Origin of the sequence: Alitibacter langaaensis DSM 22999 (assembly GCF_003096995.1) — a bacterium.
In the GTDB taxonomy this organism is placed as follows: Bacteria; Pseudomonadota; Gammaproteobacteria; order Enterobacterales; family Pasteurellaceae; genus Exercitatus; species Exercitatus langaaensis.
In genome coordinates, this window is sequence record NZ_QENU01000006.1 from 1 (window position 1) to 57,671 (window position 57,671).

At 41.4% G+C, this 57,671-nt stretch carries 55 protein-coding genes and 2 pseudogenes (1 of these 57 running past the window's edge); 21 read left to right on the forward strand and 36 right to left on the reverse strand.

Going from position 1 to position 57,671, the window contains the following annotated elements; genetic code table 11:
• The 4 genes from C8D76_RS05300 to rpsL form a co-directional block, all read right to left on the reverse strand.
• On the reverse strand, positions 1–96 hold a 96-nt coding region (locus tag C8D76_RS05300; RefSeq protein ID WP_001967706.1), incomplete at its 3' end, for a GTP-binding protein.
• Between the two features lie 66 nt (positions 97–162).
• Positions 163–2,265, reverse strand: a complete 2,103-nt coding sequence (gene fusA / locus C8D76_RS05305) for an elongation factor G (RefSeq protein WP_116631753.1) — start codon at positions 2,263–2,265, stop codon at positions 163–165.
• A gap of 99 nt (positions 2,266–2,364) precedes the next feature.
• Positions 2,365–2,835 (reverse strand): 30S ribosomal protein S7, encoded by a 471-nt coding sequence (gene rpsG / locus C8D76_RS05310; protein WP_116631754.1) that lies wholly within the window; start codon positions 2,833–2,835, stop codon positions 2,365–2,367.
• Positions 2,836–2,968: 133 nt separating this feature from the next.
• Positions 2,969–3,343 (reverse strand): 30S ribosomal protein S12, encoded by a 375-nt coding sequence (gene rpsL / locus C8D76_RS05315; RefSeq protein ID WP_034616415.1) that lies wholly within the window; start codon positions 3,341–3,343, stop codon positions 2,969–2,971.
• A 351-nt stretch (positions 3,344–3,694) separates the two neighbouring features.
• Here rpsL and C8D76_RS05320 point away from each other — a divergent pair, with 351 nt between their 5' ends.
• Entirely contained in the window at positions 3,695–4,369 is a 675-nt protein-coding gene (locus tag C8D76_RS05320; protein ID WP_116631755.1) for a TfoX/Sxy family DNA transformation protein, read from the forward strand.
• A 446-nt stretch (positions 4,370–4,815) separates the two neighbouring features.
• On the forward strand, positions 4,816–5,076 hold the full coding sequence (locus C8D76_RS10130) for an IS3 family transposase (protein WP_116631756.1): 261 nt from the start codon (positions 4,816–4,818) through the stop codon (positions 5,074–5,076).
• Here the strand turns inward: C8D76_RS10130 and glpX are convergent.
• Positions 5,021–6,034: a class II fructose-bisphosphatase gene (gene glpX / locus C8D76_RS05330; protein WP_116631757.1), complete on the reverse strand. Its 1,014-nt coding sequence runs from the start codon at positions 6,032–6,034 to the stop codon at positions 5,021–5,023. The genes C8D76_RS10130 and glpX overlap by 56 nt on opposite strands.
• 165 nt (positions 6,035–6,199) lie before the next feature.
• Here glpX and zapB point away from each other — a divergent pair, with 165 nt between their 5' ends.
• The 7 genes and pseudogenes from zapB (at position 6,200) to ruvX (ending at position 10,959) form a co-directional block, all read left to right on the forward strand.
• Complete coding sequence (gene zapB, locus C8D76_RS05335) at positions 6,200–6,418, forward strand: cell division protein ZapB (RefSeq protein ID WP_116631758.1); 219 nt, start codon at positions 6,200–6,202, stop codon at positions 6,416–6,418.
• A gap of 256 nt (positions 6,419–6,674) precedes the next feature.
• Complete coding sequence (gene gpt / locus C8D76_RS05340; protein ID WP_116631759.1) at positions 6,675–7,133, forward strand: xanthine phosphoribosyltransferase; 459 nt, start codon at positions 6,675–6,677, stop codon at positions 7,131–7,133.
• Between the two features lie 102 nt (positions 7,134–7,235).
• Positions 7,236–8,528, forward strand: a complete 1,293-nt coding sequence (brnQ, locus tag C8D76_RS05345; RefSeq protein WP_116631760.1) for a branched-chain amino acid transport system II carrier protein — start codon at positions 7,236–7,238, stop codon at positions 8,526–8,528.
• 18 nt (positions 8,529–8,546) lie between these two features.
• Positions 8,547–9,263 carry a molybdate ABC transporter permease subunit gene (gene modB, locus C8D76_RS05350; RefSeq protein ID WP_207775006.1) on the forward strand — a complete coding sequence of 239 codons (717 nt, stop codon included), beginning with the start codon at positions 8,547–8,549 and terminating at the stop codon, positions 9,261–9,263.
• A pseudogene (modC, locus tag C8D76_RS05355) lies at positions 9,250–9,933 on the forward strand (molybdenum ABC transporter ATP-binding protein); the annotation flags it as partial. The gene modB and the pseudogene modC, both read left to right, overlap by 14 nt.
• Before the next feature lie 77 nt (positions 9,934–10,010).
• Positions 10,011–10,537 (forward strand): annotated as a pseudogene (locus tag C8D76_RS05360) (YqgE/AlgH family protein).
• Positions 10,537–10,959, forward strand: a complete 423-nt coding sequence (ruvX, locus tag C8D76_RS05365; RefSeq protein ID WP_116631763.1) for a Holliday junction resolvase RuvX — start codon at positions 10,537–10,539, stop codon at positions 10,957–10,959. Before C8D76_RS05360 ends, ruvX begins: the two are co-directional and overlap by 1 nt.
• A 31-nt stretch (positions 10,960–10,990) precedes the next feature.
• On the opposite strand, the gene ygfZ is transcribed toward ruvX, so the two are convergent.
• Both ygfZ and C8D76_RS05375 read right to left on the reverse strand, forming a co-directional pair.
• Positions 10,991–11,812, reverse strand: coding sequence for a CAF17-like 4Fe-4S cluster assembly/insertion protein YgfZ (gene ygfZ, locus C8D76_RS05370; RefSeq protein ID WP_116631764.1), 822 nt, complete (start codon positions 11,810–11,812; stop codon positions 10,991–10,993).
• A gap of 2 nt (positions 11,813–11,814) precedes the next feature.
• Entirely contained in the window at positions 11,815–12,678 is an 864-nt protein-coding gene (locus C8D76_RS05375) for a YicC/YloC family endoribonuclease (RefSeq protein WP_116631765.1), read from the reverse strand.
• A 114-nt stretch (positions 12,679–12,792) separates the two neighbouring features.
• Between C8D76_RS05375 and rph the strand changes: the two genes are divergently transcribed.
• On the forward strand, positions 12,793–13,509 hold the full coding sequence (rph, locus tag C8D76_RS05380; protein ID WP_116631766.1) for a ribonuclease PH: 717 nt from the start codon (positions 12,793–12,795) through the stop codon (positions 13,507–13,509).
• A gap of 27 nt (positions 13,510–13,536) precedes the next feature.
• On the forward strand, positions 13,537–14,178 hold the full coding sequence (gene pyrE / locus C8D76_RS05385; protein ID WP_116631767.1) for an orotate phosphoribosyltransferase: 642 nt from the start codon (positions 13,537–13,539) through the stop codon (positions 14,176–14,178).
• 118 nt (positions 14,179–14,296) lie between these two features.
• Here the strand turns inward: pyrE and dtd are convergent, their stop codons facing one another.
• Genes dtd through C8D76_RS05400 form a run of 3 tightly spaced genes read right to left on the reverse strand, consistent with a single transcriptional unit; the run spans position 14,297 to position 16,061 of the window.
• On the reverse strand, positions 14,297–14,731 hold the full coding sequence (gene dtd, locus C8D76_RS05390) for a D-aminoacyl-tRNA deacylase (protein WP_116631768.1): 435 nt from the start codon (positions 14,729–14,731) through the stop codon (positions 14,297–14,299).
• Positions 14,728–15,600, reverse strand: coding sequence for a virulence factor BrkB family protein (locus C8D76_RS05395; RefSeq protein ID WP_116631769.1), 873 nt, complete (start codon positions 15,598–15,600; stop codon positions 14,728–14,730). Before C8D76_RS05395 ends, dtd begins: the two co-directional genes overlap by 4 nt.
• Positions 15,597–16,061, reverse strand: a complete 465-nt coding sequence (locus C8D76_RS05400; RefSeq protein WP_116631770.1) for a YchJ family protein — start codon at positions 16,059–16,061, stop codon at positions 15,597–15,599. Before C8D76_RS05400 ends, C8D76_RS05395 begins: the two co-directional genes overlap by 4 nt.
• Positions 16,062–16,133: 72 nt before the next feature.
• On the opposite strand from C8D76_RS05400, the gene C8D76_RS05405 reads away from it, so the two are divergent.
• The gene (locus C8D76_RS05405; protein WP_116631771.1) at positions 16,134–17,636 is read left to right on the forward strand and encodes a helicase HerA-like C-terminal domain-containing protein; all 1,503 of its coding nucleotides are present in this window, start codon (positions 16,134–16,136) and stop codon (positions 17,634–17,636) included.
• Between the two features lie 85 nt (positions 17,637–17,721).
• On the opposite strand, the gene C8D76_RS05410 is transcribed toward C8D76_RS05405, so the two are convergent.
• The 7 genes from C8D76_RS05410 to kduD all read right to left on the reverse strand — a co-directional run bounded on the left by C8D76_RS05410 (position 17,722) and on the right by kduD (position 26,051).
• Positions 17,722–18,885: an oligogalacturonate lyase family protein gene (locus C8D76_RS05410; RefSeq protein ID WP_116631772.1), complete on the reverse strand. Its 1,164-nt coding sequence runs from the start codon at positions 18,883–18,885 to the stop codon at positions 17,722–17,724.
• 68 nt (positions 18,886–18,953) lie between these two features.
• On the reverse strand, positions 18,954–20,717 hold the full coding sequence (locus tag C8D76_RS05415; protein ID WP_243405822.1) for a sodium:solute symporter family protein: 1,764 nt from the start codon (positions 20,715–20,717) through the stop codon (positions 18,954–18,956).
• Positions 20,718–20,903: 186 nt separating this feature from the next.
• Positions 20,904–23,117 (reverse strand): right-handed parallel beta-helix repeat-containing protein, encoded by a 2,214-nt coding sequence (locus C8D76_RS05420; RefSeq protein WP_116631774.1) that lies wholly within the window; start codon positions 23,115–23,117, stop codon positions 20,904–20,906.
• A 198-nt stretch (positions 23,118–23,315) separates the two neighbouring features.
• Complete coding sequence (locus tag C8D76_RS05425) at positions 23,316–23,639, reverse strand: cupin domain-containing protein (protein WP_116631775.1); 324 nt, start codon at positions 23,637–23,639, stop codon at positions 23,316–23,318.
• Between the two features lie 9 nt (positions 23,640–23,648).
• On the reverse strand, positions 23,649–24,287 hold the full coding sequence (locus C8D76_RS05430; protein WP_116631776.1) for a bifunctional 4-hydroxy-2-oxoglutarate aldolase/2-dehydro-3-deoxy-phosphogluconate aldolase: 639 nt from the start codon (positions 24,285–24,287) through the stop codon (positions 23,649–23,651).
• A gap of 9 nt (positions 24,288–24,296) precedes the next feature.
• Positions 24,297–25,235, reverse strand: a complete 939-nt coding sequence (locus tag C8D76_RS05435) for a sugar kinase (protein ID WP_116631777.1) — start codon at positions 25,233–25,235, stop codon at positions 24,297–24,299.
• Between the two features lie 60 nt (positions 25,236–25,295).
• Positions 25,296–26,051: a 2-dehydro-3-deoxy-D-gluconate 5-dehydrogenase KduD gene (kduD, locus tag C8D76_RS05440; RefSeq protein WP_207775004.1), complete on the reverse strand. Its 756-nt coding sequence runs from the start codon at positions 26,049–26,051 to the stop codon at positions 25,296–25,298.
• 211 nt (positions 26,052–26,262) lie between these two features.
• On the opposite strand from kduD, the gene kdgR reads away from it, so the two are divergent.
• Complete coding sequence (gene kdgR / locus C8D76_RS05445; protein ID WP_243405823.1) at positions 26,263–27,075, forward strand: DNA-binding transcriptional regulator KdgR; 813 nt, start codon at positions 26,263–26,265, stop codon at positions 27,073–27,075.
• A gap of 295 nt (positions 27,076–27,370) precedes the next feature.
• Complete coding sequence (locus C8D76_RS05450; protein ID WP_116631779.1) at positions 27,371–29,749, forward strand: polysaccharide lyase 8 family protein; 2,379 nt, start codon at positions 27,371–27,373, stop codon at positions 29,747–29,749.
• A 129-nt stretch (positions 29,750–29,878) separates the two neighbouring features.
• Here the strand turns inward: C8D76_RS05450 and C8D76_RS05455 are convergent, their stop codons facing one another.
• The 7 genes from C8D76_RS05455 to envC form a co-directional block, all read right to left on the reverse strand.
• Complete coding sequence (locus C8D76_RS05455) at positions 29,879–31,000, reverse strand: M20/M25/M40 family metallo-hydrolase (RefSeq protein WP_116631780.1); 1,122 nt, start codon at positions 30,998–31,000, stop codon at positions 29,879–29,881.
• Between the two features lie 9 nt (positions 31,001–31,009).
• Positions 31,010–31,462, reverse strand: a complete 453-nt coding sequence (locus C8D76_RS05460; protein ID WP_116631781.1) for a YjiG family protein — start codon at positions 31,460–31,462, stop codon at positions 31,010–31,012.
• Positions 31,459–32,097: a nucleoside recognition domain-containing protein gene (locus C8D76_RS05465; RefSeq protein WP_116631782.1), complete on the reverse strand. Its 639-nt coding sequence runs from the start codon at positions 32,095–32,097 to the stop codon at positions 31,459–31,461. The genes C8D76_RS05460 and C8D76_RS05465 overlap by 4 nt, the downstream gene beginning before the upstream one ends.
• A 279-nt stretch (positions 32,098–32,376) precedes the next feature.
• Complete coding sequence (gene glmU, locus C8D76_RS05470) at positions 32,377–33,741, reverse strand: bifunctional UDP-N-acetylglucosamine diphosphorylase/glucosamine-1-phosphate N-acetyltransferase GlmU (RefSeq protein WP_116631783.1); 1,365 nt, start codon at positions 33,739–33,741, stop codon at positions 32,377–32,379.
• A gap of 54 nt (positions 33,742–33,795) precedes the next feature.
• Positions 33,796–34,302, reverse strand: coding sequence for a DUF2301 domain-containing membrane protein (locus tag C8D76_RS05475; RefSeq protein ID WP_116631784.1), 507 nt, complete (start codon positions 34,300–34,302; stop codon positions 33,796–33,798).
• Between the two features lie 9 nt (positions 34,303–34,311).
• A complete protein-coding gene (locus tag C8D76_RS05480; protein ID WP_116631785.1) occupies positions 34,312–35,175 on the reverse strand; it encodes a divergent polysaccharide deacetylase family protein in 864 nt (287 codons plus the stop codon).
• Complete coding sequence (gene envC / locus C8D76_RS05485; RefSeq protein ID WP_116631786.1) at positions 35,175–36,407, reverse strand: murein hydrolase activator EnvC; 1,233 nt, start codon at positions 36,405–36,407, stop codon at positions 35,175–35,177. Before envC ends, C8D76_RS05480 begins: the two co-directional genes overlap by 1 nt.
• A 155-nt stretch (positions 36,408–36,562) precedes the next feature.
• Here envC and C8D76_RS05490 point away from each other — a divergent pair, with 155 nt between their 5' ends.
• The 3 genes from C8D76_RS05490 to mutS all read left to right on the forward strand — a co-directional run bounded on the left by C8D76_RS05490 (position 36,563) and on the right by mutS (position 41,145).
• Positions 36,563–37,246: a 2,3-diphosphoglycerate-dependent phosphoglycerate mutase gene (locus C8D76_RS05490; protein WP_116631787.1), complete on the forward strand. Its 684-nt coding sequence runs from the start codon at positions 36,563–36,565 to the stop codon at positions 37,244–37,246.
• A 127-nt stretch (positions 37,247–37,373) separates the two neighbouring features.
• Positions 37,374–38,420 carry a lipopolysaccharide heptosyltransferase II gene (gene waaF, locus C8D76_RS05495; protein ID WP_116631788.1) on the forward strand — a complete coding sequence of 349 codons (1,047 nt, stop codon included), beginning with the start codon at positions 37,374–37,376 and terminating at the stop codon, positions 38,418–38,420.
• 136 nt (positions 38,421–38,556) lie between these two features.
• Positions 38,557–41,145 carry a DNA mismatch repair protein MutS gene (mutS, locus tag C8D76_RS05500; RefSeq protein WP_116631789.1) on the forward strand — a complete coding sequence of 863 codons (2,589 nt, stop codon included), beginning with the start codon at positions 38,557–38,559 and terminating at the stop codon, positions 41,143–41,145.
• 37 nt (positions 41,146–41,182) lie between these two features.
• On the opposite strand, the gene C8D76_RS05505 is transcribed toward mutS, so the two are convergent.
• The 7 genes from C8D76_RS05505 to ilvG all read right to left on the reverse strand — a co-directional run bounded on the left by C8D76_RS05505 (position 41,183) and on the right by ilvG (position 49,320).
• The gene (locus tag C8D76_RS05505) at positions 41,183–42,088 is read right to left on the reverse strand and encodes a cation diffusion facilitator family transporter (RefSeq protein ID WP_116631790.1); all 906 of its coding nucleotides are present in this window, start codon (positions 42,086–42,088) and stop codon (positions 41,183–41,185) included.
• A 147-nt stretch (positions 42,089–42,235) separates the two neighbouring features.
• Positions 42,236–43,774: a threonine ammonia-lyase, biosynthetic gene (ilvA, locus tag C8D76_RS05510; RefSeq protein WP_116631791.1), complete on the reverse strand. Its 1,539-nt coding sequence runs from the start codon at positions 43,772–43,774 to the stop codon at positions 42,236–42,238.
• 100 nt (positions 43,775–43,874) lie between these two features.
• The gene (locus C8D76_RS05515) at positions 43,875–44,705 is read right to left on the reverse strand and encodes a ZIP family metal transporter (RefSeq protein WP_116631792.1); all 831 of its coding nucleotides are present in this window, start codon (positions 44,703–44,705) and stop codon (positions 43,875–43,877) included.
• A gap of 62 nt (positions 44,706–44,767) precedes the next feature.
• Complete coding sequence (gene ilvD, locus C8D76_RS05520) at positions 44,768–46,612, reverse strand: dihydroxy-acid dehydratase (protein WP_116631793.1); 1,845 nt, start codon at positions 46,610–46,612, stop codon at positions 44,768–44,770.
• Between the two features lie 185 nt (positions 46,613–46,797).
• Positions 46,798–47,331, reverse strand: coding sequence for an inorganic diphosphatase (locus C8D76_RS05525; RefSeq protein WP_116631794.1), 534 nt, complete (start codon positions 47,329–47,331; stop codon positions 46,798–46,800).
• 73 nt (positions 47,332–47,404) lie between these two features.
• Positions 47,405–47,638 carry an acetolactate synthase 2 small subunit gene (ilvM, locus tag C8D76_RS05530; RefSeq protein ID WP_116631795.1) on the reverse strand — a complete coding sequence of 78 codons (234 nt, stop codon included), beginning with the start codon at positions 47,636–47,638 and terminating at the stop codon, positions 47,405–47,407.
• Positions 47,639–47,664: 26 nt separating this feature from the next.
• Positions 47,665–49,320 carry an acetolactate synthase 2 catalytic subunit gene (gene ilvG / locus C8D76_RS05535; RefSeq protein ID WP_116631796.1) on the reverse strand — a complete coding sequence of 552 codons (1,656 nt, stop codon included), beginning with the start codon at positions 49,318–49,320 and terminating at the stop codon, positions 47,665–47,667.
• Positions 49,321–49,471: 151 nt separating this feature from the next.
• Here ilvG and C8D76_RS05540 point away from each other — a divergent pair, with 151 nt between their 5' ends.
• From C8D76_RS05540 to C8D76_RS05555, 4 genes are all read left to right on the forward strand, one after another.
• Positions 49,472–50,290, forward strand: a complete 819-nt coding sequence (locus C8D76_RS05540; RefSeq protein WP_116631797.1) for a Cof-type HAD-IIB family hydrolase — start codon at positions 49,472–49,474, stop codon at positions 50,288–50,290.
• Entirely contained in the window at positions 50,290–50,670 is a 381-nt protein-coding gene (locus tag C8D76_RS05545) for a fluoride efflux transporter CrcB (RefSeq protein WP_116631798.1), read from the forward strand. The genes C8D76_RS05540 and C8D76_RS05545 overlap by 1 nt, the downstream gene beginning before the upstream one ends.
• An 8-nt stretch (positions 50,671–50,678) precedes the next feature.
• Entirely contained in the window at positions 50,679–51,572 is an 894-nt protein-coding gene (gene rarD, locus C8D76_RS05550) for an EamA family transporter RarD (RefSeq protein ID WP_116631799.1), read from the forward strand.
• A 103-nt stretch (positions 51,573–51,675) separates the two neighbouring features.
• Positions 51,676–53,028 carry a chloride channel protein gene (locus C8D76_RS05555; protein WP_423802747.1) on the forward strand — a complete coding sequence of 451 codons (1,353 nt, stop codon included), beginning with the start codon at positions 51,676–51,678 and terminating at the stop codon, positions 53,026–53,028.
• Between the two features lie 455 nt (positions 53,029–53,483).
• On the opposite strand, the gene C8D76_RS05560 is transcribed toward C8D76_RS05555, so the two are convergent.
• The 5 genes from C8D76_RS05560 to C8D76_RS05580 form a co-directional block, all read right to left on the reverse strand.
• The gene (locus tag C8D76_RS05560) at positions 53,484–54,431 is read right to left on the reverse strand and encodes an alpha/beta fold hydrolase (protein ID WP_116631854.1); all 948 of its coding nucleotides are present in this window, start codon (positions 54,429–54,431) and stop codon (positions 53,484–53,486) included.
• Positions 54,432–54,583: 152 nt separating this feature from the next.
• On the reverse strand, positions 54,584–55,696 hold the full coding sequence (gene asd, locus C8D76_RS05565) for an aspartate-semialdehyde dehydrogenase (RefSeq protein ID WP_116631801.1): 1,113 nt from the start codon (positions 55,694–55,696) through the stop codon (positions 54,584–54,586).
• A gap of 163 nt (positions 55,697–55,859) precedes the next feature.
• Positions 55,860–56,786: a permease-like cell division protein FtsX gene (ftsX, locus tag C8D76_RS05570; protein WP_116631802.1), complete on the reverse strand. Its 927-nt coding sequence runs from the start codon at positions 56,784–56,786 to the stop codon at positions 55,860–55,862.
• A 25-nt stretch (positions 56,787–56,811) separates the two neighbouring features.
• Positions 56,812–57,462, reverse strand: a complete 651-nt coding sequence (gene ftsE, locus C8D76_RS05575; RefSeq protein WP_116631803.1) for a cell division ATP-binding protein FtsE — start codon at positions 57,460–57,462, stop codon at positions 56,812–56,814.
• A 156-nt stretch (positions 57,463–57,618) separates the two neighbouring features.
• Positions 57,619–57,671 carry the 3' end of a tellurite resistance TerB family protein gene (locus C8D76_RS05580; RefSeq protein ID WP_116631804.1) on the reverse strand. Its footprint extends 574 nt past the window's final position, so the window shows 53 of its 627 coding nt (coding positions 575–627); its start codon lies off the right edge, out of view; the stop codon is at positions 57,619–57,621.

Genomic DNA, 57,671 nt, shown 5'->3' on the forward strand with positions numbered 1-57,671 from the left:
AATTGCTGCTGTTAAAGTTGTTTTACCGTGGTCAACGTGGCCGATTGTACCCACGTTTACGTGCGGTTTTGTACGTTCAAATTTTTCTTTAGACACTTTTCAGTTTCCTTGTATTGAGCCCCCAAAGTGCGGTGCAAATTGGGGGAGTTTTAGTTAATTAAATTATTTTTTACGTGCTTCGATAACTGCATCAGCAACGTTTTTCGGTGCTTCAGCATATTTCAAAGGTTCCATTGAATATGATGCACGACCTTGAGTTTGTGAACGTAAGTCTGTTGCATAACCGAACATTTCTGCTAATGGAACTTCAGCATTGATTTTAACCACGAATTCGTTAGCTTCTTGGCCGTTCACCATCGCACGACGACGGCTTAAGTCACCAATTACATCACCAACGTATTCAGGTGGAGTTTCCACTTCTACTTTCATGATTGGCTCAAGAAGAACTGGGTTTGCTTTTGCGAACGCTGCTTTAAATGCTAAAGAAGCGGCAAGTTTAAACGCTAATTCAGATGAGTCAACATCATGGTATGAACCGAAGTGTAAACGAACACCAATATCTTCTACCGGATAACCTGCTAATGGACCAGATTTAAGTTGTTCTTGGATTCCTTTATCAACAGCTGGGATAAATTCACCAGGAATTACACCACCTTTGATTTCGTTCACGAATTCGTAACCAGGACCTTCTGGATCTAATGGATACAAGTCGATAACAACGTGACCATATTGACCGCGACCACCAGATTGTTTTGCGTGTTTACCTTCAACATCGTTTACACGAGTACGGATTGTTTCACGGTAAGATACTTGTGGTTTACCGATGTTCGCTTCAACTTTGAATTCACGACGCATACGGTCAACGATAATATCTAAGTGCAATTCACCCATACCTGAGATGATAGTTTCACCTGACTCTTCATCTGTGTGAACACGGAATGAAGGGTCTTCTTGTGCTAAACGACCTAATGCAAGACCCATTTTTTCTTGGTCTGCTTTAGTTTTTGGTTCAACCGCAACTGAGATAACTGGATCTGGGAATTCCATACGCTCAAGAATAATTGGCGCATCTTGTGCACATAATGTGTCACCAGTACCAACATCTTTTAAGCCGATTGCCGCAGCAATATCACCAGCACGAACTTCTTTGATCTCTTCACGTTTATTTGCGTGCATCTGTACGATACGACCAAAACGTTCACGTTTATCTTTTACTGAGTTTAATACGGTTGCACCAGACTCAATAACACCAGAATATACGCGGAAGAAAGTCAAGTTACCAACGAATGGGTCAGTTGCAATTTTAAATGCAAGAGCCGCAAATGGTTCATCATCACTTGCGTGACGTTCACCTTCAGTTTCATCTGGATTGATACCTTTAATTGCAGGAATATCAGTCGGTGCTGGTAAATAGTCAATCACGGCGTCAAGCATTGCTTGAACACCTTTGTTTTTGAATGCTGAACCACAAGTCACCAAGATGATTTCGGTTGCTAAAACACGTTGACGAAGACCAGCTTTGATTTCTTCTTCTGTTAAATCTTCACCGCCTAAGTATTTTTCCATTAATTCTTCTGAAGATTCTGCAGCAGCCTCAATGAGGTTTTGATGCCATTCTGCACATGCATCTTGCATATCAGCAGGAATATCTTCATAAGTGAACGTCATACCTTGATCAGCTTCGTTCCAGTTGATTGCTTTCATTTTTAACAAATCAACAACACCAGTAAAGTTATCTTCTGCACCGATTGGAAGTTGTAAAGGAACGGCATTTGCACCTAAACGTGTTTTAATTTGTTCAACTACGCGCAAGAAGTTTGCACCAGTACGGTCCATTTTGTTCACAAACGCGATACGTGGAACATGATATTTATTCGCTTGACGCCATACTGTTTCTGATTGAGGTTGAACACCACCAACCGCACAGTAAACCATTACCGCACCATCAAGAACACGCATTGAACGTTCAACTTCGATTGTGAAGTCCACGTGTCCTGGAGTATCGATAACGTTGATACGGTGTTGTGGATATTGTTGAGACATACCAGACCAGAATGCAGTTGTCGCCGCAGAGGTGATTGTGATACCACGCTCTTGCTCTTGTTCCATCCAGTCCATTGTTGCTGCACCATCATGTACTTCACCGATCTTGTGACTTACACCAGTGTAGAACAAGATACGCTCAGTAGTTGTAGTTTTACCCGCATCGATATGCGCACTGATACCGATATTACGGTAAAGTGAAATAGGGGTTGTACGAGCCATTATTATTACCTTGTTTTGGTTTAATATTGAAATTCTTTATAAGGGTAAGGCTTCATCGCAAATATTGTGATGAAGCCCTTCAATATATTTATTAATTGATTACCAACGGAAGTGAGCGAATGCTTTATTCGCTTCTGCCATACGGTGGACATCCTCACGTTTTTTCACTGCTGCACCTTTATTATCAGCTGCATCAGATAATTCATTAGCTAAACGTAAAGCCATTGATTTATCACCACGTTTACGTGCTGCTTCAACAATCCAACGCATACCTAATGCGTTACGACGAGTTGGGCGTACTTCAACTGGTACTTGGTATGTAGAACCACCAACACGACGAGATTTAACCTCAACGGTTGGACGTACGTTTTCTAATGCAACTTCAAATGCTTCTAACGCTTCTTTACCAGTACGTTGAGCTAAAGTATCTAATGCATTATAAACGATTGATTCTGCGATAGATTTCTTACCATCAACCATTAAAACGTTGATGAATTTTGCAAGTAATTCTGAACCGAACTTCGGATCTGGAAGAATTTTGCGTGGTTCAATACGACGACGACGTGGCATTGTAAGTTTCTCCGATATATTCAGGATAATCCAAAACTCATTAAAAATTGACCGCACTTGGGTCAAATTGATACTGGAGTTTATGGTTAAATATTAATAATTTAGACGTTTGGCCTTACTTAACGGAGATCCATTAAGCTTTAGGACGTTTAACGCCGTATTTAGAACGAGCTTGTTTACGATCTTTAACGCCAGCACAGTCAAGTGCGCCGCGAACAGTGTGATAACGTACACCTGGTAAATCTTTAACACGACCACCACGGATTAATACAACACTGTGTTCTTGCAAGTTATGTCCTTCGCCACCAATGTATGAAGTTACTTCATAACCATTAGTTAAACGAATACGACATACTTTACGTAATGCTGAGTTCGGTTTTTTAGGAGTTGTAGTGTACACACGGGTACATACGCCACGTTTCTGCGGGCAAGCCTCTAATGCAGGAACGTTGCTTTTTACAACCTTTTTCACACGCGGTTTGCGTACTAATTGGTTGATAGTTGCCATTAATTAAGCTCCAGTTAATAAAATTCTAAAAGAATGATTTGTTCAAAATCTATTCCATAAAGGAAATAGACGTTGAATTTTAATCGCAAAAATAGAAGATGTCAAGTTTTAAGCATCCTTACGACATAAGGATAAAATTTCAGAATTTCCCATTAACTAGGATGAAATTTATACTCTCTTAAAATGACATTTAACACCGCCACAAATAAGAATAACTCTCAAAAACATTCCTGAATCATGCTAATTTTGTGATCTTCATTCCAAAAATTCTCTGCAAAGATTGTCAACCTTATATAAGGTTGGCATAGTGGAGCTAGTATTTTATAAACTAATTCATAGCAAGGAGATTTTATGCAATTTTTAAAAAGCTGCACAGATAAAGTTCGCCAGTTAATGACTAGTATTCTTGATGACAGTGTCATCATCAAGCCTTTATTTATAGGAAGCGGCATTTTCTATGATGGATTTATGTTCGCTATCTATATCAATAACGCATTTCATCTCAAAGCGACAGGAAAACTTGCTGAAAAATTAATAGAAAATGGCGCAATACCTTGGGTTTACGCGATAAGGAAAGAAAGAGACACGGAACCAACCTACTACAGGTTACCAGATATTATTTATAACGATCCAATTTTTTTACAAAAATTCGTACTCTTATCTATTAACCAAATGAAGGCTCAAAAACTTCTTGATGAATTAAAACAACTATCTAGCATTCGAAAATTGCCCAATCTTAGCGTAAAACATGAGCGCGCTTTAGAAAAAATCGGCATTCCTACAGTTCAAAAATTAAAAGCGATTGGTGCGATTCAAGCGTTCATTCTACTTAAGAAATCAGGGCGAGACATCAATATTTCTTGGTTTTGGGCTATGCTAGCCGCCTTAGAAAATAAGCATGTACACGTTCTAACCAAAGAAGAGCGAGAAAATGCATTTCACAAATTAAATCAAGCACTCAAAAAGGCGAATATGCGCGCTATTCGAGATGCTGCATTATATGATAATCGTGCAGATCGACCTTAGGGATAGATATAAATGTTTAAGTGGATAATAGGGTAAAAATATTATCCACTTAATTTCATACAATCTAGCTTGTGCTTAATCTTCAAAGTATGTGATGTTTCTTATTCTTCCGCGCCTTAAAAACTGGACATAATCATTCTATGAAAAGCTGTATCGCTTAGCGATGATGGATTTAGCAAACCGTGAAATTATCGCCTATCAAATCGGGTGGCGACAGAGTTTTGGTTTAGTATCCAAAACGCTCAAAGAAACCTTGTCAAAACGTGCTTCGGAAGCAGTTTCGATGATTCATAGCGACCAAAAGGTTACCTTTCTCAAGTGGCAGTGTGACATGAAATGCTTGTGTATAAAAAGGGCGAATAGAAGGCGGTTCAGAGCATGAGCTGCAAGGGAAATTGCTACGATAATGCCGTGATAAAGAGCGTTTTTAGTATCTTGAAATCGGAATGCTTTATCCAAACCGCTTTGCCAATGTGGCAGAACTGGAGATAGCGCTGCACGGGTATACTCATTATTATAACAAGCTGCGAATTAAGCCCACTTTAAACGACTTAAGCCCTGTGCAATACAGAGCTCAATATTTACCCTCTAGCTATCCTAGGATTTTAGGGAGGCTCAAATTAACCGCACTTTTGTCTATTATGTTTAACGCTATTCACTTAAAAGCTGATAAATTTCTTCATCTTTACGATCTAGATAATGCATAGATTGAATGCGGCGGATTGTACGAGATTTGCCTCGGATTAATAAGGTTTCCGTGGTGGCTAAGTTGCCTTTGCGGTGAATGCCTTTTAGCAAATCGCCATTGGTAATGCCTGTTGCCACAAACACTAAATTATCGTCTTTGGCTAAGTCTTCCAATTTCAAAACTTCATTCACTGCGGCGCCACTTTGTTGGCAACGCTGAATTTCCTGTTCCGCAATGGCAATGTTTTCTGGCGTGTCGCCTTTCACTAGATTACGTGGCAATAAACGGGCTTGCATATCGCCACCTAAAGCTCGTACCGCTGCGGCAGTGACTACGCCTTCGGGAGCGCCGCCAATTCCATAGAGCATATCTACTTCGCCATCAGGTAAACAGCATAAAACAGAGCCTGCTACATCGCCATCGGGAATACAGATAACGCGCGCACCGAGTTGTTGGATTCGTTTAATCACTTCGTCATGACGTGGTTTAGCCAATACCATGACTGTTAATTGTGAGATGGATTTTCCTAAACGTGAAGCGACACGGCGGCAATTTTGTTCAATCTCTAAATTTAAGTCGATCATGCCTTTTAATTCAGGTCCCACGACTAATTTTTCCATATACATATCGGGTGCACGCAAAAAAGTGTCTTTGCCACCCGCGGCTAATACCGAAATTGCATTCGCCTGCCCCATTGCGGTCATACGCGTGCCATCGATGGGATCCACCGCAATCGCAATGGGCTCGCCTTTGCCTGTGCCTAATTTTTCACCAATATAAAGCATTGGCGCATGATCAATTTCCCCCTCGCCGATGACGATTTCTCCGTCCATATCAATTTGGTTCAACATAAAACGCATTGCCTTTACAGCGGCATCATCGGCAGCATTTTTGTCGCCACGCCCTAGCCATGTAAAACCAGCCAATGCAGCCGCTTCAGTAATCCGAGAAAATTCAATTGCTAATGCTCTATTCATATTCTTTTCCTTATTCGATGAAATTTTTCTCATTTTAACACTCAGCTAAACGATTGCGGAAAAATATTTCTGTCATGGCGAAAATTTGTGTTTTAGCCTTTTAAATTAGATCAAATCTAGGGTAGAATGACCGCACTTTTCATATTTTCATTAAAGGAAGTTCATATGTCATTAGAAATTTTAGATCAATTAGAAGGCAAAATTCGCCAAGCTGTTGAAACTATTCAATTACTTCAATTAGAAGTAGAAGAATTAAAAGAAAAAAATACTCAAGTACAACATGCTAACGATGCATTGCGTAACGAAAATGAGCAATTAAAAGTTGAACACAATAACTGGCAAGAACGTTTACGTTCGTTATTAGGTCAAATTGATAACGTTTAATTCCCCAATAAAATAATGAAAGCGACCGTTGTAGTCGCTTTTTTTATGACAGAAAGTAATGGCTAACTATCATTAACGTCTATTTAAGCCGCAATTAATCAGGAAGATTTTGTACTATTAGATATATCACTAAAAATGCAAACGTTTTCCTGCTTAATTCCCCTCCTTCCATTAGAAAAACTGGCAAAATCTCTACCACTTTTCCCTCGGAAAGTGGTATCCTTACGCAATTTTTAAATTCAGCAAAGGAAATATTATGAGCGAAAAATATGTGGTGACTTGGGATATGTTTCAAATGCACGCACGCAAATTAGCAGAGCGTTTATTGCCAGCGTCACAATGGAAAGGCATTATTGCCGTGAGCCGTGGGGGCTTATTCCCAGCAGCAGTATTAGCACGAGAATTAGGTTTGCGCCATGTGGAAACTGTGTGTATTGCAAGTTATGACCATGATCAACAAGGCGAACTACGCGTATTACATGCGGCAGATACAGACGGCGAAGGTTTCATTGTGGTAGATGATTTAGTGGATACAGGCAACACGGCTAAAGAAATTCGCAAAATGTATCCTAAAGCAAAATTTGTTACTGTTTTTGCAAAACCTGCTGGTGCGCCATTAGTTGATGACTATGTGATTGATATTCCACAAAATACTTGGATTGAACAGCCTTGGGATTTAGGCTTAGGTTTTGTGCCACCCATTGCACGCAAATAATAAAAAATAGAAACACGGGCTGAGCTCGTGTTTTTTTAACTTCATTTTCGTTATATAAAAATTTACTATTATTAATATTTAACATTCTCTTTTGACATAAAAATGAATAAGAATACCTTTATTGTTGGTTTTATGCTGTTTGCCATTTTTTTTGGCGCAGGCAATCTCATTTTCCCACCTAAGTTAGGGTTTGAATCTCATTCTGAATATTTTCCAGCTACACTGGGCTTTATTGTGACAGGGGTAGGCTTGCCATTGCTAGGCATTATTGTGAGCTCATTTTATCCCGGTGGATATACAGAAAGTCTGAAAAAAATTCACCCTTGGTTTTCTGTGATTTTCTTGAGTGCGATCTATTTAAGCGTTGGGCCTTTTGTGGCGATTCCACGAACAGCAGCAACCTCTTATGAATTATCCCTTTTGCCATATTTAACGAATCCAAGTGGCGTTTCTTTATATATTTTTAGTGGCATTTATTTTATCGCAGCCCTTTGGCTCGCGTTGAATCCCTCTAAAATGGTGGAACGAGTAGGCTCAATCTTAACTCCTGTCTTATTGTTTGCATTAGCCGCACTCGTTATCAAAAGTGCAATGCTATTAAACCATGAAAGCGCCCCGCTTATTCCCCAAGAACCTGTATTTTTCAAAGGCTTTGTGTCGGGTTATTTAACCATGGATGCCTTGGCTTCGATTGCTTATTCCGTGATCGTAATTTCAGCCATTCAGTCTAAAGGTGTGAGTAAGCAAGAGTTGCCGCGACAAACTCTATTCGCGGGTATCATTGCAGCAAGCGCACTGACCTTAATCTATCTCTCACTTTCTTGGTTAGGCAGCAAAATTCCATTGAGCGCAGAAACCCTCGATATGTTGCAACAGAAAAACTTAGACCTCGGCACTTATATTCTCAATGCCTTATCATTACAGGCGTTTGGTGAGTTGGGGCACATTGTGCTAGGCATTGTTGTAACGCTTGCTTGTTTAACCACCGCAATTGGTTTGATCGTCTCGGTGAGTGAATATTTTTATAGTTTATATCATAAAATTTCCTATAAATTGTATGCACTGTTTTTCACGGTATTGAGCTTTTTGATCGCCAATCAAGGCTTGAATACGGTGTTGAGTAAATCTATTCCTGTCTTGTTGACCTTATACCCTATTGCGATTACCGTTATCTTGCTTATGGGAATTAACTTGTTAGTGAAAGTACCATTAATCGCACAACGCTGCGCGATTTTCTTGGTAGCGATCGTTTCGTTAAGTTCAACGCTGGAATTAGACTTTACACAATTATTACCATTGAAAAATTATTCGATGGAATGGGTGCCAGTTGCTTTGGGTGGTTTGCTTATTGGCTATTTACTTTCACTGGTAAAACGCAGCAACGTTGTAGAATAGCTGCATTAACTAATGCTTATGCTTGAATATCTTTCCTTATCTGACGCCGAACTCAATGCGGTTTACTTAAGTTTAAAAGTCGCATTTTGGTCTATTTTATGTAGTTTGCCCGTGGCAATTGCCACCGCTTGGGTGCTGGCTCGTTGTCAGTTTTGGGGAAAATCTATTCTAAACAGCATCATTCATTTGCCCTTGGTTTTACCCCCCGTGGTGATTGGTTATTTATTACTCACAACAATGGGACGCAATGGCTGGCTTGGAAAACATCTGATGGAATGGTTTGGTTTTAGCTTTGCCTTTAGCTGGCATGGTGCCGCATTAGCTTCTGCGGTGGTCACTTTTCCCTTAGTCGTGCGCTCTATCCGCCTAGCCATTGAAAGTGTGGACATAAAATTAGAGCAAGCGGCTCGCACTTTAGGCGCTTCTGCATTACGCACTTTTTTCACCATCACCTTGCCCCTTTCTAGCGCAGGGATTTTAGCGGGCGTTATTCTCGGTTTCGCACGTTCTTTAGGCGAATTTGGGGCAACCATTACCTTTGTTTCCAACATTCCAGAAGTGACGCGGACAATTCCGCTTGCGATGTATTCTTTCATCGAAACCCCTGGTGCCGAAGGCGCAGCCGCACGTTTATGCGTCATCGCTATTATCATTTCGCTGATTTCCTTACTGGCTTCAGAATGGCTTGCCAAACGCACGCAACAACGCTTAGGACAATATCATGCTCGAAATTAATGTCAAAAAAACGCTCGGCGAAACACAATTGGAAGCAGATTTACAAATTCCAGCGCGCGGTGTAACCGCTATTTTCGGCGTGTCTGGCTCGGGTAAATCCTCTTTGATTAATCTGGTCAGCGGCTTGCTAAATCCCGATTGGGGATATATTCGCTTAAACGGCAAAACCCTTGTGGACACGGATAAAGGCATTTGTTTAGCCCCCAATAAACGCCACATTGGTTATGTCTTTCAAGACGCGCGTCTGTTTCCCCATTATTCCGTAAAAGGCAATTTGTATTACGGCATAAAGGACAAAAGTGCGGTCAATTTTGACGCAATTTTAAAATTATTAGGCATTGAACACCTGCTAAAACGCTATCTTTTCAGCTTATCTGGCGGAGAAAAACAACGAGTCGCCATTGGGCGCGCGTTACTTTCCAGCCCCGATATTCTGCTGATGGATGAACCGCTTTCTGCCTTAGACTTGCCACGCAAACGCGAGCTATTAGCCTATTTAGAAAAATTATCCCAAGAAGTTGAGATCCCAATTTTGTATGTTACCCACAGCGTAGATGAGCTGACCGCGCTGGCAGAACGTGTCATTTTGCTCGATAGTGGCAAAGTGATCGCCTATGATGATGTACAGAACGTGCTGCGTAGCCCATTTTTTTCTAAGTGGAAGCCACAATAAATTTGCGCTAAACTGACCGCACTTTTCTTCAATTAACACAACTTATGAATTTACAAAATCAGTTGCTCATCGCAATGCCAAATTTGAACGATGACTATTTTTTCCGCACCGTGATTTACATTTGCGAGCATAACGACAAAGGCTCAATGGGCTTGGTAATTAACCAGCCCACAGATTTAACCCTTACCGAACTGGTGGCAAAACTCCATTTTATGATGATTTCTGACCGCACTTTTCCAAACGAATATGTGCTGGCAGGCGGCCCTGTGAGTATAGCGCGCGGTTTTATTTTGCATCGCCCAACAGCACAAACTTTTCAACAGAGTTACAAAATTAGCGATCAGCTACAATTAACCACCTCTGCGGATATTATTGAAACCTTTGGCACGGCGCAAGCACCAGAAAAATATCTAGTGGCATTGGCTGTGCAAGCTGGAACCCTAATCAATTGGAACAGGAAATTGCAGACAATGCTTGGCTGGTGATGCCGGCGAATGAACAGCTGATTTTTGATGTGCCTTATCCAGAACGTTGGCTAGCGGCACAAAAATCGTTAGGGTTTGATAGTTACAATTTAGCCGACCAAGCGGGGTATTGTTAATGGGAATGACGGTTATCGCTTTTGATTTTGGCACAAAAAGCATTGGCTGCGCTGTTGGGCAGAGCATTACAGGCACGGCGCAAGCGCTCCCTGCCTTTAAGGCGCAAGATGGCATTCCCCAATGGGAGGCGATTGAAAAATGTCTGAATGAATGGAAACCTGATGTGGTGGTGGTGGGGCTGCCGTTCAATATGGACGGCACAGAGCAAGATCTCACTCACCGCGCGCGCAAATTTGGCAATCGTTTAAACGCGCGTTTTGGCGTGAAAATTGAATGGCAAGATGAACGCCTCACCACCACCGAAGCCCGTTCAGAAATTTTCGGGCGCGGTGGTTTTCGCGCGTTAAAAAAAGGCAAAGTGGACGGTATTTCCGCCTGCCTTATTTTAGAAAGTTGGTTTGAAAATTATACGGGTGCATAAAAAAATCGGTGAATTATCACCGATTTTTTGATTAATCTAAGCTGTAAGGTAAACTTTGCAATTCAAGTGCAACGTGGTTTTCTGGCAAACGGAAGGTTGGGTTATCTTCCATTTTATTTAGCACCACCTGCAGCCACAAAACATCATCAATATTGACCGCACTTAGCACCGTCCCTGTCTTGCGCCAACCGCTTTCCAATTGCATTTCAATTTCAGAACCGAGCTCAGGCGTGATGTTCGTTGCAGCTTTAAAGGCATACATTGCCCGTTTATTCGCGCCACGATATTTTGCGCGCGCCACGGTTTCTTGCCCGATATAACAACCTTTTTGGAAAGAAATCGCCTGTTCAATGGCTTGTAAATTTAAGGCTTGTGGAATAAATTCGTTTTGTGCTTTATCGCTCAAAATCGGATAACCTTGCTGAATATCCGCCAAATCCCACGCGGAAAAATCTGCGTTAAAATCGACCGCACTTTTGGGATTAATCACAATCGCGCGGTTACCAAATTTTATCTGTTCCGCCAAATCGGTTTCGCCGATGACGCCGACAATTTCCGCATCATCTAATGGATTAAAACTGATTTTAGAAAAAACCGCGTATTTTTTCAGCTGATCAAGGGCGGTGGGTAGCAACGATGTTCTGACCAACATATAAAATTGCTCGGCTTCCACGCGAATTAAGCGAAAAATTGAACTCATTTTACCTTTCGGATCGCAATGTGCCGTCAAGGTAGAACTGCCGATTTCCAGATTGGTAACATCTGCGGTGACCTGCCCTTGCAAATATTTTTCTGCATCAATCCCCGTGATCTCAATCAGAGAATATTGTGATAACGCAATAAATTGTGTCATGGTTACTCCAAGTTTTGAATTTGTTCGCGCATTTGCTCGATTAATACTTTCAATTCCACCGCAGAAGCCGTGATCTCTGCATTGATCGACTTAGACGCCAACGTGTTGGATTCGCGATTCAATTCTTGCATCATAAAGTCCAGTTTGCGCCCAACTGCACCACCTTTTTTCAAGATCGAAGCGGTTTCTTTCACGTGCATTTGCAAACGATCAAGCTCTTCTGCCACATCCACCCGTTGCGCTAACAAAATCATCTCTTGTTCTAAACGGGTTGGATCTGGCTGAATTTGCACTTCTTCAAAACGTTGCAATAAACGCTCACGCTGCCATTGTAAAATCTCTGGCATTTGCGACCGCACTTTATCGGCTTCGACACTAATCGCATCTAAACGCTGCTGAATAATCGCCTGTAATTTTTCCCCTTCACGACCGCGCATCGCAATAAAGTCTTTCAACAACGCATCAAACGCCGCCAATAAATCTTGGCTGATGACATCCATATCTTGCTCTGGGGTTTCCACCACGCCAGGATAACGCAACACGTCAGTAAGATTAATTTCGCCTTCGCCCGCTTGTGCTTTAAGCCATTTTAAGGATTGAATCACTTGGCTCGCCAATTCTTGATTAAGGTTTAATTCTGAGCTGACGACTTTTTTGCTATCAATACGCAGGCTACATTCAATTTTGCCGCGTGTGAGATTTTGGCGTAATTTTTCTCGTAGGGTATTTTCTAAACCACGGAATTGTTCGGGCAGACGAAAGAAATTTTCCAAATAGCGTTGGTTAACAGAACGAATTTCCCACACGGCATCGCCCCAATCTTTCTTAATCTCATGGCGTGCAAAAGCGGTCATACTGTAAATCATATTGTTCTCCTAAATTTGCATATCAATTTACGGGCTGTATTGTACTGGTAAATTTCACGGATGTCATTTTGCGTGCTAAAATGACCGCACTTTTATGGCAAATAAGGAATAACTATGCGTCCAAATAACAGAGCAAACAACGAACCTCGTGCAATTAAAATTACCCGCAACTACACAAAACACGCGGAAGGTTCGGTGTTAGTAGAATTCGGTGACACCAAAGTGCTTTGTACCGCAAGTGTGGATGAAAGCGTGCCGCGCTTTTTGAAAGGTCAAGGGCAGGGCTGGGTTACCGCAGAATATGGTATGTTGCCACGCTCAACCCATAGCCGCATGCAGCGTGAAGCCGCCAAAGGAAAACAAGGCGGGCGCACGATGGAAATTCAGCGTTTAATCGCGCGCTCATTACGCGCGATGGTAGATTTGGAAGCCTTGGGCGAACGTTCAATCACCTTAGACTGCGATGTGATTCAAGCCGATGGCGGCACGCGCACCGCGTCAATCACAGGCGCTTGTGTAGCATTAACCGATGCGATTCATACATTAGTGGAAAATGGCACCTTAAAAACCAATCCAATCAAAGGCTTAGTCGCAGCAATTTCCGTGGGGATCGTGGACGGCACGCCTGTTTGTGATTTGGAATATATCGAAGACAGCGCAGCAGAAACGGATATGAATGTAGTGATGTTGGAAGATGGGCGAATGATTGAAGTGCAAGGCACCGCAGAAGGCGAACCATTCAGCCACGAAGAATTATTAACGCTGTTAGACTTAGCCAAACAAGGCTGTGAACACATTTTCGTTGCTCAGCGTGAAGCGTTAAATTGTTAAAAGTGCGGTCAAGAATTGGAGAATTTTATGGAAAATTATAAATCAGAATTCATTAAATTTGCCTTAAGCCGCAATGTGTTACGCTTCGGCGAGTTTACCTTAAAATCAGGCCGTAAAAGCCCATATTTTTTTAATGCGGGATTGTTTAATACGGGCGCAGATTTGGCCCGTTTAGGCGAGTTTTACGCTGCGGCGATTCAATTCAGTGGCATTGATTATGATGTGATTTTTGGCCCTGCCTATAAAGGCATTCCTATTGGAACCACCGTTTCTGTGGCGTTGTTTAACCAATTCGGTTTAGACAAACCTGTGTGCTTTAATCGTAAAGAAGCCAAAGATCACGGCGAAGGCGGCAATTTAATCGGCTCACCGTTGCAAGGCAAAGTGCTGTTGGTCGATGATGTGATTACTGCTGGCACAGCAATTCGTGAAGCAATGGATATTATCGCGGCAAACGGCGCCAATCTAAGTGCGGTGTTAATTGCACTTAATCGCAAAGAGCGCGGCAAGGGCGAATTATCAGCCATTCAAGAAGTCGAGCGCGATTATCAATGCACCGTGCTGTCTATCGTGGATTTAGACGACTTAATGCAATTTATTGAAAACGACAGTCAATACAGCCAATATTTACCTGCAATGAAAGCCTATCGTGCTGAATTTGGCGTGTAACGCGATCGAAATGATAGAACGATAGAATGATAGAATGATGGTATAAAGGGCGGATGCAATTCGCCCTTTTATTTTTCACGAAAATTGCCTTTCAGTAACCTATTTTTCTCAAAGCCTTTTATATATTTAACCAAAACGTGACTGGTCCATCATTGACTAATGAAATCTGCATATCTGCGGCAAATTGCCCAGTAGAAACCTTGATTTTTTGACCGCACTTTTGTGTGAAATATTGGTAAAGTTCATTCGCCAAATCGGGGGAAGCGCCTTTTGAGAAACTTGGGCGCAACCCTTTTTGTGTGTCTGCGGCTAAAGTGAATTGAGAGACAATTAATAATTCGCCTCCCGCCTGTTGAACGTTTAAATTCATTTTGTCATTTTCATCGTTAAACACTCGATAATTCAACACTTTTTCAGCAAGTTTGTCGGCTTTTTCTTGATTGTCTTTTTTTTCCACGCCGAGCAACACCAATAATCCTTTGCCAATTTTGCCTACGGTTTCGTCCTGCACATCCACCCGTGCTTGGGTAACACGCTGAATTAATGCGATCATTGTTTTCGTTCCTTAATTGTTTGTAAATCTAATTTTCCTTGTTTGAGCCAATATATATCATCCAACACCGCTGCCAATTGCGCGCCAAGCAGGATAAATAGCCAGCTGAGTTGCAGCCATAATAGCATTAAGGGCAGGGTTGCCATCGCACCGTAAATCACTTGATAGGACGGAAAGGTGACGATATACCAAGCGAATGCCTTTTTGCCAAGGGTGAAGAAAATCGCCGCGACCAACGCCCCCCAAGCGGCGTGTTTAATATTCACTTTTTTATTCGGCACCACGGCATAAATAAAGGTGAAGCCCAACCAAGTGAGCAAAAAAGGAACGAAACTGAGCAAGGTTACCCCAAAGGGCAACGCTAACTCGCTGTTAAACATGGTGATGCTCGAAACATAGCGGCTCACCGCAAAGCTCGCGCCCATTAAAATAGGGCCTAGCGTGAGAATCGCCCAATAAATCGTAAAGGAGAAAATCGCGCCGCGTGGCTGCGCATTCCAAATCGCATTAAGGGTGCTATTAATGGTGTGAATCAGCAATAATGCCACCGCAATCAAGCTCACGATCCCAATGGCACTCATTTGTTTAGAATTATTGACAAATTCATCAATGTATTGCCCCACGATATCACTGGCGGCAGGCGCAAAGTTGGTGAAGATAAATTCTTTTGCGGCGCCAGCCATTTCGTTAAAGATAGGGAATGCAGTGAAAATCGAGAAGATCACCATCACCAATGGCACAATAGCAAGCATCGTGCTGTACGTTAGTGCACCTGCCGCCTGCGTTAGCTTGTTTTGATTAAACCGCCACCAGAAAATTTGGCTAAAGCGTCTAAGTGCGGTGGAAATTGACAGAGTTTTTTCGCTCATAGAAAAGCTCCACAACAATGTTTAAATTTTTTGCCCGAGCCGCATAGGCAAGGCTGTTTTTGAGAAGGTAAATCGACCGTTGGATCCACAAAATACCAACGTTCATTTAATTTCACAAATAAGGAATGTTCGTGATGCGCTTGCTCGCCTTGTTCGTTAGTAAAAAATGCCTTAAATTCCACCGCACTATGGATTTTTGAGATTTTTGCTAAATGGCGCACAATGGTTAATCCTGTCCAATGAGTCGTTTCCGCCCAATCTAATAACAAAGCTTTGTCCAGCTGCGCCTGCTGGCTTGGCACCGTGGTGGCGATGATGTAATCAATATTTTTCATTGTGTAGGCACAATAGCGTGATCGCATTAGCTGTTCAGCGGTTTGCGGCAAGGCGGTCTGCTGATGAAACGGCTGGCAACAATCAACATAATTTAAGCCCGACTGACAAGGGCAAAGTGCGGTCATAATTTCTCCTTTTTTCTCGTGGTAGGATAGCATAAAATATGGCAAAAATGACCGCACTTAAAAGGATAGTTTATGAGCATTTATGAAATTGCACGCAACGCCAATGGCGATGTATTCGGTATTCACAGCAAAATGGCAAACCGCCATGGTTTAATCGCAGGGGCAACGGGGACGGGGAAAACCGTGACCTTACGGAAATTAGCCGAAGCGTTTAGCGATGACGGCGTGCCTGTTTTCTTGGTTGATGTAAAAGGGGATTTATCAGGGCTTTGCCAAAAAGGGGCGTTACAAGGCAAAATTGCTGAACGTGTCGAACAATTTAATTTAGGCGGCGAGAGTTATCTAGCGGGCTATCCTGTGTCATTTTGGGATGTGTTTGGTACAACAGGCATTCCGTTGCGCACCACCATTTCTGAAATGGGGCCGATGCTGCTTTCTCGCTTATTAAATTTGAATGATACGCAAGAGGGGTTGTTAAATATTTTATTCCGTGTTGCCGATGATAAAGGTTTACTACTCATAGATCTCAAGGATTTACGCGCGATGTTGAAATATCTTGCCGACAATGCCAAAGCATTTCAACTGCAATACGGCAACATTTCTGCAGCCAGTGTGGGCGCCATTCAGCGTGCATTGCTTACCCTTGAAAATGAAGGCGCGGATCAATTATTCGGCGAACCTGCGTTGAATTTAGAAGATTGGTTACAAACGCGCGATGGTCGTGGCGTGATCAATGTGCTCAATTCGGAAAAACTGGTTAACTCGCCGAAAATGTACAGTGCATTTCTGTTATGGTTAATGGCGGAATTATTTGAACGCTTGCCAGAAGTCGGCGATCCTGACAAACCAAAATTTGTTATGTTTTTTGATGAAGCACATTTATTGTTCGATGGCGCGCCGTCAGTGTTGGTGGAAAAAGTTGAACAAGTGGTACGCTTAATTCGTTCCAAAGGCGTTGGAATTTATTTTGTTACGCAAAACCCATTAGACTTGCCTGAAACGGTGCTTGGTCAGTTAGGAAACCGTGTACAACATGCGTTGCGTGCATTTACACCACGCGATCAAAAAGCGGTGAAAACCGCGGCAGAAACATTCAGAAGCAATGCTGACGTGAATGTTGTTGAAGCCATTACAACATTAGGCGTGGGCGAAGCGTTAGTCTCATTCCTTGATGAAAAAGGCATGCCAACGCCTGTGGAAATTGCGATGATTTATCCGCCGAAAAGCCAGCTTACGCCACTCACAGAAGAACAACGTCAAGCTTGGGCGCAAGATGATGAATTGTTCTCTCATTACAATGCTTATGTGGATAATGTTTCTGCCTTTGAAATGCTACAAGAACAAGCCAATCTCGATGCAGTGGCTGAACAGCAGGCAAAACAAGCCCAAGAGGAACAAGAAAATGGGCTCATTGGTAGTCTAAGCCGTATGATTTTTGGTAGCAAAAACCGTGGAGAGAAATTATCGCCAACCGAGGAAATTGTAAGTGGTGTGGTAAAATCCGTTGGACGTAGCATGCGCAGCCAAATCACCCGACAAATTATGCGTGGCATTCTAGGCGCACTGAAGAAGTAAATGAAATCAGCATAGTAGGCAGGATTAAATCTTGCCTACTATGTTTTAGAGCTGTGAGCTGATTTGCTGAACTTATCTTTTTTGGTTAGTCTTTTACGACACTAATATCTGCGAGATAAATCGCTGGTTTTCCTTCAAAATCACTACCAAATAACACCGCAGAATCATCTGGCGTAAATGATGGATGAGGATGTGTAATTTGGCGATCTCCATCTAACACCTTCCAAGATGAACTATGTTTAGCTAATTTAATGATCTTTTGTTTTTCAATGTTGAATAAATATAAAAACGGATCGTTTTCAATATTGTAGCTATGGCTATCTGCAACATCTACTGGCGAATCACAACCATCACCTATCAATAAATTGCCATTAAAATTACTCATTAAATGTGAGCAAGGTGGCATTGTAATTAAACGAGTATTTTCCAATGTATTTGGATCGACACTGTAAATCACACGTTCTGTTTGCCCTTTAAAATAAGAAACATAAACCATTTTAGAACCATCAGGTACCCAAAATTCATGTGTGCAAGATTCACCTACTTGGTGTTCTTTAGCCTTGCGAATATTCGTTCCATATTCATTAATAAACCACATACGAGCATCGACTAAATCATGAGGACCTTCATGGCAGAAACCAATTACAGAATCATCAAACGGACGATAAGTTGGATGGCCTAACCAAGTGTTGTCTTGGTGTACGACCTCTAATTCACCTGTTAAAATATTGACTTTAATTAAACGACAAGTTGGATTAGTGTGATAAAACGCCTTAAATTTATCCCAATCCGTTAAGGGTTGCCAACAAGATTTTAAGATTTCAATACCAACTAATTTGGTACAATCAGAATTAGCTACCCATGTACCATAACCTTTCCAATTTTCATCTACCGTATAAATAATTTTTTCTTCTAATGTTTCAAGGTTTACTTGCCGCAATGTTAATTCATTTTTCACATAGAAAAACGACTTATCATCATGAGAAATAAATCCACCAAAAGTATTATCGCCCTTTCCTTCTGTTAATTGGGTGGCAATTTGTGTTTGCATATCCAGTAAATAGTAGTTTCGATTTCCATCAAAATCACCTGCAAACAATAACTTAGAACCATCTTTAGTAAAACATTTCTGATAAAAATAGTTACGATGACAGGTTATCTCTTTGGGTGTTAAACGTGTCACTTTAACTTGAGTATCTGAATCAATAAAAGATTCAAATGTAAATTGAATTTGCTTTCCTTTAGCCATAACTATAACCTCTACTTTTACGTACAAAGCAATAAATGGAGCTTTCCCCATTTATTGCTAAGTTAACATTATTTTACTTCTGCGCTACGTTTCAAGCCATATCCTACAGCAAAGATCGCTAATGAACAGCATGCAAATAATACTCTTCCCCATAATGGATTTGGAATTAATATCATCAGGAATAAACCACCAGACATGACTGTAACCAATGTACCTAATTTTTTACGTTGCAAGCGATCAATCTCATCTTGACCTTCCTCAGCAACACATTCTGTATCTACATCATTAAAGAATTCAATACGTCTTTCTTTATTGCCATCTTTTTCTTCATTATAGAAAAGTGTGGTTAAGCAGAAGAAACCTGCTGTAAAGATTAAATGTGCAGCGATGGTAATAATCACTTTTAATTCTGAAAGTTCACGTTTGGTTAAATCATCCACGCCAAACCAACTTGCAACATATTCTGGCGTAAATACTTTTACTACAGACCACGAAACAAACATACCAAATAATACCGTTGCCCAAGGCGCCCATTTAGGCGTTTTACGGATAATAATTGCTAAGAATAGTGGTACTAAAATTGGCGATTGCAATAATGTTGCGACTTGCATCATTAAATCAAATAAACTTAGATGTTTTAATGAGTTAAAGAATTGTGCCATTAAAATGACAAGGAAACCATTGACAACGCAAACGATCTGACCAACACGCAATAATTCCTTATCATCAGCTTTGTTTTTACGCATAATAGGTGCATAGAAACTACGCACAAATACCCCAGAATTGCGATTTAATGCTGAATCCATAGAAGACATTGTTGCGGCAAATAAGCCCGCCATTAATAGTCCAATAGTACCTAATGGCATCACATTTCTAGCAAAAACTAAATATACTGCATCAGATGCTTTTTTGCCTAATTGTGGATAAAGCGTCGCTGCTTCAGGATAGATAATTGCTGTTACCCAAGGAGGAATAAACCAAATAATTGTACCTATCAGCATTAATACTAAAGCAAAGATTGCTGCTTTACTTGCATTTTTAGAATCTTTCGCATTTAAAAAGCGATAAGAATCTTGCATGTTATTAATACTTTGTAATTGTTTTACTATAAAGAATAGGAATGTACAGACTAAGATCAATGGATAATTCATATCAGGGCCTGATACAAATCCACCAGGGAAGCGAGAAATAATTTCACCAGGTCCACCAATGACAACTAAACCCACAACAGCACAAGCCACAGAAATGACGGCTACAACTAACATCTGTACAAAATCTGATGCTACAACCCCCCAAGCGCCACTTAATAATGAAATTAATAATACGGCAATACCAGTAACATAGATTGTCATAGTGATATCCGCCTCAAACACAGCTGAGGCAAAGACAGATAAACCATTTAGCCAAACACCTGCATTAATCACACTAAGTGGGATAATAATCCAAGTAAAAAATTGTTCATTAGCTCTACCAAATCGACGACCCACTGCTTCAGTTGGCGTATCTACTCGCATTTGTCTAAAGCGTTTTGCAAAATACCAGTAAGCTGCAAGATATGCCACCATGTTACCAACAAATACAGCAATAACAGATAAGCCATCCGTAAATGCTTTACCCGCGGCCCCTGTGAAAGTCCAAGCCGAGAATTGTGTCATAAATGCAGTACCGCCAACCATCCACCAAAGCATTTTACCGCCACCGCGGAAGTAGTCACTGGTACTATTACTTGCCATTTTTTTAAACAATAGACTGATCGCTACAATTACGCAAAAATAGCCAGCCATAACTAAATAATCAACATTCATAGTTTTTTCTCCAACAAGTTTTGCCATTGAAGTGCAATCTACCACATTGGAACACAAAAAAATGTGATCAATGTCAACTATTTGAAACATCGTTTTATTTTTATAAACTTATTGTTTTGTATTTACATCATTATAGTTAAGTTTTAGACATATAGTTTAAAAATAAAAACAGCACGCAATGTGCCGTTTTTACTTAGTAATATTGACCTTTAATTAATGTAATAATGCTTGGATTTCTTTTACTTCTTTTAAGCCATCATTGGTTTCATAAAATGAGATATTACTTAATTTATACAATTTTTGCAGTGTTTCAGAATCTATTTTTGTGAGTTCTGGCGCCATTAAGAATTGATTGTCTTTTAGTTCACTGCCATTTACAACATCTATATATTTACTCTCTTGATAAAAGCGATAAGAGCGGTTATTAGTAAATACACCTTGTTTTGGTCCATTTTCATATGGGCTTTTTCTAAATAGGAAATTGAAGCGTTTATTATCAATCGCGACATTATTATCAACAGTAAATGAACCTGGATTAAAGTTATCAGTAAACCCATCCATGTTATTTCTAAAAGCGAGATTATTTCTAATAATATGATTTACAGGTAATCCTTCTCCGCCTAATTTAAAACCATTACCAATGGAAGCGCTCTTACTTTTCATCGTTAATGTTTGACCATTCATAAATGCAATGGAATCAGTAATTGTGACGACACCGTTTGGACCATCTTCTACTTTATTGAATAAATCCCAACCATCATCAACATTATGGTGTGAAATGCAACGGATAAATGTGTTCCCTTCACCAATCCGCATTTTAGCTGCAAATCCATCAGCATTAATCTGAGAATCATCCATATTATTAAAACTAATACTATCAGTAACTACATTATAGCTTGCCCATAACGGTCTACCAATTTTCTCTGGTGAAGTAATTTGAAAGCCTGTGTCTGGTGCGTCATGTGTAATAATATTGCGCAGGTTATTATGGCTACCTTGAACAATTAAACTAGCTCCAGCTACTTCAAGATTTTCAATATTCCAGAAACTTGCTTTATGAAGTAGTTCACCGACAAATTTTACTTGTCCATCTATACCTTTTAGAGTTTTAAGTGCGGATTTTAAACCACTATTTTCTGAAGTAATTGTTGTAGGTGGATATTCTCCTGCTTGTAACTGAATAGTTCCACCAGGAGGCAACAATTCAAGTGCGGTTGATAAATTTAATGGTTTTTCTATTGAGCCATCACCAACAGTTGTGCCATTAGGTGCAACATACACGAGCATAGGGTCTTTCAATGTATGTTTTTCAATAATAATCTGTTTAGAAAAGTGGTTATCTTTAAGTTCAACACTAGGAATAAATTGTATAGATAATTCAGTTTTATCCTTATCTAGTTTTATTTTATGTGAAACATATTCACCAGCTTTTGTTAGTGGAGATTTAAAGATTTGCTTGCTTTCTTTTGATAGTATGTAATATCCATCATAATTTGAACGAGCCTGAAATACATAGTCATTACTGACTGTTTTATTATTTGATTCTAAGTTGACAACTAAAGGTAATGCTTTAGTAACAAATTTTGCTGGATTCACTTTCTTACCATCTGTCAATTTTAGATCAACATTCTCAACTGTCATTTTGGCATTACGAGAGGCAAAAAAGCCTAGATATTGTTTTTGAGCATCTTGATTTGCCAAAATACCAGTATCAACTTTATCTAACACTTTTTTATATGTTTTACCGTCTTGAGTATAAGCAGCGACAAAACCTTGATCATTTTTCTCTAGTATCAATCTTAATACTTTATCTTTGAATTCAACGCCTTCTACATAATCTTTTCTGGTTAATTTATTGCCAGCGGTTCCCCAGGGATCATTGATACCTTCACGATAAGAAGCATTAATATTAACTTTCCCATTATGCTCCCTTGCATTGACACGTAGTAAATTCATCACCATATTAGATGCGGCTGGAAACTCTTCATAACCAACAGGTTGAGGTTCTGCTCGAGGTTTTCCAATAATATCGCGAACCATAATGCCAACACCTTCTTGTCTGTTTGGCTTCGCTCCCGTTTCAGGACCTAATTGTTCTAAATGAATATCCGCAGAAATCACAAAATTAGTATCAATTGGTAATTCTGTATAATAATAAGTTAACCCTTCATGAGAATTAGCTAATTTCCCACCACGACTTTCAATTGTAAATTTCGGTGCTATAGCTCCCTCTTTTATAGGTTTGCCATCAACAGTTGTATGATTTATCCCAACTTTTTCAGGTAGAATTGTTGAACCAAAATTAAGATCTGTGGATTGACCAAAAGCAATGCTCTTCCATGTGAGAGTGCTAGGCTCAACAGATGCCATACTTGAAGTTGAAAATAACGCACAACAAAAAATTGATGTTAATGTTTTTTTAGTCATAATCACTCCTTATAATTTGGATATACTCATATAATTGGCGCAATGTACCATAAAATTATTCATTATTTTGAGATCTATGTCTCAAAAATAAAACATTGTTTTGAATTTGCATTCACGAAAATAAAAAGGCAATATGAACTATTGCCTTTTGAGGAGTTAAATATTATGAAAAAGTTAGTAAAGAAAATACGTTAAATTCTATTTAAGAAAATCTTTTCTCATCGGTGTAAAAGTATCTAATAACACGCCCTTTTCTAAACAAGTACATCCATGCATAACATTAGGCTGTTTATATAAAACATCGCCAGCTTTTACAATTTTAGTTTCATCACCAATTGTAAATTCAAAACTGCCAGATAATACATAAGTCAGCTGTTCATGTGGATGGCTATGTAATGTACCTACTGCGTTTTTCTCAAAATGTACTTCAACAGACATTATATTTTCACTATAGGCAAGAATCTTACGTTGAATACCATTACCCAAATCTTCTAATGGAATATCTTGATTATATACAAACATAGCTTTTTCCTATTTGACTAAATCAAGCACTTCACGAACTAGGCGACCGATTTCATCCCAGTTTTGGTTAGAAATCAGCGATTTTTCCACAAACCATGAACCGCCACAGGCAATCACATTAGGGATAGCTAAGTAATCTTTAATATTAGCAGGTGAAATACCACCTGTAGGCATAATTTCTAATTGAGAATAAGGGCCTAGTAACGCTTTAATCATTTTAACGCCACCTGACGCTTCAGCTGGGAAGAATTTTACTGCGGTGATTCCCATTTCTAATGCGGCTTCAATTGACATTGGGTTATTAATACCCGGTGTGACAGGAATTCCAAGTTGTTGACATAAACGAACGATATTTGGGTTAAATCCAGGGGTAACAATGCAATCGGCGCCTGCTTGTTTTGCTCTCACTACTTGTTCTGGCGTTAATACTGTACCTGCTGCAATGAGAATTTCAGGATTATGTTGGCGCAATAATCGAATAGCTTCTTCTGCGGCTTCTGAGCGGAAAGTGATTTCAACAACAGGTAAGCCGTTTTCGCTTAATGTTTTTGCTAAAGGCAAAATATCGTCTGCACGATCTAAAGCGATAACAGGAACAACTTTTAACGCTCTTAATTTTTCAACAATTTGTGCTGTAGTATATTTCATAACTCTTCCTTAATTAAATTCTTGAACAAGGTGTGATGTGGCAGCTTTATCAATAATCGCACCTTTATGTTGGATAACAATTCCCGCAAGGCGATTCCCTCGTTGGCAACAAGTTATCAATGATCTATTTTGTAAATAACCATTAAAGAAGCCGGCATTAAATGCATCACCTGCTGAAGTGGTGTCAACGACAGATTCAACAATTTCAGTTGGCACATTGACAATTTCATCATTATGGCAACAAATTGCGCCATTTTTTCCTGATTTAACGACAATAGTTTCTATATTGTATTGTTTAAGGCGAGAGATTGTTTGTTGTTCATTTTCATCTTGCCAAACTAATTGTTCGTCATCAAAAGTAACTAAAGCCACGTCAACTAATGGTAACAAGGCTTGGTAACAGTTTTGGGTTTGTTGAAGATTATCCCATAAGGCTGGTCGATAATTGCTATCAAAGGCGATCTTAACCCCTGCTTTTTTTAAATCTGCTAATTGCTGGATGAATAAAGTGCGGTCATTTTCTGGCAAAATTGCAAGAGAAATACCACTCAGATAAATTACATCGACAGTAGATAATTGAGCTAATATTTCAGGGTAATTTTGATGTTGTAATACATAACGAGCAGCAGATTGATTTCGCCAATATAGAAAAGTTCTCTCACCAAATTTATCCAATTGGATAAGATATAATCCAGGCTGACGTGCTTTATCAAATAATACCCAATCTGTTTTAATTCCGTCATTTTGCCAATGGGCTAACATTCCTTGGCTTAATTTATCTGTGCCGAGCGCTGAAATATAAGAAATTTCTAATTGATTACCTTGGCTCACTCTGGCTAAATAAGTTGCTGTGTTTAATGTATCGCCGCCATAAGTTTGATGCATGCTCCCAAAGGGTTCCCCATTGAGTTCAATCATGCATTCACCGAAGATTGCTATTTTTTTCATGACTAAAGCCCCAATTTAATTAACCCTACTTATCAAGTAAGTAGGGTTAATTATATCGCATTAACGTGCTAACCAACCACCATCAACAGCGATTGTGTAACCATTCACATAATCACCCGCAGTTGAAGCTAAGAATACACAAGGACCTGCTAAATCATTTGGTGTACCCCAACGTCCAGCTGGAATACGCTCTAAGATTTCTTTATTACGAGATTCATCTGCGCGCAATGCAGCAGTATTATCTGTTGCCATATATCCTGGTGCAATCGCGTTGACATTAATATTATATTTTGCCCATTCATTCGCCATGGCTCGTGTAATACCCATTACCGCACTTTTTGATGCCGTATATGATGGAACGCGAATACCACCTTGGAAAGAAAGCATTGACGCAACATTAATGATTTTACCGCCATTGCCTTGCGCAATGAATTTTTTCGCGACTAATTGAGAAAGGAAGAATACAGTTTTTAAGTTAATATTAATAACATCATCCCAATCTTGTTCAGAGAAATTAATCGCATCTTCACGGCGAATAATACCTGCATTATTAACAAGAATATCAATTTTGCCAAAAACATTAGCTGCTTTTTCAACAAGGTCTTCAAGCCCGTCTTGTTTCATTAAGTTTGCTTCAAGGTTCACAAATTTGCGACCAACCGCTTCAATTTTAGCTTTGGTTTCTAACGGTTCTACTAAATTAAGACCCACGATGTCACAACCAGCTTCCGCTAAGCCGACAGCCATTCCTTGACCCAAACCTGTGTTACAACCTGTTACAAGTGCTACTTTTCCAGTTAAATCAAATAAACTCATGTGAATTCTCCTATAGAATATATGTATTAGAAATGACAAAAACATTATGCTAATGTTCCTGTTTTAAGCGCATCATACTCCAACAAAAAATACATTGCAATAATTATGAAATAATATTTCATTTTTAAAACGGATATGAGTGAGTTTTAAAAATTAATCATTTGTGATAGTATGCAACCATTTATGATCTCAACACAAATCGCATATCAACATGGTACAGAATCCTATGGAAAAAGAAAATCAACCCGAGGCGGTTTCATCTGTATTAAAGGTTTTTGGTATTATTGAAGCCCTTGCAGAACAAAAAGAAATTGGCATTACGGATCTGGCTCAACGCCTTATGATGTCTAAAAGCACAACCTATCGTTTTTTACAAACAATGAGAACGCTAGGATTTGTTAAGCAAGAAGATGAAACGGAAAAATACAGCCTTACATTAAAACTCTTTGAAGTCGGTGCTAAAGCCTTAGAATATGTTGACCTTATTGCTTTGGCGAATCAAGAAATGTCATCTATCTCTAAGCAAACTAATGAAACGCTACATTTAGGCACCTTAGACGATTCTGAAATTATCTACCTACATAAAATTGACTCAAGCTATAACTTAAGAATGTACTCACGCATTGGGCGTAGAAACCCAATCTACAGTACAGCAATTGGCAAAGTATTGTTATCAGGCTTGAGTGAACAAGAAATCACTGCTTTAATGGCGGATGTGACCTTTGTTAAACACACAGACAAAACCTTAGAAAATACATCTCAGCTCATTCAAGAAGTAGAAAAAGTCCGTCAGCAACATTTTGCTGAAGATAACGAAGAACAAGAGCCGGGTTTACGCTGCATCGCCGCACCAATTTACAACCGTTTTGGTCGAATTATTGCCGGCGTGTCTATCTCTATCCCTACCATTCGTTTTGAAGAAAAAAAATTGCCTTATTTAGTCAATTTATTACAAATTGCAGGCAAAAATATTTCAGAGCAATTAGGGTATCATGACTATCCAGCGCCTATTTCAATAGAATAGTTTTGTTGATTCATAATAATAGAAAACTCAATATTCTCGATAACTGTACTCTAAATTGAGTACAGTTCTTATTTTCTAAGCTCTCGTTTCCACTATAAGTTTTATCCCCCCTTTCTTCAATTGCAATTAAGCAAATACAAATCAAAACAAAGCTCGATAATGACTTCTTCTTATCAAGATCATCATAATTTAAGATAAATTGTGACCTATCCCGCAAAATATGAAATTCCCCATACCAAACAAAATAAAATTTTACTAAAATCGAAAAGCTATTTTAGTAATTAGGGAGAATGGTATGAAATTTACACGTAGAAAATTTATTCTTGGTACAACTAGCTTAAGTTTGACCGCACTTTTTTGTTCATCCTTTGGCTTTGCGGCAACAACCAAGCTAACATCTTCGCAATACAGCGATTTATGTGAACGTTGGGGAGATATTATTACGGGGCGTAAAAATATTGATCCGAAAGATCCACGTTATGCAAAAGCACTCGCTGGTTTAGATAAAAGAGTAAAAAATGTCCTTGATGATCTCATACTCGATGAAAATAGAACCTCTATCTTAAAATCCGCTAATCTCAGCGAAGAAAAATCCCCTTTTATTACCAAAACAGCAAGAGCCGCATTAACACTGGCAACAGGTTGGGCAACACCAGGCTCTAGCTATTATCAAAACAATGAAATTCTGCAACAAAGTATCCAAGCCTTATCTGATTTTTTACGCTTAAGATACAACCCAAGCCAAGAGGAATACGGAAACTGGTGGGATTGGGAAAGTGGTGCATCGCGTGCTGTGGCGGATATGATGTGCTTGCTCCATAAAGAACTTCCAGCTGATGTGATGAATGCTGCCGCGCTTGGCATTGATCATTTTGTGCCAGATCCTTGGTATCTAAGAACGCAAAAAGCCTCTGGCTCATCTCATAAAGAAAACGATAAAATCATTTCGACGGGGGCAAATAGATTAGATCTTTCAAGAGCGGTAATTTGCCGAGCCCTAGCCTTGCCAGACAAGGCTAAAATACAGCACGCCTTATTGGGATTGTCGGCAACATTAACTATTGTTGAACAGGGTGATGGCTTTTACAAAGATGGCTCTTTTATTCAACATACCTCGATTCCTTACACAGGATCTTACGGTGATGTGCTGATCGGCGGTTTAGCCATGCTATTCAGCTTAGTCAGTGGCAACGAATTTAATATTCCTCAGCAACAATTAAATGCGGTTTACTGGGCGGTAGATGAAGCATTTATTCCAACCATCATTAATGGGCAAGTGCTTGATAATGTAAGAGGGCGCTCGGTATCTCGTTATACTGAGCCGGGCTCTCTGCACGGTGCATCCATTATGAAAGCAATTTTACAATTGGCAGAAAAAGCACCGCCTGAAATATCCAACCGTTGGTACAATTTAACGAAAAGCTGGATTGAACAAAATAATTATAATCGCATTACGGATAACAATTCTCTCACTTACTTAGCATTAGTGATCCAAGCGCTAAACCACGCCTCAGGCTCGCCAATAAAACAAACCTCTAAAATGTTTAGTTCTATGGATAGGCTCGTGCATCGCACCAATAACTGGAGTGCCTCTATTGCAATGTGTAGTAACCGCATTGCTTGGTATGAATGTGGCAATCAAGAAAATGAATGGGCGTCACGCACAAGCCTTGGTATGCGTTATCTCTATTTACCTAATGATATGGGGCAATATGAAGACGCATTCTGGCCTACACTCAATTATAACGCACCTACTGGCACCACAGTTGACACCACACCTCTTGTGCCTAAAGTTGCTGGAGAATGGGGGCATAGCACACCACAAAATGAGTGGACAGGCGGGCTAACGCAGGGTAATTTCTCTCTTGCCGCCATGCATCTCTTAAGCCCAGACGGTGATTTACACGCTCGCCGTTTCTGGTTTGGTACACCTGATGCAATAATTGAGTTTGTTGCAGATATCCATAGCAGCCAAGATGCACTAACCGTTATCGAACACCGTAACTTAGGTGAAAATAATTCTTCTGCCCATTGGGTGATCGATGGCAAAACGTTCAAAGAAAAAACCGCACTTGAGAATACAAAATGGGCATATTTAGACGGCGTTGGAGGCTATCTATTTTTAACACCGCAACAAATTGAAGCTCAAATAGAACAGCGACAAGGTTCTTGGCTGCATATCAACCCTGCCCGCAAAGGGAAAGAAGCTGAAAAAGAACATAAACGTCTATGGGCAACCCTACACACTTCGCATAAAAACCAAAATAATGCCGCTTGGGTCATCATTCCAAATGCCGATTTAAAAGAAATGGACAATATCGCCACAAAATTCGGTGCGGAAACCAAACTTCTCCAAAATGATGCTAATGCACAAGTGCTCAAACAGGGGAATATCACTGCGTGGGCAGTGTGGAAAGCGGGTAAATATGCCGATTGGTCTTTTGAACAGCCAACCATTGCACTGGCAAAAGCAGAAAACCAAAATGTTTACCTCACTTTAGCAGAGCCAACACAAAAACGGCAAAACATTAAATTAAGCCTACCTGGCGAGTGGAAACTGGCTGCTTCCAATAACAAAGCCAAACTCAATATCGTCAATGGCAGCACACATTTAAGTATCAACACACAAAATCTGGCGGGTCAAAGTATAGACTTACAACTAATACGCCGATAAAGCGATAAATACATAAAAACCACACTTTAAAAGTGTGGTTTTTTATAGCTTGTCATATAACACGACAGTATTTTCTGGCTCTGATATTTCCAATTTCTAACGAATACTCATATCTATTTTTAGAGAGCACTAAGCTAACAGTTTATTAATAGCGTTTAGTACTAAATGATATTTAGGTATCACAGAATCTATTAGCATATATTCTGTTTTTGCATGCATATTACCTCCAATTGGACCTAAGCCATCAATAGTCGGGCAACCAGCTGATGATGCTACATTCCCATCACTCAATCCACCAGCATCAACCCATTTCAAAGGATAATTTAATTCTTGTGCAGCTTCAGCAAATACCGATTTAATCGTTGGTAGATTCACTTCGTCAATCATAGGTGCTTCGCTATTAATTAACACTTTCTTACTTGTTACTCCTTCAACAAAAGAGTGAGTCAGTAATTGTGCTAGTTTATCTTCAAAAAATGCAACAGATTCAGGATATTTGTAACGCATTTCGATAGTTAATGAAGCATAATCTGCAATTATATTATGTGCGGTTCCCCCATTCTTCATAACGCAATTAAAGGTATGCTGACGCTCAAAGTCATTATATTTTGAAAATTCAACAATGAAATTTGCCGCCTCAACTAGAGCAGAACGTCCTTTTTCAGGGCAATTTCCTGCATGGGCAGCAATGCCAAAGAATTCAACATCATAGGTAACTAAACCTTTTCGGCTTGCTACCATTGATCCATCTTCGCGTGCAGCTTCCATAACAAAACAATATTTTGCCTTGCGCGCATACTCTCTGATACTCTCTTTCGCATACATGGAACCAATTTCTTCATGAGAATTGAGATAAATCGCAACATTGTATTTGCTTAAGTCTAAGGCTTGTATAATAGAAAAAGCCAATAAGCCACCAGATTTATCGTCAATTACACCCAATGCATTGATCTGATTTCCTTCAATATTGAAAGGTACTGATTGCCCTGTTCCAACGGGAAATACGGTATCCATATGTGCAACAAATAAAATATCAAATTTCTCTGCCTGCAAATTATTACTAATTAAAAGACAATCTGCTACTTTATCTGTATTCATTGGAATTTTTCGATATTGCAACCCCTGTTTTTCCGCTTTTTTTATAAACCAATTTGCTACCTGATTGACACCGTCAATAGAATAGCTTGGGCTTTCAATTTCAGTGAGTTCTTTTAATTCAGAAATAAATTGGGATAAATGTTGTTCATTCATATTTCCACCTTAAATAATAAATTTCATTACAAACATTGCTAAATAAGCATTGATCATACAAATACCAAATAGCACTAAATAATGTTTTCCCGGCACACCTAACACACCTAGAACACGCCCCATATATTGTACAGTGGAGCCAACTAAAGCCATTCCTGGTAATAAAATAGCAATATCTGATGCAGACAAAGAACCCGCCTGAACAAGTGCAACCAAAACACCGGCTGCGCCACCCCAACTCAGAAATGCAGCAAGAAACACTGCGATGGATTCACCTGGTAATCCAAGTGGTGCCATAATAAACCCAACATATTCACCTAATAGTTTTAATAACCCCGAGGTATTTAGGATATAAATAATCACAAATGCCATTAATACATTTGGAATTGTACTATGAATAGCAATATTCCAACCTTTTCTTGCACCGTCAATAAAAATATCAGTGATTAATTTATTGCTCATACAACCCCCTCATCTTCTTTAACAAATTTGCTCACATATAGACGCATTAAATTTGCCCCAAATATTTTAAATAGCAAAATTACGCCAAGACACATTGCAACTGAAACAGGAACAGACATTCCATTTTTATCAGTTAAAAGTAATAGTGGAGCAAAAGAAGCAAGAAAATTAGTGAGCATTGCACCTGCACTAAATTGGAAAGCTGCAAAAATTAGTAATTCTTTATAAGTAATTTTACCTTCATCATATAAGGATTTTGTTGTAGAGCTCCCTGCATCAGTGCTTTGTGTACTCGCAATAAGAGAAATTGAACAATTTCCAGGTATGCCAATTAAAGGTTTTAAGATAGGGCTTAACCATTTAGATGCGGCAGCTAATGCACCAAAATGTTCAAAAATTGCAACAAATCCTAATGCAAGCATGACACTTGGCACTAAGGTTAGGGCAAATAAAAAACCACCTTTGGCACTTAAACCACCAGATGTTTTTAACCATTCAGGAAATTGCCCTGTCAGTTTACCAAAATCAAAAATCCCACCTAAAAATTCCTTTGCGAATCCACCAAAGAAGATAATGGCGCAAATCAATGATATTGTTCCAACGAGCAGTGTTTTTAAACGAATGCCTTCTTTCATACATACTCCTTATTAGTTATAAACTCAAAAAAGAATGTACAATAAAGAACAAAATAAAACCGTGATGACTATCACAAAAAATATAAAAAATAACCGCACTTTATAAAATGCGGTTGTTTTAAGCTAAATAATTTTATGCTGTATTTGGTCAGAACCGATGCTAATCCACAAACCTAGTCCAATCCTAAACATTGAAATTTCACTTCTAGCGATTGCTTAACACCTCCGCACCTTGCTAAACACAACAAAATCTCTAACAAAGTGCGGTCGGATTATTAATTATTTCTTTTTAGTTGGGCGTTGCCAGCCTTGGATGTGGCGTTGTGGTACCCGGGTGATGACGAGTTCATTTTCCCCGATATCTTTAGTGATGGTTGAGCCTGCTCCGATGGTTGCGCCGTTTGCAATGAAAACGGGTGCGACTAATTGGCTGTCCGAACCCACGAAAACATCATCGCCAATAATAGTTTTGAATTTATTAGCACCATCGTAGTTGCAAGTAATTACGCCAGCACCGACATTCACGTTCGCGCCCACTTCCGCATCGCCAATATAAGTTAAATGCCCCACTTTTGAGCCTTCGCCAATATGGGCTTTTTTGATTTCAACGAAATTGCCCACGTGCGCTTTGGCGGCAAGTTCAGCCCCAGGGCGTAAACGAGCGAATGGGCCCACATCTGCGCCTTCGCCAATGCGGCTATCTTCTAATACACTATAAGGTTTAATTTCAACGAAATCAGCGATTTCCACATTTTTTAGCACGGCGCCTGCACCAATTTTTACTCCGTTTCCTAACCGCACTTTGCCTTCAATGATCACGTTAATATCAATTTCGCAGTCTTTGCCGTGCTCTAATTCGCCACGCAAATCAAAGCGTTCAGGATCCGCAAGGCTAACCCCAGCTAATAACAATGCCTTGGCTTGTTTACGCTGATAATAACGTTCTAATGCATTGAGTTGTAAGCGGTTATTGGCACCTTCCACTTCCATAATATCATCGGCAGGCACGGCGGCAACTTGGCATCCGTCTTGGTTCGCCAAGCCGATCACATCGGTCATATAATATTCGCCTTGCGCATTATTATTGTTTAAACGCGCTAACCATTTTTTGAAACTTGCCCCGTCAGAAACCATCACGCCCGTATTCACTTCCGTGATTTTTAACTGTTCAGGAGTGCCGTCTTTTTGTTCCACAATCCCAACAACTGAGCCATTTTCACGAATAATGCGCCCATAGCCTGTTGGGTCATCAAGATTCGCAGAAAGCAAGGCAATGCCATTAGCAGGTTTGGCGGCAATTAGTTTTTCAAGGGTTGCTTTGGTAATTAAAGGCGCATCGCCGTAAAGCATCACAATATTTTCATCGTCTTTGAAGAAGGGGGCTGCTTGTTGCATCGCGTGCCCTGTGCCAAGTTGTTCGGCTTGAAACACCCAATTCACCGGTTCATCAGCGAGATATTGTTTGAGTAAATCCGCCCCATGTCCATAAATTAAATGAATTTGATCCGCACTTAATTGTTTAGCCGTATCAATAACATGTTTAACCATTGGTTTGCCTGCCACTTTGTGTAGCACTTTTGGCAAATCTGAATACATACGGGTGCCTTTGCCCGCGGCGAGAATTACAACGCTAAGTTTGTTCATTGAAAGATCCTTATGATAAAAAGTGCGGTCATTTTACACACATTTTTTTACGAGTTAAATTTGATATTTTGTTTTATCACCAATGTCAAAATGCAATGGCATACGGCATTTTTGAATAAATAGAATCGCCAGCAATAGCGCACAAATTGCGCTCATTATTTGTAGCAACAATGCCGTTTGAGTCACAGCGCCCAGCCATAATAGCACCACAAAAATGGGCATAAAATTCAATGTGGGAATACGAAAGCAAAAATATTCCTTAAAGCACAATCCGCTTAAAGTGAGCAATGCACCGCCTAGTGCCAATTCAGGAAAACCGAACATTTGGCATAGCAGCGCAATCCAAGTGGCGGCTTGTAACAACAAGCGGAAAGATTTGAGATAAAGATGCAATGACGATGCGCACATTGTGGCGGCGGTAAGCAAAGTGGAATAGCCGATCTCTGAACGATAAGGCAATAATGCGACACCAATTGCTGCCGCAAGAAAGCCAAGGCGATAAACGCACACGGTGAGTTTGTCAAAAATATCCATTGGCGATTGAATATGGGGATCTGCCATTTAAACTCCTTAACGCGGAACGCCACGCAGCAACGGAATATTCTCAAACGGCGCACGATTGGTCGGCGCAGCCAAGTCACTAAATAACAAAATAAACGGTTTCGGCGGAACAATTTTCTCATTGCGCCATAAACTGCCCATACTCACTAATTGAATATCATCGGGCAGCTGGGCTAAACCTGCTTGCAACACCGCGATAGTATTTTTACGCGGATGCCCAATAACAATCGCCGTACCTTGTTTTCTTGCATATTGTAAGGCGAGCTGAAATTGGTGTTGTACATCGTGAAGCGCATCGCTATCATCTAAAAAAATATGCCTATCGAGAGATCTCACGCCCTGTTCTTTGGCAATCTTTCCCGCCACGCTTTTGCCAATGGTTCGGCTGTCTAAAAAGAACAAATGATGCTTATGCAGTTCGCTCATTAATGCTGTCATCAGTGGAGCATCCGCCGTTGCTGCGCTGCCCATATGATTATTCATACCAATCGCATTGCTGACAACATTTTTCGCGGCTTGCACCCGTTGAGTGACTTCATGTTGGCTCATGCCAACGAGCAAACCGCCGTTTTCAATTTTAATATTGCTAACTGGTTGCATCGGCATATGGATTAGGATATCACGCCCCTGCGCCTTCGCTTGTTGATTGCGTTGCGGAGCATAGGGCGCCGATGGAATAATGGCGACAGAAATTTGTTTGGGCATTGCATACACCGCTGCATCTTCTTTAGGGTGATAGCCAATATCATCAATCACAATCGCCAATTTGGCAGTTTGCGCATAGCAAGAAAGAGAGAAAAGTGCGGTGAAAAAAATAAATGAATTTTTGACCGCACTTTGAAGATTCAAACGGGAAAAATGTAAACCGATCATTAACGTAACCAATTCATTGGGTTAACCGCGTTACCTTGGCGGCGAATTTCAAAATACAGTGCAGAACGACCTTGTCCGCCGCTATTTCCCACCTCAGCAATTTTTTGCCCTGCTTTCACTAAAGTGCCTGTGCGCACAAAAAGCGCTTGGTTATAGCCATACAAAGACATATCCCCTTTGCCGTGATCGATAACTACAACTTGCCCATAACCACTTAGCCAGTTTGCTAAAATCACGCGCCCTGCGGCAATGGCTTTCACAGCGGTTCCAGTCGAAGCGCTAATGACAATCCCTTTCCATTTCACTTCGCCCACTTGGGTTGAGCCATAATTATGCAAGATCGAACCATTTACAGGGCGTGGATATTTGCCAGCCAAACCGCTCCCAGAGCGAATGAGTTGCTGTTCCTGCTCTGTGGGCTGATAGGTGCGATTCGTGCGTTTTTCTTCTGCTTGTTTTTTCTGAGCTAATTGCTCGCGCTCTTTCTGTTCTTGTTCTCGAGCTTGTTGTGCCGCGCGATTAATTTCGTTGCGTAAAGCCGTTTCATTGGCTTTGAGCGTTTCCAATTTATTTTGATCACGCTCAAGAGTTTTGTTTAGCTGATTTAATGTGCTTTGCCGCGCATTTTTGGCTTTTTGTAACGCTTGCTGCTGTTTCTTTTGTTCGGAAAGTTGGCTTTGTTGTTCTTGTTGTTGGCTCGACAAATAAGCTTTTTGTTCATCAAGCTGTGCCAACGTCGCTTTTAGATCATCTAATAATGCAATGCGTGATTGGTTCATATGTTTCGCATAAACCATCATTCGATCATTATTTTGAGCCTCTTCCGACAACAAATGCTCTATCACAGAATTCGGATTGCCATTGCGATAAATCGCGTCTAATTGATCGGCAAGTTTGGCTTTCTGTGCTTTTTGTTGCTGCTCTAATTGCTGAATTTGTTTATTCGTGTCGGCAATAATTTTCTTCGTTTCTTTTAAGCTGGTTTCGGTTTTACGCAAGTTTCCCACGATGTCATTAATTTGATTTTCGTGGCTTTTTAAGCTCGATTGCAGTTTATTTTGCTCACGCTTTTGTTCTGCTATTTTTTGTTCTTGCTGCTTAATTTGCTGTTGGATTTTGCTTAAATCAGCCGCCTGCGCCCCAAATGCCAAGCATAAACTTCCGCATATTAAGCCTTGTGAGCAAAGTGCGGTCAATTTTTTGACAATTTTTAAGGAGAAAGGGGACAGCATTTGATTTTTCCTTTAACGAATAAAATTGGTGTAAATATACCATTATTTTTGCGTAAGATCAGGAAACATTCGCTTTTCCCTTTTAAAACTACCTATTTTTTGCTATAAAGAGCGGCGAATGACGAATTCATTTTTACAAAACTAGGAGATCCCTTATGCAATTAGTATTTATCCGTCACGGTTTCAGTGAATGGAACGCAAAAAACTTATTCACAGGCTGGCGCGATGTTAACTTAACAGAACGCGGTGTGGAAGAAGCAAAAACAGCAGGTCAAAAATTAAAAGACGCAGGTTTTGAATTTGATATTGCATTCACTTCAGTGTTAACTCGCGCAATCAAAACTTGTAACATCGTGTTGGAAGAAGCGGGTCAATTATGGATTCCACAAGTGAAAAACTGGCGTTTAAATGAACGTCACTACGGTGAATTACAAGGCTTAGACAAAAAAGCAACCGCAGAAAAATATGGTGACGAACAAGTTCACATTTGGCGTCGTTCATACGATACATTACCACCATTATTAGATCCAAACGATCCAAATTCTGCACACAATGATCGCCGTTATGCACACCTTCCAGCAGATGTTGTGCCAGATGGTGAAAACTTGAAAGTAACATTAGAACGTGTATTACCATTCTGGGAAGATCAAATCGCGCCAGCATTATTATCTGGCAAACGTGTTCTTGTGACTGCGCACGGTAACTCATTACGCGCACTTGCAAAACACATTGAAGGCATTTCAGACGCCGACATTATGGATTTAGAAATCCCAACTGGTCAACCATTAGTCTATGAATTAGACGATAACTTGAAAGTTGTCAGCAAACGTTATCTTTAATCGTTAACCGAAAACAAACGCTGTGAGCAATCACGGCGTTTTTTATTGCTTTGATGAAAGATAAAGTGCGGTTAAAATAATTGCATTTTTAACCGCACTTTATCTTTCATCTTTGAAGTGGAATTCTATGAATATTTTAATCATCGGCCCATCTTGGGTTGGCGATATGATGATGTCGCATAGCTTATATCAAGCCCTGAAAACACAATATCCTAATTGCCAAATTGATGTGCTGGCACCCAATTGGTGTAAACCTTTATTGGCGCGTATGCCAGAAGTGCGCAATGCCATTGAAATGCCACTGGGGCACGGCGCGTTCGATTTAAAAACTCGTTATCAAATTGGTAAATCATTGCGTCATCAATATGATATGGCGATTATACTGCCTAATTCCTTAAAATCCGCCTTTATTCCGTTATTTGCCAAAATTGCCGTGCGCCGTGGCTGGAAAGGGGAAAGCCGTTATTTCTTTTTGAACGATTTACGCGCGAACAAAAATGATTATCCGATGATGGTTCAACGTTATGTTGCTTTGGCATACGAAAAAGGGAAAATCCCTACGGCAGCCGACTTACCGATAGCCAAACCTTATCTCGCCGTGGATGAAAGTGCGGTCGAAAACACCAAAGAAAAATTTCAAGCGCAATTGGAATATGCCGAGCATCGCCCTGCCATTGGTTTCTGCCCAGGTGCAGAGTTTGGCCCCGCCAAGCGTTGGCCCCATTATAATTATGCCAAATTAGCAGAAATGTTAATCGAAAAAGGTTATAGCATTCGTTTGTTTGGCTCCGCTAAAGACGTGGAAGTTGGCGAGCAAATTCGTTCTACCTTGCCCGATGAATTACAGCGTTATTGCGTGAATTTAGCGGGTCAAACTCAGTTAAATGAAGCGGTGGATCTGATTTATGACTGCACCGCAATGGTCACCAATGACAGCGGTTTAATGCATATTGCCGCTGCAGTAAATCGCCCGTTAGTAGCCGTTTATGGCCCGACAAGTCCGCAATATACGCCCCCATTGTCCGACAAGGCAGTGATTATTCGTTTAATCGAAGGCGGGCTCATCAAAATTCGTAAAGGCGCAGATAGCGCCGAGGGCTATCACCAAAGTTTGATTGATATCACGCCAGAAATGGTGATGGAAAAGCTAACTGGCTTGCTCAATAATGCCTAAAACAATGCGTAAATAAAACAACGAATAAATTTTCTATCCAATAAAGCCAAAGTGCGGTCAAAATTCTTCAAGAAAATTGACCGCACTTTTTGTTATAATCTCTCTAATTTTCCCATTCTAAAGCAAGAGAAATCTGATGCAAGCAATCCAGAATTTTGAAAACCACACGCCAATGATGCGCCAATATTTGACGTTGAAAGCGGAAAATCCCGATATTTTATTGTTTTATCGTATGGGCGATTTTTATGAATTATTCTATGATGATGCCAAGAAAGCCGCGGCGTTGTTAGATATTTCATTGACAAAACGTGGGGCTTCAGCGGGCGAACCTATACCGATGGCGGGGGTGCCTTATCATGCTGTTGAAGGGTATTTGGCGAAATTGGTGCAACTTGGGGAATCGGTCGCGATTTGCGAACAAATCGGTGATCCTGCCTTGGCGAAAGGTCAGCCTGTGGAGCGCAAAATTGTGCGCATTGTCACCCCAGGAACGGTGAGTGATGAAGCCTTATTGCCAGAACGCCTAGACAATTTGCTTGCCGCCGTGTATCAGGAAAAGAATAAATTTGGTTTAGCCACCTTGGATATGAGTTCGGGGCGTTTTCAGATTTCAGAGCCTTCGGATACGGAAACCTTGCGCGCAGAATTACAACGTTTATCGCCTGCAGAATTATTGTATTGTGAAGATTTTGCCGAAATGGCATTAATTGAGCAAGCAAAAGGCTTGCGCCGCCGCCCAATTTGGGAATTTGAACTGGGTACCGCGGTGCAACTCTTGAATCGCCAATTTGGTACAAAAGATTTAAAAGCCTTTGGTGTGGAAAAAGCGATTCTCGGGCTTTGCGCGGCGGGCTGTTTATTGCAATACGCCAAAGAAACACAGCGCACCGCTTTGCCCCATATTCAAAGCATCAGTCTTATCCAAAATAATGAGAATATTCAATTAGATGCGGCAACACGGCGCAATTTAGAGCTCACTCAAAATCTGGCTGGTGGCACAGAAAATACCTTAGCTGCAGTGATCGATAAATGTGTTACCCCAATGGGAAGCCGCTTGCTGAAGCGTTGGATTCATCAGCCGATTCGCAATGTGCATAAATTGCAACAGCGCCAAAACATTATTAAAGCCTTGTTAGAACAGGATTTAATCGCAGAATTACAACCGTATCTGCAACAAGTGGGGGATATGGAACGGATTTTGGCTCGCGTGGCATTGCGCACCGCTCGTCCACGGGATTTGACTCGCTTGCGTACCGCTTTAGAACAATTGCCAGACATTAATCAAATTCTGAAAACTTCGCCAATTTTGACCGCACTTTCGGATCCTTTGGGGGAATTCAGCCAACTTGTTGAACTTTTACAACGCGCCATTATTGACACGCCACCACTATTAATTCGTGATGGCGGCGTGATTGCGCAAGGTTACAATGCCGAATTAGATGAATGGCGCGCATTGGCGCAAGGGGCTACTCAATATCTCGAAGATTTAGAACGCCGAGAACGCGAAACCACAGGGATTGATACCTTAAAAGTCGGTTTCAATGCGGTGCACGGTTACTACATTCAAATCAGCCAAGGGCAAGCGCACAAAGCGCCAATGCATTATGTTCGCCGCCAAACCTTGAAAAATGCTGAACGCTATATTATTCCCGAGCTAAAAACTTATGAAGATAAAGTGTTAAAGGCTAAAGGCGCAAGCTTGGCGCTCGAAAAGCAACTCTATGATGAAATTTTTGAACAAATTTTACCGCACTTAGGCGCGTTGCAATTATCAAGTATGACCCTTGCCGAACTTGATGTGCTGACTAATCTCGCCGAACGTGCGGAAACATTAAATTATGTGCAACCCGAATTCAGCAACGAAATTACCTTGCATATTGAAAATGGTCGCCACCCCGTGGTGGAACAAGTCATTAAAGAGCCTTTCATCGCCAACCCTGTTGAACTCAATCAAAATCGGCATTTATTGATTATTACAGGGCCTAATATGGGGGGAAAAAGCACCTATATGCGCCAAACGGCATTGATCACATTGCTTGCGCATATCGGCAGTTTTGTGCCTGCAGAACGTGCGGTGATCGGGCAAATTGATCGCATTTTCACGCGTATCGGTGCTAGCGATGATCTCGCGTCAGGGCGCTCGACCTTTATGGTGGAAATGACCGAAATGGCGAATATTTTGCACCAAGCAACGGAAAAAAGTTTAGTGTTGATCGATGAAATTGGGCGCGGCACTTCCACCTATGATGGTTTATCGCTGGCTTGGGCGTGCGCAGAGTGGCTTGCCAAAAAATTGCGTTCACTCACGCTGTTTGCGACCCATTATTTTGAACTCACCGCCTTGCCCGAGCAATTAACAGGCGCTGCCAACGTGCATTTAGATGCGCTTGAACACAATAATTCCATCGCGTTTATGCATAGCGTACAAGATGGTGCCGCTAGCAAAAGTTATGGTTTAGCCGTTGCCGCGCTGGCTGGTGTGCCGCAAAATGTGATTAAACTGGCTAAACAAAAACTCGCTCATTTAGAAAAAATCAGCGGGCAAAGTGCGGATAAAAAGCTGCAAGATTTACGCAATTTACACCAAAATCAAGGTGAATTGGCGTTAATGAAAGAAGATGACAGCAAAAACGCGCTGTTAGAAATGTTAGAAAAACTCGATCCCGATGAACTCACGCCAAAACAAGCGCTCGCTTATTTGTATCAGCTGAAAACCTTAATCTAAACAAAAAAGTGCGGTGAATTTCACCGCACTTTGCGTTTTAAAGGGTTTGTGTATTTTGCCCTAATTCTTTTTGTACGACAGAATGGGGTTCTTGATGAATGACAATTTTGGCATCAGCAAAATCAGCCAAAATATTTTGCTCAACCTGATCAGCAATTTCATGGGCATCAATTAAAGGCAAGTGATCCTCTAATTCTAAATGCAGCTGAATAAATTTGGTATTCCCCACTTGGCGTGTGCCAATATCGTGAATGCCGATAACCTGCGGATGTTTTTCTGCCAACTGGATAATTTGTTGAATTTCTTCCTCTGGCAACGCGCGATCCAACAAAGTTTGTATGGCTTCCCAGCTCATTTTTAGAGCACTAGCAAAAATATATAACGCAATGATAATGGCAAAAATCGCATCGGCATAAACAATACCATACAGACTAAACAGCATAGCGATTAAAATCGCCGAATTCATCAGCAAATCAGTTTGGTAATGCAATTTATCTGCTTGAATCGCGGGGCTTTGCGTGAGTGAAATCACTTTGCGTTGATACATTAACAGGGCGAAAGTCAGCAAAATAGAAATCACACAAACGATGACACCAAAGCCATTATTTTCAGTAGCAACAGGATTTGCCAAGCGTTGGATACCTTGCAATAACAAGAATACGGCAGAACCCGTGATAAACGCACTTTGCGCCAAGGCGGCAAGGGATTCTGCTTTGCCGTGCCCAAAATAATGGTTTCTATCCGCAGGCTGCAAAGCAAAACGTAACACTAGCATATTGGTGCCAGAGGCTAATAAGTCCACTAGGCTGTCGGTCATTGCCGCGAGAATGGCTAGCGAGCCTGTTTTCCACCACGCAATCCCTTTCACGATAATCAATGATGTTGAGACTATCACCGCAAAACTGGCTGCACGTTTTACATAATGTTGATATTGTTGTTGCATAAATTCCACCGTTATGGCGTAGTTTGAATGATTTTAATAATAAAAACGCTGTACCTTTGCTGACTTATCTATCCCGATAAAAGCAAATAAACATCGGTTTTCACTGGGTTGATAAAAAAGTGCGGTCAATTTAACCGCACTTTTCCGTTAGCCTAAGAAATATTTGTAAGATGGGCTGTTTGTGGCGTCTTCATAGCCATAGCCGAGTTCTTCAAGGTATTGATTAAAGGCAGGTAGATCTTCGTCTTCAATTTGGAAACCTGCTAGCACATCGCCGTAATCTGCGCCATGTCCACGATAATGGAACAATGAAATATTGGCACGGGTTGTGCCAAGGGTTTCAAGGAATTTTAACAATGCCCCTTTGTGTTCTGGAAATTCAAAACTATAAAGATGTTCGTTTAACTGTGTCGATGGGCGTCCACCAATCATATAGCGAATATGGGTTTTGGCGATTTCGTCATCAGACAAATCTTCCACATCATAGCCGCCCTGTTGTAATTGGCTTAAAATTGCACTTTTTTCATCAGCACCAGTAATGCGAACCCCAACGAAAATACGGGCTTTTTGTTGATCCGCATAACGATAATTAAATTCGGTCACCGCTTTTTGCCCTAAAATCTGACAGAATTTTAAGAAACTACCACGTTGCTCAGGAATGGTGACGGCAAATAATGCTTCGTTTTGTTCGCCAATTTCGCAGCGTTCAGACACATAACGCAAGGTGTGGAAGTTCAAATTCGCGCCAGACAGCACATTGACTAAGGTTTCCCCTTTAATGTTATGCTCTTTAACATATTTTTTCAGCCCCGCCAACGCCAGTGCGCCAGAGGGTTCTGACACAGCTCGGACATTTTCAAACATATCTTTCATTGCCGCGCAAATTTCATCGCCGTCCACTGTGATGACATCATCAACGTATTCTTTGCAAACACGGAAAGTTTCATCACCGATACGTTTTACCGCAACGCCATCGGCAAATAAGCCCACACGTTCAAGATCCACAGGTTTTCCTGCTTTCAGTGCGGCATATAAGCATGCGCTGTCTTTGCTTTCCACACCAATCACCTTAATTTCAGGGATCAATTGTTTGATTAATACCGCAATTCCTGCGAGCAAACCGCCGCCGCCCACAGGCACGAAAATGCGATCAATATGGGTATTTTGTTGCAACAATTCCAAGCCGATAGAGCCTTGTCCAGCAATTACCGCAGAGTGGTCAAAGGGCGGAATAAAGGTCATTTTTTTGGTTTCTGACAATTCAATGGCTTTTGCCTTGGCTTCATCAAAATTAATGCCATGTAACAGCACTTCGCCACCGAAACTACGGACAGCATCCACTTTAATCGCTGGAGTATTTTGTGGCATTACAATTAAAGCGCGAATCCCTGCATTTTTAGCAGACAACGCCACGCCTTGCGCATGGTTGCCCGCAGAGGCTGTGATCACTCCTGCTTCTTTTTGCTGTTGGCTTAAACCTGCGATCATGGCATAAGCACCGCGCAATTTGAAACTATGGACTGGCTGGCGATCTTCCCGTTTCACAAAAATTTGATTGCCTAATTTATCCGATAATTTTTCCATCGGCTGTAACGGGGTGACAACCGCTAATTCATACACTTTTGAGCTTAAAATGGCGCGCAAATATTCTGCGCCCGTTGGTTGAGTTGGAATGGTGTTCGTCATATTATTTCTTCTATTTTCGTTATTTGATTGATAGATGCTGTTTATTTTTTGCTAAACAGACCGAGTAAAAATTTTGCGTTTTTTGACCGCACTTTGTGCCTTAGCTAAGGGCGACGTCTAAAACCATCATCAGTGCAAAGCCCAGCATTAATCCCATTGTGGCGCTATCGCTATGGCCGCTGCTTTGTGATTCTGGAATCAATTCTTCCACCACCACAAAAAGCATCGCCCCTGCGGCAAAGGCTAATGCATAAGGCAAAATGCTGGTCATCGACATCACAAATGCCGCGCCAATCACCGCACCGATAGGCTCCACAATGGCGGACATCGAACCATAGTAAAAGCCTTTCCAGCGGCTGTTGCCCTCGGCGCGAATTGGCAAGGAAAGTGCCGCTCCTTCGGGAATGTTTTGTAAACCAATCCCGAGCGCAAGGCTAACCGCGCCCAGAATGGATAAATCAATGTTGCCCACCTGCGATGCAAGCGCGCCAAAGGTGACGCCAACGGCTAACCCTTCGGGAAAATTATGAATAGTAATCGCTAAAAAGAGCAAGGTGGATTTCGATAATTTCTTATTTAAACGCGCAGAGCCTTCTGCTTCTTCAATTGGTTTGTTTAAATGCAAATGGGGAACGAGCTTGTCGATGATGCGTAAAAAATATCCCCCTGCCAAAAAGCCGATGACAACGGGCAACCACGCCAAGCTGCCATAATCGCTTTCAGCGTATTCCAGTGCAGGTTTGAGTAACGACCAAAATGACGCCGCAATCATCACGCCAGCTGCTGCGCCCATTAAGGTGTCGAGCAACTTGCGGTTCACCTGTTTGAAGAAAAAGACAAACGCCGCGCCTAAAATGGTGCAACCCCAAGTGAATAGCCCAGCGATAAATGCAAGCCAAACGGGATTGAGAGCTAAAAGATAATCGGTCATCCTTTTTCCTTACAACAAAAGTGCGGTCAAAAAATGCAAAATTTTGACCGCACTTCGTGCCATTAAAGTTTCGTTTTATCGCGTACTGCGCCTTTGTCTGCGGAAGTAGCAAAGTGGCCGAAGACTTTCAAGGCAAATGACACTTCACGCTCACGAGCAACTGGCTGCCACGCTTTTTCACCACGGGCTTCCATTGCAGCCCGGCGAGCCGCGAGTTCTTCCGCTGAAATCGCTAAATTGATCGCACGATTTGGAATGTCGATTTCAATGGTATCGCCGTCTTCGATTAAGCCGATAGCACCGCCTGATGCCGCTTCGGGCGAAGCATGGCCGATGGATAAACCTGATGTGCCACCAGAGAAACGACCGTCCGTTAATAAGGCACATTTTTTGCCTAAGCCCATCGATTTTAAGTAGCTAGTTGGGTACAACATTTCTTGCATGCCCGGGCCGCCTTTCGGACCTTCATAGCGAATCACCACAACGTGGCCTTCTTTCACTTTGCCGCCTAAAATTCCTGACACCGCGTCTTCTTGGCTTTCAAATACGATGGCTTTGCCGGTGAATTTCCAAATAGATTCATCCACGCCAGCGGTTTTCACGATGCAGCCGTCTTCAGCGATATTCCCGAATAATACGGCTAATCCACCTTCTTCTGTTACTGCGTGAGCGCGGTCACGGATACAACCATTGGCGCGGTCATTATCTACACTGTCCCAACGGCAATCTTGAGAAAAGGCTTGTGTGGTGCGAATGCCCGCAGGCCCTGCACGGAAGAATTTGTCTAATTCCGCATCATCATTGCGCATAATATCGTATTGATTGAGCTGCTCTTCTAGGCTTAAGCCCAGAATCGTTTGGGTATTGCGATGGATTAAACCTGCGCGATCTAATTCGCCCAAAATCCCCATAATCCCACCTGCGCGGTGTACGTCTTCCATATGATATTTATTAGTGTTCGGCGCAATTTTGCTCAAACAAGGCACCACACGGGACAAACGGTCAATATCCGCCATTTTGAAATCAACGCCCGCTTCTTGTGCGGTGGCTAATAAATGTAAAACCGTATTACTTGAGCCGCCCATTGCAATATCTAAACTCATTGCGTTTTCAAAGGCATCAAAGGTGGCAATAGAACGCGGCAACACGCTTGCGTCATCTTGTTGATAATAACGTTTGCACAATTCAACGATTTGGCGACCTGCTTGTAAGAAGAGTTCTTTACGATCAACGTGAGTGGCAAGCATAGAGCCATTGCCTGGCAAAGAAAGCCCCAATGCTTCGGTTAAACAGTTCATTGAGTTTGCGGTGAACATTCCAGAACAAGAACCACAAGTTGGGCAAGCGGCTTTTTCGATAGCATCAACATTGGCATCAGACACATTGCTGTCTGCGCTTTGGATCATCGCGTCAATTAAGTCTAAACGAATGAGCTGATCCGATAACTTGGTTTTGCCCGCTTCCATCGGGCCGCCAGATACGAAAATAGTTGGAATATTCAAGCGCATCGCCGCCATTAACATTCCTGGGGTGATTTTGTCGCAGTTTGAAATACACACCATTGCATCGGCGCAGTGGGCATTCACCATATATTCCACGCTGTCAGCAATTAAATCGCGGCTCGGCAGCGAATAAAGCATACCGCCGTGCCCCATTGCGATACCATCGTCCACCGCAATAGTATTAAATTCTTTCGCCACGCCACCCGCTTTTTCAATTTCTGTGGCGACTAATTGCCCAATATCTTTTAAATGAACGTGCCCGGGCACGAATTGAGTAAATGAATTGACCACGGCAATAATTGGTTTACCAAAATCGCCTTCTTTCATTCCTGTTGCGCGCCATAATGCACGCGCGCCTGCCATATTGCGACCTTGTGTTGATGTCGCTGAACGTAATGCTGGCATAGAGTTCTCCGAGTAAATTATCAGTTGTGTTTGAGATTGCTTATATTAGCACATCGATGGGTAAATAATAAAAAAGTGCGGTCAGAATATGCAAAATTTTGCGAAAATTTGTCCATAAACTTTCGATAAACCAAAAAGAAAGGCAGTTCATTTTCTGAACTGCCTTGAAAGCTAAAAATGAACGCTTATTTTTGTTCGTTCCAACGTTTGATTGATTCACGAATCACTTGTTTCGCTTCTTCAATGTCGCCCCAGTGTTGCACCACGGTTGAACCTGGTTTTTTGAGCGCTTTGTAATTGTTAAAGTGGAATTCGATTTGTTTGATTAATTGCGCTGGCAAGTCGGCTAATGTTTGATAAGCGTTGCCTGTGTCGCGGTCATCGGCTGGCACACACACGATTTTGTCATCAACTTCGCCATCGTCTACGAATTTCATCACGCCGATCACTTTCGCTTCAAGGAATACGCCTGTTGCTAATGGTTCGCGAGTGATTAATAACACGTCTAATTCATCGCCATCTTCGTCTAATGTTTGTGGGATAAAACCGTAGTTTGTTGGTTTTGCGAAGATTTTTGGCTCTACACGGTCTAATTGGAATGCACCTAATTTACGGTTCCATTCGATTTTGTGGCAGCTGCCTTCTGAAATTTCATTCACTACGTTGATGATACCCGCATCAACATCGCCTGGAGTTAAGATTTGGTTAAAATCTGCCATGAGTTTTCCTTTTTATTAACAAGTTGTAAAACGGCAAAATTATATCAGTTTTTGCCTTATTGTATAAAATTATTTACTCGTCACTTTCGCAAGTGACATCCACCACATCATAAAGTTTTTTCAGTTGATTAACTAATAAGCACGTATCCCGCGTGCTTGCTATGGTGAAATCAATCCAAACTTTATTATTTTCTAATGCCATTTTCATTTCGGTGACAGTATAACCGCGATGACGCACCACGCGCAAAATCCGTTCTAGCACTTCTGGGCGGTGATTGGCGACAACAGTAAATTCAGTATAATTCATAAAATTTCTCCCAATTTGACCGCACTTTATAGGCTTTCTAACATATTTGTATTTGGCGCCCCAGCTGGAACCAATGGCCACACATTTTCATCGGCAGGAATGCAGACATGTAAGAAATACGCGCCTTCTGCGGCTAATAAACGGTCCAACGCAGCGTTCACTTCGCTGGCTTTTTCGATACGTTCGCCTGAAATGCCGAATGCGGAAGCCAAAGTCACGAAATCTGGATTGTCATCTAAAATGGTTGAACTATGGCGACCATGGAAAAATAGCGATTGCCATTGACGCACCATACCAAGGCGTTGATTGTCGAGCAGCAGAATTTTCACGGCTACCTTGCCAGATTTTACCGCGCCCAATTCTTGGATATTCATCATAATAGAGCCGTCGCCGGTGACTAAAATCACTTGATCCTGCGGGCGCACTTTTTTCGCGCCAATCGCGGCAGGCAAGCCAAAGCCCATCGAGCCAAAAGCCGCGGAGCTGATAAAGTTTTCGGGCGCGTTATGTTGCATATGCTGAGCTGCCCACATTTGATGCTGCCCCACATCGGTCACCACCACGGTGCTATCCGCTTTTTTATTGGATAGCGTGCGCAACAACCAAGCAGGGTGAATATCGCCATCGCCGCTGTTTTCCGCATAGGTGAATGCGAAATCATTGATTAAACCTTGCACTTTTTCACGCCAAGGTTGAATGTCTAGCGTCATTGTTAGCGCGGCTAACACTTGGCTTAAATCGCCCCTTAATGCCACATCCGCTTTGCGCAATTTGCCAATTTCGGCAGCATCAATGTCGGCGTGGATCACTTTTGCGCCTGCGGCAAAGCTGGCTAAATCGCCGGTGACTCGGTCATCGAAACGTGCGCCGAGCGTAATCAATAAATCGGCATCTTGAGTGGCGTAATTGGCGGCTTTGGTGCCGTGCATGCCGATCATTCCCATATAATACGGGGTTTCCGCCAAGATAGAGCCTAAACCTTTTAGGGTGGCAACGCTTGGAATTTGCGCCGTGGCAAGGAATTTGCGCAAGGCTGGAACAGCATTGGCAATGCCCACACCGCCGCCCACATAGACCACAGGGCGTTTAGATTCTTGCAATAATTTCACCGCACTTTCAATAGATTGGGCGTTAAGTGCGGTCGGTTTTTCCACCGTTTTTACAATCGGCGAAAGCTTGGTTTCTGCAAATTGCACATCTTTAGGAATGTCAATCAATACAGGGCCTGGTCTGCCGCTGACGGCAATTTGGAACGCTTGCGCAAAAATTTCTGGCAATTCATCGACATTTTGCACGATAAAGCTATGCTTGGTGCAAGCTAGCGATAGCCCTAACACATCTGCTTCTTGGAATGCGTCTGTGCCGATTAATGGGCTGCCCACTTGCCCTGTAATCGCCACCACAGGCACGCTGTCCATCAACGCATCGCCTAACCCCGTGATTAAATTGGTCGCGCCAGGGCCTGACGTGGCAATGCACACACCCACAGTGCCATTGCCCGCCGCACGAGCATAACCAACGGCTTCCATTGCTGCACCCTGTTCGTTGCGACAGAGAAAATGCTCCAAGCCGCTGTCATAAAGGGCATCATAAACTGGCATAATTGCGCCGCCGGGATAACCAAAAACGGTTTTTACTCCGTGCGCTTTTAAACATTCTGTAACTAATCTTGCTCCATTCATGATTGGTTCCTGTAAATCGTTTGCATAGTCGAAAAGATGAAATTTATTATATCGATCTTTTTTATTATTCCTATCATTTATTAAACTAAGTACGGTCAAATTTCAACAAATTTTGCTATAATTCAAACAATTTTGATGATAGGAAACAAAAATGGCAAATTTACCCTTTAGCGCCTTTGTGTCAGATATGGACGGCACTTTATTAAATGGCAACCATATTATCGGCGATTTTACCCGAGATACCTTGGAAAAATTAGCTCGGAAAGGCGTGGATATTATATTGGCAACGGGGCGTGGCTATGTGGATGTGGCAGCGCAGTTAAATAATATGGATATTGAAAATGCAGCGATGGTGACTTCTAACGGCGCAGAAGTGCATGATTTAAAAGGGAATTTAATTTACAGCAATTATCTGCCAGAAGATGTCGCATTTGAAATTATGCAAGAGCCATTTGATCGCCAAAATATTTGCTTAAACTCCTATCAAGGCAATGATTGGTTTATTAATATCGATGTGCCTAGTTTGGCGAAATATCATAAAGAATCGGGGTTTAGCTACCAAGTGGTTGATTTTGCTCAACATCATGGGGGCAACACGCAAAAAATATTTTTCATCGGTCGCTCTTTAAACGATTTATTGCCATTAGAAAAACGCCTAAAAGAAAAATATGGCGCGCACATCAATGTGATTTATTCCACGCCGCAATGTTTAGAAGTGATGAACAAAAATGTGTCAAAAGCGACCGCACTTGCTCAGTTGGTTGCCCATAAAAATTATGAATTAACGGATTGCATTGCCTTTGGTGACGGCTTAAATGATGTGGAAATGTTGGCTGAAGTGGGCAAAGGGTTGGTCATGGGCAACGCAGATCCACGTTTGCTTAAATTAATGCCGCAGCTTGAACGCATCGGCAATCATCAGCATGAAGCGGTTGCCAGCTATGTGCGTGCGGTGTTTGGAATTTACTAATGTGGCAATCTATTTTACTGATTAGCAGCGGCGCCGCCCTTGGGGCAACGGCACGTTGGGGCTTAGGGTTGTGGTTTAACGCTTGGTTCAGCACGTTAGCCTTTGGCACCTTGATCGCCAATTATCTCGGCTGTTTTTTAATTGGCATTTTGACCGCACTTTTTTGGCAATTTCCGTCTTTCAGTTCGTCAGCAAAATTATTCCTAATCACGGGTTTTCTCGGCAGTTTAACCACATTCTCTTCTTTTTCCGCGGAAGTGGTGGAGAATTTAATTCACGGTAAAATCCCCGAAGGGCTCGCTGTGATGGGGCTGCATCTTATCGGCTGTTTGGTTTTCACCTTTATCGGGATTTATCTTGCAGGGCTTATTTTCAAATAAGGAACGCTATGGCGTCTAACGCAAAACTTAAAGGCTGGCATTACGCCTTTTTATGTTACTTCACTTGGGGAACCTTTCCCATTTATTGGTATCCGCTCAATCAATCAGCCATGCCAGCGGAACAAATTTTGGCGCAACGTATTGTCTGGTCTGCGGTGTTTGCCTTGTTGTTATTGGTTATTTTTAGACAGGGGCGCACGGTTCTTAATGCCTTTAGAAAACCACGAATTATCGGCATTTTCTCGCTCACCGCTTTTCTCATCGCACTAAACTGGCTTATTTATTTGTGGGCGATCACAAATCATCATGTATTAGACGCCAGCCTTGGCTATTTTATTAACCCATTATTCAACGTTTTTCTTGGCTGGTTAGTTTTTAAAGAACGGCTTAATAAAGCCCAATTAACCGCACTTTGCTTGACGATTGCAGGCATTTTATGGCTTGCCATTCCCGCCGGGCAAATTCCTTGGGTGGCATTATCCCTTGCGGGCAGTTTTAGTTTGTACGCCTTAATCCGCAAACTTGCGCCCATGGAACCGTTGGCAGGGCTAACCCTTGAAACCTTATTATTATTTCCTTTTGCCCTTGCCTATTTAATTTTCTGCGCGGCTCAAGGCAATCTTGTGTTTGGCGACTTAACGGGCTTACAACTTGCGGTATTATTGGGCTCGGGCATCGCCACAACCATTCCCTTGCTTTGGTTTGCCATTGGCGCGCGCCAAATTTCGATGTCATTGTTAGGGATGTTGCAATATATTTCCCCTAGCTTGCAATTTTTATGCGGTTGGCTAGTGTTGGGCGAACAACTTTCTATGGGGCGTCTTATTGGCTATACTTTTGTTTGGGCTAGCGTTATCATTTTTCTAACGGCAATGCGGCAAAAAGCAAAACAATCAAAATAGAAAATTTTGCAAATTTTGACCGCACTTTTAACGATGATTTCTCTTAATTTACACGTTTAACATTATGCAGCACGATCACACACAAACCAGCTTTCGCGCAAAAATGCGCTTTTTTATTCATAAAAAACTACGCCAAAGTAATCGCATTTCCCGCAAATCTATTGAATTTACCTGTTTGCTCATAGGCGCATCGCTGGTGGCATTGTTTTCCCTTGGCTTTGCCAAACTGGCGGATATCGGGCTGGAATGGAACACCTACTGGTCAACAAAATATCCGATCGCACCTTGGATTGTCTTGCCGCTCGGTTTAGCCTTGCTTGCGTGGTTTACGTCAAAATATACCCCTTATGTATCGGGCAGTGGTATTCCGCAGGTGATTGCCTCTTTAAGCCTGCCTTACGGCGCGCAGAAAAATCGTTTACTTCAGTTTGTACAAACCTTATGGAAAATTCCATTAACCTTTTTCGCTATGTGTATTGGCGCATCGGTGGGGCGTGAAGGCCCTTCCGTGCAGGTGGGATCGGCTGTGATGTTAGCTTGGGGGGATTTATGCCGCCGTTATGGCATTGCCTTTACAGGGCTAAGTGCCAATGAATTAATGGCAACAGGCGCAGGTGGCGGTTTGGCTGCCGCCTTTAATGCACCGTTAGCAGGGGTGATTTTTGCCATTGAAGAAATTGGGCGTGGCGTGTTGTTGCGCTGGGAACGCCGCGTATTGCTCGGTGTGCTTGCCGCAGGTTTTATTTTGGTTGCCATTCAAGGTAATAACCCTTATTTCTCGCAATATCACGGCGCTTCTCAAGCGGAAAATATGTTGATATGGGTACTTATTTGCGGCGTGGTAAGTGGCATTTTCGGTGGAATTTTTGCCAAACTGCTTGCCAAAGGTGCTGCGGGTGTTTGCCCACAAGCAATTCGTGGCTGGGTTCGCCGCCATCCAATTATGGTCGCCGCTATTTTAGGCTTAATTCTTGCAGCACTCGGTGCTTATACCAGTGGGCAAACTTATGGCACGGGTTATCACGTTGTTGACAATGCGTTAAATGGCGAACGAATCTCGCCAGAAACAGTAGGAATTGCGAAATTATTTGCCACGGTCGGCACCTATTGGACAGGCATCGCTGGGGGGATTTTCACCCCATCGCTCACCGTTGGCGCAGGCATTGGCGCACAAATTGCAAGCTTTACCGGCGGCATTGTGGATCAACGTTTGCTAGTTTTACTCTGCATGGCGGGCTTTTTGGCAGGCGCAACCCAATCGCCACTAACCGCTAGCGTGGTGGTCATGGAAATGACCGGCAGCCAACCTGTGCTGATTTGGTCGTTGATCGGTGCGCTGATTGCCTCTTTCGTTTCACGACAAATTATGCCAAAACCGTTCTATCACTTCGCCGCAGCACGTTTCCGCCAACGTGTGCGTGAAGAAACCAAACTGGAAGAAGCAAAAAACGAATAACACTAGAGATATAGCCTGTCATCATTGAAAAGAAAGTCTGAGAATGTAGGATTATTGAGCAAAAAAGTGCGGTCAAATTAATCTGCTCCCAAAAGTTGGACACCATAACCAACCTATTAAGGAGCAGATTTTTTATGGGAAAACATTATTCAACAGAATTCAAACTATAGTCAATTTCTGCTTTCTCTATTACTGAACGTGGCGAACCTATCTCATGCTACCTTTTATTATTCTAGGAAAATCAAAGTATTAGATGATATTGATCACTTGATAATAATTCTGTTTTGCGAAAGTAAAGGGAGAGAGGGTTATCTTTATCAACTGGCGGCGTGGCATAACTGGAAGTGACACTGCACGAGTATATTATTGTAACGAACGGCAAAGTAATCCCACTTTAAACAACTTGAACTTCATACGATACAAAGCTCAATATTTAATAGCTTAGCAGTCTAGGATTAATCAGCTTGGCGAAAAAAAGCTAAAATTCGTTGCATCGCTTGTTCACGAATGGGATCGCGTTCAAACAAAATTTCATGTTTAGCTTGAGCAATATTTTCAATATTGCCATTGGGCAAAAGTGCAGTCAATTTTGTGAGATTTTTATTGGACACAATGCGCTCACGTTCTGATTGCAAAACGAGCACGGGAATTTCAATGCGTGGCAAAATTTTCGGTAATTGCTTAATGGCATTCATGCACAAATGCACCCAGCGGAACGTTGGGCCGCCTAAATGAATGGCGGGAAATTTGCGATTAACGCGGTTCATCCATTTCATTCGCGTGCGGCAGCCGCTCAATTCATTATTATCCAAATTCGCAGGCTGATACGCCGTTTTACCAAACACATAATCCGAACCCTTGCCCAAGAGATTCATCAATGCCACCACCAGCTGATCACGCACAGGGTGTTTCAAAGGCATTCCCCAAAATGGCGCAGAAAAAACCGCACTTTTGATATGATGATCATAGTTCGCAAGATAGAAACTCGAAATGAGCGCACCCAGAGAATGGGCGACAATATGTTGTTGCTGATAGTCATAAAGTGCGGTCACTTTTTCGATAATTTTTGCCATATCCTCCGCATAAAAGCGGAATTCGTCCACATATCCTTTCTCGCTATCTTTTAATAAACGCTGAGAATAGCCTTGTCCACGGTGATCAAAAATCAACACATCATAACCTGATAAAAAGAAATCATAGGCGATCTCCGTCCATTTCAGAATATTCTCCGCCCGCCCATTCACTAAAATAACCAATTTGCGCGGGGTTTCTTCATCACGCACAAAGTGGCGATAAGCTAGCTGGCAGTTTCGTTGCCCCTTGATATATTGAATAGGAAAATGTTCAGCAAAGGGCTGTAATTGGCTAAGAGCAAATCGATGAAAATGGGCTTCGCGATGTATCATATTGTTGAGTTTTATTATTTAGGATTGGGACGATTTAGCATTTATGCCGCTAATCACAATAGAATTTTTTTGCTGACAAGGTTTGTTTCGCAAAAATGGGAAAATAAAGCAAAAGTGCGGTCAATTTAACCGCACTTTTTTCGCCTAGATTAAGCCACTAATTGTTTTAAGATACGGCGCACTGGCTCTGCGGCGCCCCATAATAATTGGTCGCCTACGGTAAAGGCAGCTAAGTATTCTGGGCCCATTGCCAATTTGCGTAAACGACCCACTGGCACACTTAATGTACCTGTGACTTTCGCTGGTGTGAGTTCGCGCAATGTGGTTTCTTTATCGTTTGGAATCACTTTCACCCATTCATTATGCGCGGCTAAAATTTGCTCAATTTCTTCTAATGGAATGTCTTTTTTCAATTTAATGGTGAATGCTTGGCTGTGGCAACGCAATGCCCCGATGCGCACGCATAAACCATCCACAGGGATTGGGTTATCAGATAAACCTAGAATTTTGTTGGTTTCAGCATAACCTTTCCATTCTTCTTTGGTTTGGCCGCTTGGTAATAATTTGTCGATCCAAGGGATGAGACTTCCGCCTAATGCAGCACCAAAGTTATTTGTTGGGAAATCATCTGCACGCATTTTCGCGGTTACTTTGCGTTCAATCTCTAAAATTGATGATGCAGGATCCGCCAATTCTGCGCTTACTGCGTTTTCTAATTGTCCCATTTGGCTTAACAATTCACGCATATTTTTTGCGCCAGCGCCTGACGCTGCTTGATAAGTGGCAACGGAAATCCATTCCACTAAATCTTTTTCAAATAAGCCGCCAATCGCCATAAGCATTAAGCTCACTGTGCAGTTGCCACCGACGAAAGTTTTAATGCCGTTTTTTAATCCTTCAGAAATCACGTGTTGGTTTACAGGATCTAACACGATAATCGCATCTTTTTCCATACGCAAAGTGGAAGCGGCATCAACCCAATAACCATTCCAACCTGCGGCTTTCAATTTTGGATAAACTTCGGTGGTGTAATCGCCACCTTGGCAAGTAACGATAATATCTAATTTTTTGAGTTCTTCGATATCAAAGGCATTTTTTAATTCGCCAGCATCTTTACCCGCAAAAACGGGGGCTTTTTGACCTGCCTGAGAAGTGGTAAAAAAGATAGGATTAAGGTTTGCAAAATCGTTTTCTTGAACCATACGATCCATTAAAACTGAACCAACCATTCCACGCCAACCGATAAAACCGACATTTTTCATAGTAATTTCCTTATGTTGTGTATTTTTAAATAGAGATGGCTCTAATTAATTACAGAATGAGCCAATAAAATCAAGCCTAATTTTTCAAAAATCCAAAAAAAATGATGAAAATCTGAAATATTTCAAATTTTCATCATTAAATTTTGTATTTTGCTAAGATTGGTTATTTTTCAATTAAGCGAATATGCCGTGTAGCAGCAATCCAAGCTGAAGCATAGCCAACAATCGAACAGATGATGAATAAAAATAACACTTCACCAAAACCTAATCCCCCAAGCTCAAAATTCACAGAGAAAATATCGGTAACATATTTCACCGCGCTGGTGAAATAACCAATTAACAAGGCACTAAAGAAACAAGCAAAAAACGCGCCTAAAAGCCCGTAAATAATGCCTGTCCATAAGAATGGGCGTAAAATAAATTGGTCTGTTGCGCCTAGCAATTTCATCACTTGAATTTGCGCTTGGCTGCTATATACATCAGAGCGAATGCTGTTTCCGATCACCAAGAACACAGCTAATGTCATCAACACCGCGCAGAAAATAGCTACATGCGCCACTAACCAAGACAACGCCGTAAATTTTTCCAGCCAATTATTGTCCATTCGCACTTCTTCTACGCCTTTAATTTTCATTAAATTATCGCGTAATTCTTGGCGTTTTTCTGAAGGTTGAAATTCTTTTGTCGGCTTAATCATCACCACCGCCGGTAATGGATTATCATCTAAAATATCTAATTCTTCGCCAAATCCCGACCAATTTTGAAATTGTTTTAAACTTTCTTGGCGTGAAACATAATTTAGGCTCTCAATGCCTTCTTGACTACGAATTTTTTCCACCACCATATTGGTATCGTCTTCGCTAAGATTTTTATGCAAATACACGGTCAATTCACTTTCAGGATAAAACTGCGTAGTCGCTTGGTGGATGTTTTTCCACAATAAAAAACTCACTGTTGGAATAGTTAAAGACACGGCAATCACCAAAATGGTTAATAATGTCGCATATTTTTTCTTAATCAGATCAGCCCACACGTTGCGCAATACATATTGCATTCGCACCAAAAATGAAGCGTTTTGTGTTGAATTCATGCAAATTTCTCCGTTCTTGCTGCCATTAACGTAAATGACCTTGTTCTAAAACAAGGCAAGGCTTTGGTTTTTGATTAATTAAATTCACATCGTGAGTGGCGATTAACACCGTCATTCCCATACGGTTAAAATCTTCAAATAAATTGAAAATATCTAAAGAAAGTGCGTTATCGAGATTTCCTGTTGGCTCATCGGCGAGTAATAATTGGGGTTTATGCACAACCGCACGCGCAATATCAACACGTTGTTGTTCACCACCAGAAAGATGAATAGGCGAGTATTTCGCGCGATCATATAATCCAACACGATCAAGAGCGGAAAGCGCACGTTCTGCGGCAATTTTGGGATTCATACCGTTAATAATCAACGGCAACGCCACGTTATCCACAATTGGACGGTCTGGCAACAAACGATAATCTTGATGCACCATGCCAATTTGGCGGCGCAAAAAAGGCAATTCATAATGAGAAAGGCGCGTAATGTCATGGCCATTAAACCAAATCTGCCCACCGTTTGCACGCTCCATACCCATAATCAATTTCAGTAACGTGCTTTTCCCTGCGCCAGAATGCCCTGTTAAATAAGTCATACTGCCTATGGGTAAATGGAATGATAAGCCCTGCAATGCAGGTTTTCCTCCCAAATAAGCTTTACTGACATTTGCAAAACGTATCATCTTTTCTTCTCTATTTTGTTCAATATTTCGCTGATTATACAGAAAAGCTCGCCCTGATAAAACGCCCGATTAGCGCAGAGCTGTCGATTTGACATAAAAAAGTGCGGTCAATTTCAAAACTTTTTTGAAAACGACCGCACTTTGTATAAATGAAAATTAGAAACCCGCTTGTTTTTCTAACTCTTCCACTAATTGATCATCCAAACCTA

Bases quoted from the DNA above. Each gene is read 5' to 3' on its own strand.
- C8D76_RS05400 (WP_116631770.1), bottom strand. From the start codon at position 16,061: ATGACCGCACTTTGCCCTTGTCAGTCGGGCTTAAATTATGTTGATTGT.
- ftsX (WP_116631802.1), bottom strand. From the start codon at position 56,786: ATGAATTCAACACAAAACGCTTCATTTTTGGTGCGAATGCAATATGTA.
- brnQ (WP_116631760.1), top strand. From the start codon at position 7,236: ATGAATAAGAATACCTTTATTGTTGGTTTTATGCTGTTTGCCATTTTT.
- kdgR (WP_243405823.1), top strand. From the start codon at position 26,263: ATGGTACAGAATCCTATGGAAAAAGAAAATCAACCCGAGGCGGTTTCA.
- C8D76_RS05375 (WP_116631765.1), bottom strand. From the start codon at position 12,678: ATGATTTACAGTATGACCGCTTTTGCACGCCATGAGATTAAGAAAGAT.
- C8D76_RS05490 (WP_116631787.1), top strand. From the start codon at position 36,563: ATGCAATTAGTATTTATCCGTCACGGTTTCAGTGAATGGAACGCAAAA.
- C8D76_RS05450 (WP_116631779.1), top strand. From the start codon at position 27,371: ATGAAATTTACACGTAGAAAATTTATTCTTGGTACAACTAGCTTAAGT.
- C8D76_RS05320 (WP_116631755.1), top strand. From the start codon at position 3,695: ATGCAATTTTTAAAAAGCTGCACAGATAAAGTTCGCCAGTTAATGACT.
- dtd (WP_116631768.1), bottom strand. From the start codon at position 14,731: ATGATCGCATTAATTCAGCGTGTTACCCAAGCACGGGTGGATGTGCAG.
- C8D76_RS05405 (WP_116631771.1), top strand. From the start codon at position 16,134: ATGAGCATTTATGAAATTGCACGCAACGCCAATGGCGATGTATTCGGT.
- C8D76_RS05425 (WP_116631775.1), bottom strand. From the start codon at position 23,639: ATGTTTGTATATAATCAAGATATTCCATTAGAAGATTTGGGTAATGGT.
- ilvM (WP_116631795.1), bottom strand. From the start codon at position 47,638: ATGAATTATACTGAATTTACTGTTGTCGCCAATCACCGCCCAGAAGTG.
- ygfZ (WP_116631764.1), bottom strand. From the start codon at position 11,812: ATGACACAATTTATTGCGTTATCACAATATTCTCTGATTGAGATCACG.
- C8D76_RS05455 (WP_116631780.1), bottom strand. From the start codon at position 31,000: ATGAATGAACAACATTTATCCCAATTTATTTCTGAATTAAAAGAACTC.
- fusA (WP_116631753.1), bottom strand. From the start codon at position 2,265: ATGGCTCGTACAACCCCTATTTCACTTTACCGTAATATCGGTATCAGT.
- rpsG (WP_116631754.1), bottom strand. From the start codon at position 2,835: ATGCCACGTCGTCGTCGTATTGAACCACGCAAAATTCTTCCAGATCCG.
- C8D76_RS05460 (WP_116631781.1), bottom strand. From the start codon at position 31,462: ATGAGCAATAAATTAATCACTGATATTTTTATTGACGGTGCAAGAAAA.
- gpt (WP_116631759.1), top strand. From the start codon at position 6,675: ATGAGCGAAAAATATGTGGTGACTTGGGATATGTTTCAAATGCACGCA.
- C8D76_RS05465 (WP_116631782.1), bottom strand. From the start codon at position 32,097: ATGAAAGAAGGCATTCGTTTAAAAACACTGCTCGTTGGAACAATATCA.
- C8D76_RS05410 (WP_116631772.1), bottom strand. From the start codon at position 18,885: ATGGCTAAAGGAAAGCAAATTCAATTTACATTTGAATCTTTTATTGAT.
- ilvG (WP_116631796.1), bottom strand. From the start codon at position 49,320: ATGAATGGAGCAAGATTAGTTACAGAATGTTTAAAAGCGCACGGAGTA.
- envC (WP_116631786.1), bottom strand. From the start codon at position 36,407: ATGCTGTCCCCTTTCTCCTTAAAAATTGTCAAAAAATTGACCGCACTT.
- glpX (WP_116631757.1), bottom strand. From the start codon at position 6,034: ATGAATAGAGCATTAGCAATTGAATTTTCTCGGATTACTGAAGCGGCT.
- ilvA (WP_116631791.1), bottom strand. From the start codon at position 43,774: ATGACGAACACCATTCCAACTCAACCAACGGGCGCAGAATATTTGCGC.
- C8D76_RS10130 (WP_116631756.1), top strand. From the start codon at position 4,816: ATGCTTTATCCAAACCGCTTTGCCAATGTGGCAGAACTGGAGATAGCG.
- C8D76_RS05555 (WP_423802747.1), top strand. From the start codon at position 51,676: ATGCGCTTTTTTATTCATAAAAAACTACGCCAAAGTAATCGCATTTCC.
- glmU (WP_116631783.1), bottom strand. From the start codon at position 33,741: ATGAACAAACTTAGCGTTGTAATTCTCGCCGCGGGCAAAGGCACCCGT.
- ilvD (WP_116631793.1), bottom strand. From the start codon at position 46,612: ATGCCAGCATTACGTTCAGCGACATCAACACAAGGTCGCAATATGGCA.
- C8D76_RS05435 (WP_116631777.1), bottom strand. From the start codon at position 25,235: ATGAAAAAAATAGCAATCTTCGGTGAATGCATGATTGAACTCAATGGG.
- mutS (WP_116631789.1), top strand. From the start codon at position 38,557: ATGCAAGCAATCCAGAATTTTGAAAACCACACGCCAATGATGCGCCAA.
- waaF (WP_116631788.1), top strand. From the start codon at position 37,374: ATGAATATTTTAATCATCGGCCCATCTTGGGTTGGCGATATGATGATG.
- ftsE (WP_116631803.1), bottom strand. From the start codon at position 57,462: ATGATACGTTTTGCAAATGTCAGTAAAGCTTATTTGGGAGGAAAACCT.
- C8D76_RS05540 (WP_116631797.1), top strand. From the start codon at position 49,472: ATGGCAAATTTACCCTTTAGCGCCTTTGTGTCAGATATGGACGGCACT.
- rph (WP_116631766.1), top strand. From the start codon at position 12,793: ATGCGTCCAAATAACAGAGCAAACAACGAACCTCGTGCAATTAAAATT.
- kduD (WP_207775004.1), bottom strand. From the start codon at position 26,051: ATGAGTTTATTTGATTTAACTGGAAAAGTAGCACTTGTAACAGGTTGT.
- C8D76_RS05515 (WP_116631792.1), bottom strand. From the start codon at position 44,705: ATGACCGATTATCTTTTAGCTCTCAATCCCGTTTGGCTTGCATTTATC.
- rarD (WP_116631799.1), top strand. From the start codon at position 50,679: ATGGCGTCTAACGCAAAACTTAAAGGCTGGCATTACGCCTTTTTATGT.
- modB (WP_207775006.1), top strand. From the start codon at position 8,547: ATGCTTGAATATCTTTCCTTATCTGACGCCGAACTCAATGCGGTTTAC.
- C8D76_RS05420 (WP_116631774.1), bottom strand. From the start codon at position 23,117: ATGACTAAAAAAACATTAACATCAATTTTTTGTTGTGCGTTATTTTCA.
- pyrE (WP_116631767.1), top strand. From the start codon at position 13,537: ATGGAAAATTATAAATCAGAATTCATTAAATTTGCCTTAAGCCGCAAT.
- C8D76_RS05430 (WP_116631776.1), bottom strand. From the start codon at position 24,287: ATGAAATATACTACAGCACAAATTGTTGAAAAATTAAGAGCGTTAAAA.
- C8D76_RS05480 (WP_116631785.1), bottom strand. From the start codon at position 35,175: ATGATCGGTTTACATTTTTCCCGTTTGAATCTTCAAAGTGCGGTCAAA.
- C8D76_RS05505 (WP_116631790.1), bottom strand. From the start codon at position 42,088: ATGCAACAACAATATCAACATTATGTAAAACGTGCAGCCAGTTTTGCG.
- asd (WP_116631801.1), bottom strand. From the start codon at position 55,696: ATGAAAAATGTCGGTTTTATCGGTTGGCGTGGAATGGTTGGTTCAGTT.
- zapB (WP_116631758.1), top strand. From the start codon at position 6,200: ATGTCATTAGAAATTTTAGATCAATTAGAAGGCAAAATTCGCCAAGCT.
- C8D76_RS05525 (WP_116631794.1), bottom strand. From the start codon at position 47,331: ATGGCAGATTTTAACCAAATCTTAACTCCAGGCGATGTTGATGCGGGT.
- C8D76_RS05415 (WP_243405822.1), bottom strand. From the start codon at position 20,717: ATGGCAAAACTTGTTGGAGAAAAAACTATGAATGTTGATTATTTAGTT.
- C8D76_RS05475 (WP_116631784.1), bottom strand. From the start codon at position 34,302: ATGGCAGATCCCCATATTCAATCGCCAATGGATATTTTTGACAAACTC.
- C8D76_RS05395 (WP_116631769.1), bottom strand. From the start codon at position 15,600: ATGAGCGAAAAAACTCTGTCAATTTCCACCGCACTTAGACGCTTTAGC.
- rpsL (WP_034616415.1), bottom strand. From the start codon at position 3,343: ATGGCAACTATCAACCAATTAGTACGCAAACCGCGTGTGAAAAAGGTT.
- C8D76_RS05545 (WP_116631798.1), top strand. From the start codon at position 50,290: ATGTGGCAATCTATTTTACTGATTAGCAGCGGCGCCGCCCTTGGGGCA.
- ruvX (WP_116631763.1), top strand. From the start codon at position 10,537: ATGGGAATGACGGTTATCGCTTTTGATTTTGGCACAAAAAGCATTGGC.